The 57,671-nt window shown below is 47.1% G+C and carries 47 protein-coding genes and 2 tRNA genes (1 of these 49 running past the window's edge); 8 read left to right on the top strand and 41 right to left on the bottom strand.

What is annotated here, in order from left to right:
* Both DW947_RS15255 and DW947_RS15250 read right to left on the bottom strand, forming a co-directional pair.
* Positions 1 to 355, bottom strand: partial view of a hypothetical protein gene (locus DW947_RS15255; RefSeq protein WP_057281554.1) — the 5' portion only. It extends 2,183 nt beyond the left edge of the window; the window shows 355 of its 2,538 coding nt (coding positions 1–355); the start codon lies at positions 353 to 355; its stop codon lies beyond the left edge, outside the window.
* A gap of 254 nt (positions 356 to 609) precedes the next feature.
* On the bottom strand, positions 610 to 2,889 hold the full coding sequence (locus tag DW947_RS15250; RefSeq protein ID WP_227212805.1) for a sialidase family protein: 2,280 nt from the start codon (positions 2,887 to 2,889) through the stop codon (positions 610 to 612).
* A gap of 286 nt (positions 2,890 to 3,175) precedes the next feature.
* On the opposite strand from DW947_RS15250, the gene DW947_RS15245 reads away from it, so the two are divergent.
* Positions 3,176 to 4,231, top strand: a complete 1,056-nt coding sequence (locus tag DW947_RS15245) for a porin (RefSeq protein WP_057281552.1) — start codon at positions 3,176 to 3,178, stop codon at positions 4,229 to 4,231.
* A 67-nt stretch (positions 4,232 to 4,298) separates the two neighbouring features.
* Complete coding sequence (locus tag DW947_RS15240) at positions 4,299 to 5,159, top strand: hypothetical protein (RefSeq protein ID WP_057281551.1); 861 nt, start codon at positions 4,299 to 4,301, stop codon at positions 5,157 to 5,159.
* 11 nt (positions 5,160 to 5,170) lie between these two features.
* On the opposite strand, the gene DW947_RS15235 is transcribed toward DW947_RS15240, so the two are convergent.
* The 9 genes from DW947_RS15235 to DW947_RS15195 all read right to left on the bottom strand — a co-directional run bounded on the left by DW947_RS15235 (position 5,171) and on the right by DW947_RS15195 (position 17,305).
* Complete coding sequence (locus DW947_RS15235; RefSeq protein ID WP_057281550.1) at positions 5,171 to 6,226, bottom strand: Gfo/Idh/MocA family oxidoreductase; 1,056 nt, start codon at positions 6,224 to 6,226, stop codon at positions 5,171 to 5,173.
* Between the two features lie 23 nt (positions 6,227 to 6,249).
* Complete coding sequence (locus DW947_RS15230; protein ID WP_057281549.1) at positions 6,250 to 7,266, bottom strand: metallophosphoesterase family protein; 1,017 nt, start codon at positions 7,264 to 7,266, stop codon at positions 6,250 to 6,252.
* 38 nt (positions 7,267 to 7,304) lie between these two features.
* Positions 7,305 to 7,784: a 2-C-methyl-D-erythritol 2,4-cyclodiphosphate synthase gene (ispF, locus tag DW947_RS15225; RefSeq protein ID WP_005833434.1), complete on the bottom strand. Its 480-nt coding sequence runs from the start codon at positions 7,782 to 7,784 to the stop codon at positions 7,305 to 7,307.
* Positions 7,785 to 7,940: 156 nt separating this feature from the next.
* Complete coding sequence (locus DW947_RS15220; RefSeq protein ID WP_117963348.1) at positions 7,941 to 9,242, bottom strand: histidine-type phosphatase; 1,302 nt, start codon at positions 9,240 to 9,242, stop codon at positions 7,941 to 7,943.
* A gap of 16 nt (positions 9,243 to 9,258) precedes the next feature.
* Positions 9,259 to 10,953, bottom strand: coding sequence for a RagB/SusD family nutrient uptake outer membrane protein (locus DW947_RS15215; RefSeq protein ID WP_057281716.1), 1,695 nt, complete (start codon positions 10,951 to 10,953; stop codon positions 9,259 to 9,261).
* A 23-nt stretch (positions 10,954 to 10,976) separates the two neighbouring features.
* Positions 10,977 to 13,925, bottom strand: coding sequence for a SusC/RagA family TonB-linked outer membrane protein (locus DW947_RS15210; RefSeq protein ID WP_016274427.1), 2,949 nt, complete (start codon positions 13,923 to 13,925; stop codon positions 10,977 to 10,979).
* Between the two features lie 302 nt (positions 13,926 to 14,227).
* Complete coding sequence (locus DW947_RS15205) at positions 14,228 to 15,847, bottom strand: DUF6377 domain-containing protein (RefSeq protein WP_022401794.1); 1,620 nt, start codon at positions 15,845 to 15,847, stop codon at positions 14,228 to 14,230.
* A 184-nt stretch (positions 15,848 to 16,031) separates the two neighbouring features.
* On the bottom strand, positions 16,032 to 16,649 hold the full coding sequence (locus tag DW947_RS15200; RefSeq protein ID WP_057281548.1) for a fumarylacetoacetate hydrolase family protein: 618 nt from the start codon (positions 16,647 to 16,649) through the stop codon (positions 16,032 to 16,034).
* Positions 16,649 to 17,305 (bottom strand): redox-sensing transcriptional repressor Rex, encoded by a 657-nt coding sequence (locus DW947_RS15195; protein ID WP_005829607.1) that lies wholly within the window; start codon positions 17,303 to 17,305, stop codon positions 16,649 to 16,651. The genes DW947_RS15200 and DW947_RS15195 overlap by 1 nt, the downstream gene beginning before the upstream one ends.
* 150 nt (positions 17,306 to 17,455) lie before the next feature.
* Between DW947_RS15195 and DW947_RS15190 the strand changes: the two genes are divergently transcribed.
* Positions 17,456 to 17,803, top strand: coding sequence for a translation initiation factor (locus DW947_RS15190; RefSeq protein ID WP_005833443.1), 348 nt, complete (start codon positions 17,456 to 17,458; stop codon positions 17,801 to 17,803).
* A gap of 107 nt (positions 17,804 to 17,910) precedes the next feature.
* On the opposite strand, the gene tsf is transcribed toward DW947_RS15190, so the two are convergent.
* The 12 genes from tsf to carB form a co-directional block, all read right to left on the bottom strand.
* On the bottom strand, positions 17,911 to 18,903 hold the full coding sequence (gene tsf, locus DW947_RS15185; RefSeq protein WP_005829605.1) for a translation elongation factor Ts: 993 nt from the start codon (positions 18,901 to 18,903) through the stop codon (positions 17,911 to 17,913).
* A gap of 122 nt (positions 18,904 to 19,025) precedes the next feature.
* The gene (rpsB, locus tag DW947_RS15180) at positions 19,026 to 19,859 is read right to left on the bottom strand and encodes a 30S ribosomal protein S2 (RefSeq protein WP_117963346.1); all 834 of its coding nucleotides are present in this window, start codon (positions 19,857 to 19,859) and stop codon (positions 19,026 to 19,028) included.
* Between the two features lie 172 nt (positions 19,860 to 20,031).
* Positions 20,032 to 20,418, bottom strand: coding sequence for a 30S ribosomal protein S9 (gene rpsI, locus DW947_RS15175; protein WP_005829603.1), 387 nt, complete (start codon positions 20,416 to 20,418; stop codon positions 20,032 to 20,034).
* A 6-nt stretch (positions 20,419 to 20,424) separates the two neighbouring features.
* Complete coding sequence (gene rplM, locus DW947_RS15170) at positions 20,425 to 20,886, bottom strand: 50S ribosomal protein L13 (protein ID WP_005829602.1); 462 nt, start codon at positions 20,884 to 20,886, stop codon at positions 20,425 to 20,427.
* 338 nt (positions 20,887 to 21,224) lie between these two features.
* Positions 21,225 to 21,716, bottom strand: a complete 492-nt coding sequence (locus DW947_RS15165; RefSeq protein WP_005829599.1) for a DUF4488 domain-containing protein — start codon at positions 21,714 to 21,716, stop codon at positions 21,225 to 21,227.
* 151 nt (positions 21,717 to 21,867) lie between these two features.
* Positions 21,868 to 23,271: an asparagine--tRNA ligase gene (asnS, locus tag DW947_RS15160; RefSeq protein WP_005829597.1), complete on the bottom strand. Its 1,404-nt coding sequence runs from the start codon at positions 23,269 to 23,271 to the stop codon at positions 21,868 to 21,870.
* 27 nt (positions 23,272 to 23,298) lie between these two features.
* Positions 23,299 to 24,783: a pseudouridine synthase gene (locus tag DW947_RS15155; protein WP_005833445.1), complete on the bottom strand. Its 1,485-nt coding sequence runs from the start codon at positions 24,781 to 24,783 to the stop codon at positions 23,299 to 23,301.
* 136 nt (positions 24,784 to 24,919) lie between these two features.
* The gene (purB, locus tag DW947_RS15150; RefSeq protein WP_009037826.1) at positions 24,920 to 26,266 is read right to left on the bottom strand and encodes an adenylosuccinate lyase; all 1,347 of its coding nucleotides are present in this window, start codon (positions 26,264 to 26,266) and stop codon (positions 24,920 to 24,922) included.
* A 157-nt stretch (positions 26,267 to 26,423) separates the two neighbouring features.
* Positions 26,424 to 26,498: transfer RNA gene (locus DW947_RS15145), tRNA-Val, on the bottom strand.
* A gap of 31 nt (positions 26,499 to 26,529) precedes the next feature.
* Positions 26,530 to 26,604, bottom strand: a tRNA-Val gene (locus tag DW947_RS15140).
* A gap of 130 nt (positions 26,605 to 26,734) precedes the next feature.
* Positions 26,735 to 27,295 carry a sugar O-acetyltransferase gene (locus DW947_RS15135; protein ID WP_117963344.1) on the bottom strand — a complete coding sequence of 187 codons (561 nt, stop codon included), beginning with the start codon at positions 27,293 to 27,295 and terminating at the stop codon, positions 26,735 to 26,737.
* 128 nt (positions 27,296 to 27,423) lie between these two features.
* Positions 27,424 to 30,651, bottom strand: coding sequence for a carbamoyl-phosphate synthase (glutamine-hydrolyzing) large subunit (carB, locus tag DW947_RS15130; RefSeq protein WP_005829587.1), 3,228 nt, complete (start codon positions 30,649 to 30,651; stop codon positions 27,424 to 27,426).
* A 641-nt stretch (positions 30,652 to 31,292) separates the two neighbouring features.
* On the opposite strand from carB, the gene DW947_RS15115 reads away from it, so the two are divergent.
* Positions 31,293 to 31,937, top strand: a complete 645-nt coding sequence (locus DW947_RS15115; RefSeq protein WP_005833449.1) for an HU family DNA-binding protein — start codon at positions 31,293 to 31,295, stop codon at positions 31,935 to 31,937.
* 74 nt (positions 31,938 to 32,011) lie between these two features.
* Positions 32,012 to 33,106, top strand: a complete 1,095-nt coding sequence (gene trpS, locus DW947_RS15110) for a tryptophan--tRNA ligase (protein ID WP_005829577.1) — start codon at positions 32,012 to 32,014, stop codon at positions 33,104 to 33,106.
* A gap of 156 nt (positions 33,107 to 33,262) precedes the next feature.
* On the opposite strand, the gene DW947_RS15105 is transcribed toward trpS, so the two are convergent.
* From DW947_RS15105 to tig, 12 genes are all read right to left on the bottom strand, one after another.
* On the bottom strand, positions 33,263 to 34,456 hold the full coding sequence (locus DW947_RS15105) for an OmpA family protein (RefSeq protein ID WP_119958550.1): 1,194 nt from the start codon (positions 34,454 to 34,456) through the stop codon (positions 33,263 to 33,265).
* Between the two features lie 129 nt (positions 34,457 to 34,585).
* Complete coding sequence (mutL, locus tag DW947_RS15100) at positions 34,586 to 36,502, bottom strand: DNA mismatch repair endonuclease MutL (protein WP_005829573.1); 1,917 nt, start codon at positions 36,500 to 36,502, stop codon at positions 34,586 to 34,588.
* 39 nt (positions 36,503 to 36,541) lie between these two features.
* Positions 36,542 to 36,832: a hypothetical protein gene (locus DW947_RS15095; RefSeq protein WP_005829571.1), complete on the bottom strand. Its 291-nt coding sequence runs from the start codon at positions 36,830 to 36,832 to the stop codon at positions 36,542 to 36,544.
* 4 nt (positions 36,833 to 36,836) lie between these two features.
* Positions 36,837 to 38,558 carry an OstA-like protein gene (locus tag DW947_RS15090; RefSeq protein WP_005829570.1) on the bottom strand — a complete coding sequence of 574 codons (1,722 nt, stop codon included), beginning with the start codon at positions 38,556 to 38,558 and terminating at the stop codon, positions 36,837 to 36,839.
* Positions 38,559 to 38,583: 25 nt separating this feature from the next.
* On the bottom strand, positions 38,584 to 39,951 hold the full coding sequence (locus tag DW947_RS15085) for a peptidylprolyl isomerase (protein WP_005829568.1): 1,368 nt from the start codon (positions 39,949 to 39,951) through the stop codon (positions 38,584 to 38,586).
* A 10-nt stretch (positions 39,952 to 39,961) separates the two neighbouring features.
* Positions 39,962 to 40,810, bottom strand: a complete 849-nt coding sequence (locus tag DW947_RS15080) for a peptidylprolyl isomerase (protein WP_005829565.1) — start codon at positions 40,808 to 40,810, stop codon at positions 39,962 to 39,964.
* A 57-nt stretch (positions 40,811 to 40,867) separates the two neighbouring features.
* On the bottom strand, positions 40,868 to 42,430 hold the full coding sequence (locus DW947_RS15075) for a peptidylprolyl isomerase (RefSeq protein ID WP_005829563.1): 1,563 nt from the start codon (positions 42,428 to 42,430) through the stop codon (positions 40,868 to 40,870).
* Positions 42,431 to 42,519: 89 nt separating this feature from the next.
* The gene (gene guaB, locus DW947_RS15070) at positions 42,520 to 43,995 is read right to left on the bottom strand and encodes an IMP dehydrogenase (RefSeq protein ID WP_005829561.1); all 1,476 of its coding nucleotides are present in this window, start codon (positions 43,993 to 43,995) and stop codon (positions 42,520 to 42,522) included.
* 102 nt (positions 43,996 to 44,097) lie between these two features.
* The gene (recQ, locus tag DW947_RS15065) at positions 44,098 to 46,281 is read right to left on the bottom strand and encodes a DNA helicase RecQ (RefSeq protein ID WP_005829559.1); all 2,184 of its coding nucleotides are present in this window, start codon (positions 46,279 to 46,281) and stop codon (positions 44,098 to 44,100) included.
* A gap of 174 nt (positions 46,282 to 46,455) precedes the next feature.
* Complete coding sequence (clpX, locus tag DW947_RS15060; protein WP_005829557.1) at positions 46,456 to 47,700, bottom strand: ATP-dependent Clp protease ATP-binding subunit ClpX; 1,245 nt, start codon at positions 47,698 to 47,700, stop codon at positions 46,456 to 46,458.
* 2 nt (positions 47,701 to 47,702) lie between these two features.
* The gene (clpP, locus tag DW947_RS15055) at positions 47,703 to 48,365 is read right to left on the bottom strand and encodes an ATP-dependent Clp endopeptidase proteolytic subunit ClpP (RefSeq protein WP_005829555.1); all 663 of its coding nucleotides are present in this window, start codon (positions 48,363 to 48,365) and stop codon (positions 47,703 to 47,705) included.
* Positions 48,366 to 48,496: 131 nt separating this feature from the next.
* On the bottom strand, positions 48,497 to 49,852 hold the full coding sequence (tig, locus tag DW947_RS15050; protein WP_005829551.1) for a trigger factor: 1,356 nt from the start codon (positions 49,850 to 49,852) through the stop codon (positions 48,497 to 48,499).
* Positions 49,853 to 50,326: 474 nt separating this feature from the next.
* Here tig and DW947_RS15045 point away from each other — a divergent pair, with 474 nt between their 5' ends.
* Complete coding sequence (locus DW947_RS15045) at positions 50,327 to 50,575, top strand: RNA recognition motif domain-containing protein (protein ID WP_005829545.1); 249 nt, start codon at positions 50,327 to 50,329, stop codon at positions 50,573 to 50,575.
* Positions 50,576 to 50,657: 82 nt separating this feature from the next.
* Here the strand turns inward: DW947_RS15045 and lptB are convergent, their stop codons facing one another.
* Positions 50,658 to 51,398 carry an LPS export ABC transporter ATP-binding protein gene (lptB, locus tag DW947_RS15040; RefSeq protein WP_034523256.1) on the bottom strand — a complete coding sequence of 247 codons (741 nt, stop codon included), beginning with the start codon at positions 51,396 to 51,398 and terminating at the stop codon, positions 50,658 to 50,660.
* A 182-nt stretch (positions 51,399 to 51,580) separates the two neighbouring features.
* On the opposite strand from lptB, the gene DW947_RS15035 reads away from it, so the two are divergent.
* Positions 51,581 to 52,324 carry an MlaE family ABC transporter permease gene (locus DW947_RS15035; RefSeq protein ID WP_005829541.1) on the top strand — a complete coding sequence of 248 codons (744 nt, stop codon included), beginning with the start codon at positions 51,581 to 51,583 and terminating at the stop codon, positions 52,322 to 52,324.
* A complete protein-coding gene (locus DW947_RS15030; protein ID WP_005829539.1) occupies positions 52,321 to 53,091 on the top strand; it encodes an ABC transporter ATP-binding protein in 771 nt (256 codons plus the stop codon). Before DW947_RS15035 ends, DW947_RS15030 begins: the two co-directional genes overlap by 4 nt.
* A gap of 114 nt (positions 53,092 to 53,205) precedes the next feature.
* Here DW947_RS15030 and der read toward each other — a convergent pair whose 3' ends face one another.
* The 5 genes from der to DW947_RS15005 form a co-directional block, all read right to left on the bottom strand.
* The gene (gene der, locus DW947_RS15025) at positions 53,206 to 54,519 is read right to left on the bottom strand and encodes a ribosome biogenesis GTPase Der (RefSeq protein ID WP_005829538.1); all 1,314 of its coding nucleotides are present in this window, start codon (positions 54,517 to 54,519) and stop codon (positions 53,206 to 53,208) included.
* A gap of 49 nt (positions 54,520 to 54,568) precedes the next feature.
* Positions 54,569 to 55,450, bottom strand: coding sequence for a GTPase Era (gene era, locus DW947_RS15020; RefSeq protein ID WP_016274452.1), 882 nt, complete (start codon positions 55,448 to 55,450; stop codon positions 54,569 to 54,571).
* A gap of 85 nt (positions 55,451 to 55,535) precedes the next feature.
* Positions 55,536 to 56,540: a beta-ketoacyl-ACP synthase III gene (locus DW947_RS15015; protein WP_005829534.1), complete on the bottom strand. Its 1,005-nt coding sequence runs from the start codon at positions 56,538 to 56,540 to the stop codon at positions 55,536 to 55,538.
* A 123-nt stretch (positions 56,541 to 56,663) separates the two neighbouring features.
* A complete protein-coding gene (gene rpmF / locus DW947_RS15010; RefSeq protein WP_004288267.1) occupies positions 56,664 to 56,849 on the bottom strand; it encodes a 50S ribosomal protein L32 in 186 nt (61 codons plus the stop codon).
* Between the two features lie 12 nt (positions 56,850 to 56,861).
* A complete protein-coding gene (locus tag DW947_RS15005) occupies positions 56,862 to 57,440 on the bottom strand; it encodes a DUF177 domain-containing protein (protein WP_005829530.1) in 579 nt (192 codons plus the stop codon).
* Positions 57,441 to 57,671: the final 231 nt, after the last annotated feature.

Here is a 57,671-nt window from a genome sequence, read left to right as displayed (position 1 = left end):
ATTTCATCGCCTCCGCCTTACTGACAGGCAAGGCTATCAACACACACTTCCCCTCCTGGTTCAAACGGAACAAGATGTCATCGCCACGAAAATCAAAGAAAAGATTGAAAATCTGTCCTTCGTCAGCTCCCTTAACCCGCAATACATAGCCGACACTCTCGGTAGAATACAGAGCCATGTTGAACTCCAAGTCAAAGTAGTCTTTGAAAGAGGGACAACTGTGGGCAAACACATCATAGGATGTCCTTTCGTCGATAGGGCTGGCTGCGCCACGAAATCTCAATCCGTATGCGGAAACCATTTGGGTAGTGCAAAGACTGATTATTAAAATGATATATCTATATAAATGTACCATTAGGTTTTCATTTAAGGTTATGCAATGCCATCATAAAACATTAGCCAACATTTATTAAGAAATGATGGGAAGATTGAAATGCAAATATATAAAATATTAATGAACGAATAATATTTTGCTAAAATAAAGTAAGTTCCTATACAGCTATTATAAAAGACTAAAAGTCCGTATCATCCTCGCTCCTATAGAAGCGGAAGATGTACGGACTGGATGAGAAGTAGATACGGAGAGATTAGGAAGGCAGCATGGAAAAATTATGACGTAGGTACTCCCGTCACAATTCCCCGGCCATGTGTCCCTATATAAACCCGCCCATATTCCTGCATATCACCGCAGATATGCAATACCAGGCCATATTGATGGGCATCATCGTTGATACGTACCCAAGAGTTCGCCGCATCGTCAGAACGGAAGAAACCATATTGCCCGTTGACTACGCCTATCAGATAGATGGCAGGATAATCATTGCCTGGCTTTGCCTTGCCAAAACCAAAAGCATAGATGGTACGTACCTTATCCAAAGCACGGAAATCAAATTTTTCTGAAGCAGCAGAGCGGTACAAACCATCATAAGCTGCAATCCACAAATCTTTTTCATGACCGGGAGTAGCGTAGATACGGTCTTGCCCTCCACGCGGATCTCCTCTTCGTACGGCGGCACCGGCATTACCCCGTTGGAACCGTTTAACAGTTAAATTCAATGTGTCGGCATGAAAAGTCGCCCCACCATCCTCGCTGCTATACAATATTTCGGCCACAGCATCTACAGCATAAAAACGTTGGGGGTTCACCTTGTCTGCAATGACGCGGATATTCTTAGGCAAACCACGACAAGATTGCCAAGAAGCCCCTTTATCACGAGTCAGATAAGCCTCCGAGTGGTCGGGTGTCCAAATCCAAGAAGAGCCGTCTGCTGCCACGGCGATATGCCCATTACGAGATTTTTCAGTCGGAACAGTGGCACACATAGTCCAGTGCCTGCCTCCATCTTCTGAATATGAAATAGTCTTTGCACCCGGCTGATGGCCGAACAGTGTACCAACCCTGACTATCAAATCCTGCTTCAGCCAGGCACCCGTCACTCCATTCGTATTTCCGAAATGAGGATTGGCATGGCTGCCCAACGGGTCGGGCCGATTGAGGTCGAAATGCGTAAAGCCACCATAATCACCGATACCGGAAATCAGACGCGCCCCTTTTTCGGGAGCATAGAGTTCGAGGGGCACGGTCTCTTCGATACCGGCAGACATGATACTCCATTTCACCGGTTCCCCACATTCCACGGCAGAGAGATTAAAAGTTTCCCAACCACCGAAACCGGTGGTAAACATGGCATGTTCGGCGTCGGCAGGGTCTATCTCAATATCGAACATCCAGTGCAGAGGGGCTACTTTTGTATAGGGAGCCTTAGAATAATCATACTCATATCCCGTCTTGAAAATCGGTTTCCAGCTCTTGCCACCGTCAGTCGTACGGAACATCTCATCACTTTTATAACCGTGCTTGCCCCCCAGACTGTGTGTACTGGCAATCAGATGCTTCGGATTACGAGAATCTACAGATACGGCTGCATAGCCAAATCCTGCCTTTTCGCCACCTGGCAGTCTGACGGGAGAAATGTCTGTCCATTTGCCTTTACGGGTATCGTATTTCCATACGCCTCCATCCCCCATCTGGCTTGGACCGGGAGTATCTCCATACGTCAGAACCAATTGCCCGTCACCGGTCAAGACCATATGCGTGGGGCGATACTGCACCGGCTGTCCCCCGACCGGCTGCCAACTTTCACCATAGTCGTGGCTCACGAACAGATTTTCCCTGCCCATCAATGAAACTGCCACATAAATGTCACAGGTGCCGCGCCCATCACGAGTGCCTTGTGCATCATAGGCAACACAGACAATGCCACTGCCGCGATTCCCCCATGCGACACGGTCGGCGGGATTGAACTTCTCGGAGACATCCGGGAAAGACACCACCCGTGCCCAGCTCTGTCCTTTATCCGTACTGCGCCACAAGCCATGCAAACGGGTCCCCATATAAATGATATTCCCATTCTGCGGGTCCACCATCATCCGTTCCCCATTGCCACGCCCATTCTCGTTGCCGCCCATCGTAAAGGGCACATCGACACGAGTAAAGGTTCTGCCGCCATCATAAGAACAAAGTATGGCCCCATTGGAGCTACTGGTATACGTACCGCAGGCAATATACACGTTCTGCGGATTCTGCGGGTCGATGGCAATGCTCTCCACCCCCTGCAGATTACTTTCATCCAGACTTATCCAGTCCAGCAAAGGCGTCCATTGGTTGGAAACAGCGTCCCACCGATAGGCTCCTCCCATATCGGTGCGGCAATAACGGACACCAGGAGCTTCTGGGTGAAAAACGATACCGTCCACAAAGCCTCCTCCCACTATCGGTACGCTCTTCCATTCGTAAGAAACGGAATTCACCGGAGATATATCTTGAGCAAGCATCGGCATGCCGCCCAACATCAAACTTATTCCTGCTAAAAACAACTGTCTTTTCATAAGCATCAGGGTCCTAAAACAAACATTCTTTATATTGCTTCCAAAGATAAGAATATTTCATTGATATTTCAGGCTGAAACATTTGACACTTCGCATATACAATACTAATAAACAACATATTAACAAAAACAAGAAACTAAATCAAGCCATAAAAAGATTAAAATAGTACCCATAAGAACTCTCCTCTCCAACAGCTTTTGTAACAACAATGCAACATATATGACACAAAAACACAACACGCATGTCCGAACTTTGCCGCCGACAAATCATTCGACAACAACAAATCATGAAGAAAAGCGTATTGACAGTACTGATTGCCCTGCTGCCACTGGCCGCAATTGCCCAGCCCCCTTCCATCAACGAGGACGGGAAAAAGATGGAAAAGGAAAAGATGGAAACGAAAGACTACCTGCCGGAAGTCCACGGAACCATCCGCGCCAAATACGAATATCAGACCACTATGGGTGCAGGACGTTTCGAGGTACGCAATGCACGTATCAGCGTAACGGGCAACGTACTGCCCATTGTTGCCTACAAAGCCGAGATAGACCTCTCCGACGAAGGCCAAATCAAGATGCTGGATGCCTACGCCCGGCTTTTCCCGACAAAAGGACTGACGGTCACCGCCGGACAAATGCGTGTTCCCTTCACCATCGATGCCCACCGCTCACCGCACCAGCAATACTTCCCCAACCGGTCGTTCATCGCCAAGCAAGTGGGCAATGTACGGGATGTAGGATTCACAGTAGGATATACCCTGCCCACCGATGTACCTATCACCGTGGAAGGAGGACTTTTCAACGGTTCCGGACTGACCAACCAGAAAGAATGGCACAAGGAAGTGAACTACTCCGCCAAAGCCCAGTTCCTCTTCACCAAAGGACTGAACCTGACACTGAGCGTGCAGAGCATCCAACCGGAAGAAGTACGTATGCAATCCTACGACATCGGTGCCTACTATGAAACCGGCCGTTTCCACATCGAAGGCGAATACTTGTACAAGCAATATTCCGACAATGCCTTCAAAGATGTACATGCCGTCAACACTTTCATCAACTACGATCTGCCGTTACGGAAAGTATTCAACAAAATGTCTTTCCTGCTACGCTATGACATGATGACCGACCAGAGCGACGCCAAAACCGCCGATGAGGAAACCGGCAGATTGACGGTGACCGACTACAAACGCCAACGCCTGACAAGTGGCATCACCTTCAGCCTCAGCAAAGCATTCCGCACAGACCTCCGGTTGAATTACGAGAAATACTTCTATGCCAAAAACAGCATAGCGAAGGAGTCGGAACAAGACAAAGTAGTATTGGAATTGATGGTACGTTTCTGATATTTCTTGGCTTCCCCTTGTTTCTTTCATTCCAAAAATGTATATTTGGAATAAATTATTCCGAGCTATGGCAAATCCAATCATACCCGGTATACCGCAGACTGAACAAGACTTATTGTATAGTAAACTGAATGCATACAATCAAGGGAGAGCCTCTTATAAGGAAGTAGGCGCCTATCTTGTCGTACTGCCCCGGCCGGAACATCCCCAATATACTTTGTGGGTTTACTCTCCACTGCCCGGAAGACAGTCCATCTTCTACATTTGCGACCTTTCCACCGACATTCACGAAACGCTACGGATGGCAAGCACGCTATGCTTCTACTCGCCGCGCAGCCTGCTGCTTGTGGAGTATAATGCCAAAAGAATGCAGAGCAAAGGGGACGACATTATCTCCATAGGCAAATACCACGGCCACTTCCTGCACGAAATTCTCCGTATAGACCCTGCCTATCTCACGTGGATAGCCTTCAAATTCCAGCCTCGCATCCCCAAACAGGAACGTTTCGTACAGATTGCCAAGATTTACCATTCGGTCTACCTCGACATACAACGAAGAAAAACGTACCAAACCAACGGCGGACGTTTTCTGGGGAAGGAAGGGGAAAGAGTGGAGAACCTGACACTGACCGTACTCAGCGTACGACTGGAAGACAACCCCTACAAGACACAGCTCAAAGGAACCACTCCTTATTTCTACGTACGCCAAGTGTTGAAACTGAAAGACTCCGTCGGCAACTTCGTCAGCATCCGGATGAACGCACGCACGGCAAGCCGGAAATCATGCCAACTGCCTGCCGTGGAACATGCCTACCAAGTAGGGGAAATCATGGAAATAGCATCGGCACGCATAGCACGTACCTATATGATAGGAAGCAGCAAATATACCCGGCTGACACATGTGAAGTTACACGTCCCTACCGGGTAAAGGATTTTCTATCAGATACGAACCACACGCTGCATACGGCTGCTTTCCCAGGCTGCCTCTATCAAGCGGATGACTCCGATCACCTCGCGGGCATCGCTCTGCAAAGGTTCGCCGTGGCGGATATGCCGATAGATATTCTCGTAAAAAGCAGCATAATTACCGGGAAGGCTCGGATAGGACTCACGCACGACTTTGCCGTCCCTTTCGGTATGAAGCAGCCCCCAAGAGGACTCATCCTCCTCGCCCCAGTGCGGAGTACCGGGTAATACACCCTCGGTCAAGGCCGCTTCCTGCGGGTCGAGGCCATATTTCACGTAAGACCCTTCCCTGCCGTGAAGAACGAAACGGGGTTCGTTCTCGCACATCAGATAGCTGGATTTCAGTGTTATCTTCACTTCAGGCGCTTTTGAGGGACGCAACAAATGGATAATGAAATAATCATCCACCTTGCCGTCCTTGCGCAGCGTGGCAATATCTGCAAAAAGGGCTTCGGGCATCCCGAACAGTTGCACAGCCTGGTCTATGACGTGGGCGCCCAGGTTATAGGTCAAGCCGCCGCCATCTTGTCCGGTTTCCTTCCAAGTATTCGGCTTGATGAAATTACGATAACGGGGAAAGGTGGACTCAAACTCCACCAGATGTCCCAGCAAGCCCTTGGACAGTATTTGCTTGACTGTCAGGAAATCACAGTCCCACCGGCGGTTCTGGTAAACGCTCAAGGTCAGCCCCCGGCTTGCGGCAAGTGCCACAAGTTCCTCAGCTTCTGCTACGGTGGTGGTGAAAGGCTTCTCCACAACCACATGCTTACCTGCTTCGAGGGCGCGGCGAGCATACTCATAATGAGTGCTGTCCGGTGTGTTGATGACAACCAAATCCAACCCTTCCAGTCCGATAAGTTCCTCAAAACTCCGCACAATACAAGCGTCGGGATACTTCTCCCGGGAGAGTTCCTTACTGCGCTCCGTAACGGCAGTCAATTCAAAATGAGGGTTGGTGGAGATGAAGGGAGCATGGAAAACACGTCCCGACATTCCGTAAGCGGCTAATCCGGTTCTTATCTTGTCCATATCGTTCTTTTTTAAGTTCACCCTTATTCCGTCACCAACGGACGCTTACGCCAATCGTCTTTCACATAGCTATCCGGGTAGACTGTTTTATCAATGATTTCACCACCTTTCAGACGAATCCAGGTGGTGAAAGTACGGGCACCTTCCTTCATCACAATGACACGGGCACCGTTGGACAAATGGTTGTACTCGGTATTGCCACCGGTGAAACGGCCGTAAGCCAGCAGAATGCCTTTCCACATTACGGCATAATCGTTGTCATGGTCGTGTCCGACAAACATACCCATCACATCACCGGCCTCTTTCATGGCAGTGAACATGCCCGTATTCAGCTCCGGAGCGCAAGCCTTTTCCATGCGGGTACCTATCAGTATGGCGTTCTCATCGGAAGCGGCTTCGTTATATTCCGGCAGAGGGATGTGGAAGAATGCCAGTGCAGGCAAAGGTTGGCCACCGTTCTTTGCTTTATAAGCGGCACTCTGCCGACGGTACCAGTTCACCTGGTCGAAAGTGAGCCAGTCGTACCCCTTTACGTCGGGCAGTTTAGAGTAGGAATGGGAATCCATGCAGTAAAGCAGGGCTGCATCCTTCTTGCCGTCCGAGGATTTCAGTGTGAGGACATAGTCGGGGGATTCAACTCCGCCACGGTCGGGTTGGATATTGAAAGGCATGGAACGGATAACATCATAAAGTTCGGCACGTGTTTTTCCCTGCTCGTTGTCGTGGTTACCAAAGGTTACGACAAAAGGAATCTTACGGTCCGTAGCATAGGAAAGCACCTTGCGCATGGCTGTATCGGCAGGTGCGGCATAGACCACATCGCCGGTAAAGACTACTAAATCGGGGCGCTCAGCATCGAGCACCTCGCCAATACGCTTCAAAGCAATGTCTGAAGCCGGATTACCATACTTAAAGTGGATGTCTGTAAACTGGACGATTTTAAACTCTCCATTCTTGTTGAACTGTAAAGGCGATACTTGTGCCGGGCAGAACAAGGAGGATAAAAGTGCCAGACAAAAGGTCAAGGAGATTTTCTTCATATAAGTGGATGATTAAATTGAGTTGATATTATTTCATGTCATTCCTTCACTATCAATACAGTGGCATAGGCGGATATACCTTCCTCCCTGCCCGTAAAGCCGAGTTTCTCCGTGGTGGTGGCCTTGATGGAGATGTCATCCTCGTCTATTCCCATCACCGCGGCAAGCGTACGTTGCATTTCGGGAATATAGGACTTCAACTTAGGCCGCTCAGCGCAGATGGTAGCATCAATATTACCCACCAAATAGCCTTTAGCAGCTATCAGTTCTATTGTTTTCTTTAACAGAATCTTGCTGTCTATATTCTTGAACTCACCGGCAGTATCGGGAAAATGATAGCCGATGTCGCGCATATTCGCCGCTCCCAGCAATGCGTCACAGATAGTATGGATGAGCACGTCTGCATCCGAGTGCCCCAACAATCCCTTTTCATGTTCCAGGCGGATACCGCCCAGCCAAAGCTCGCGCCCTGCCACCAGTTGGTGGACATCAAAGCCGAAACCTACACGTATCTTCATATCGTTACTTCTTTAAGTTGATACGAAAGTACGGAAAAAATAGGAACAAGAGAAGGAACAAGACACAAATTGCACGGATTACGCCGTTTTTTGCTCCCCTTGTGGAAAGAAAATCGGAAGTAAACCGTGCAATCGGTATGGAGCATGAAGAATATGTTACGGTCTGTCGGGCAGACTGTCTACAATTCCTTTATAAAAAGCTCTCACATCTTGCCAGTGATAGAAAGGAGCCATATCCGTCTTCACCGGGATACTTACTTCATGCTCGTGCAGCAACAGTTTTACAATCACATCTTCCGGCGAGCCTTTCTTGCGGAAGAACACCAGCTGTATATTTCCTGCCATCGGCGCAACCTTGTAGTTGCACCACGCCTGATAGAACTTATCGGGGTCGGCCTCCTCGTTATAGCAGTTCTCCAACTTCATCAATCCTGCCAGGGGGATAATGTTTCCATCATGTGCAAAGTGGAAAGTAGCCGAGTTTCTACCCGAAGCAATAGCCTCGTCGGCAGCGGCAATGATGTTCTCCAGTGTCGGTTTGGCGTTTGCCACCATCAGTCCGTTGGTCATGGGCGAGGGACCGTCGCACACGTAGTTCTTGTAGTTGTGTATCTGCCAAATGTCGAATAACTCTTGCTTCTCAAAAATATCATAGAACGATACTTCCTGCTCCACGTCCTGCATGTCCGAGGCTATCGCATAAAGACCGCGCATCAGTTCCTCCGGATTCACACGTTTATGGACAAACTCTTTATCGGAGAAAAGTGAGTTCATCAGACGTTCGGGACGAACATGGCTCTTCTCGAATTTGCGGAACTCCTCGTACCAAGGGCCCTTGTGCGAAGTGAACTTCATGGCTTCCTGCGTATGAAAGTTCAAGTAAGGCATGTATTTGTTGCTGGATTCACGCTCAATCTTCAGTTGGGGATTGAATTCCTTCAGACGTTCGCAGAAGGCATCCATACTGAGTACGCAACGTATTACGAGTGTAGCACATGCCGACATCTCCGGCGCACCTTTAAAGACTTCGGGAAATGCCTGATACATACGTTCGGCAATACCGCGCTGCTGATCCACGCCCACTGGGCTCAAGTCTCCACCGCGTCCTTCGGCATCTGCCCAGACAATAGCCAACCGCTTGCGCACATCTTCGCCCAGCGGAGTAAGTTTACCTGCCTGATGTGCCTTTTCAAACACTTCCATCACACGGATATACTCCTCGTCAGAAATCAGCCAGCGCGAGCCATGACGTCCGAAGTGACTGATATAGAAAGGCTCGTAACCCTTCGGTGCCTTGGTCTGTACACCCGGTGCCGGATAGGCATAATACACTCCTCCGGTAACGGCAATGTTATCGAAGATTTCTTCGCGCGTGGCTTGTGCATACGACGATGTATGCACAGCCGATGCGGCAAAAAGAATGGTAGAAAAAACGATTCGTTTCAATCTAAAATTCATAGGATAATAAAGCTTTTCAGTTCAAGAAATCAGGATTTTGTGTCAAATTAGGATTGGTGGTAAACTCGTCCTGCGGAATGGGGAAGAGGTTGTATTTGTCGTCCACATCCTTACCTATGTAAGAACCTGCCACGCCATTGTCACTACCTTTCCAGTCCCAGTTATATCCCTTGGTGAACTTACCAAAACGAATCAGGTCTGTACGGCGAACCAACTCCATGTGCAACTCGCGGGCACGTTCATCCAAAAGGAAATCAAGATTCAACCGACTGTCGCTGATGCGTCCCGATACGCCATTACCATATTTGCCGGACATGTAAGCACGGTCTCTGATTTCATTCACATACTCCAACGCTTCGGTACGCGAACCACCTTCGGCGCCACGCAGAATAGCCTCAGCCGCCATCAAGTAGGCATCTGCCGTACGGAACATCGGATAATCGACAGAGGAGTACTTCGTGCCGCCTGGTTCCAGTTCACTGCCGTCTTTGCGCACGTTTCTCCACTTGATGCAGGCGTAGCCGTTATTGAAATCGCTCTGGAACTCCTTGCCTTCTACCCAAGTTTCTTTGGTGTGGCCAATAGAGAAGAATTGGGCACGCTTGTCTTTCTTGCCGTTCCCCCAGATGTCGTCTGCCACAAAAGTCTGGTCTTCTTCTTCGAACATATCCACCAGCTGTGTCTTTACGCGGGCATTGCCCCAGGTGCCGTTCACACCTATCCGGATATAGTTGCCCATATCTCCATTCATCAACGCCTTAATCAGGAAGTTAGTACCTGAGCTGCCTTGCGCATAGTCTGCATCCTGCACCAGCGGCCAGATGATTTCGGAACAAGTTTCATTGTCTGCCAAGAAGATGTGGCGATAATCGGAAGCCAGCGGATAATTACCTTCCGTAATTACCTTTTTGGCATATTTGTATGCGTTTGTGTATTCATTCTTTCCTACCCAAGTTTCGGCATTCAAGTAAACACGTGACAGCAAGAACCAGGCTGCTACACGGTCCACACGGGCATATTCGTTCTTTTTGGGTTCTTTCAGCAGGGTGGTCAATTCTTCCAGTTCGGACACCACAAAGTTGTAGATTTCCTCGCGAGTGGCTTGCTCGGGCATGTCACCTACTTCCATCGTTTCGTCCACGAAGGGTGTAGAACCGTAAAGGTCGCAGAGCATACTGTAACTATAAGCACGGATGAAGCGGGCTTCGGCACAATAGTATTGATACTCGTCTTTCAAGGCTTCATACACACCTCTCTCCTGCAATTTGCTCTCTGTACATTCACGTAGGAACTCGTTGCAATAGTTAATGGTCATGAAAAGACGGTAATAAGGATAACCCACAATCTCAGTAGAAGCATCCCAATTCAAGTAAAGCATGGCACGTACACCCTTGCTGCCACCGGACTGGAATACGATTTCATCCGTACAAGCTTCCTGCAAGTAGAACAAGGCACGAGTATAACCAGAATATCCTTCATCGATGCCCGACACATCGCCGTCTCCTCCGTCACCACCCTTCTGCCCTGTCTGTATCAGGGCAGCATAACACTTGGCAATCATGCCGATATAGCCCTCGGGAGTAGAGTACACCATCTCACCGGTCAGTTCGTTATCATCCAGCGGCAATGTATCCAGGTCGCCCAGGCAAGAAGCAAAAAGTGACACAGCCAGCAAACATACTGTTACTAATTTGAAATATCTAGTTTTCATAATCATGTATCTGTTTTTAGTCATTAAAAATTAAGGTTAACTCCCAGCATGAACGTACGCGGACGCTGATAGATGTTTTTATCGATTCCGTCATAAAGCTCCGGATCAAGACCGGAGTATCCGCTCAAAGTGCATACATTCTGTACGGCGAAGGAGAGACGGAGCGATGTCCCGTCGTTCCACAGTTTATTGAACGTATGACCGATGGTGATATTGTCTATACGGAAGAAGTTGCCTCTCTCCAGGAAATGGTCGGTGAACTGGCGGTCTTGCGTAAACTTGTTTTCGAGCGTAGAACGCAGGATGTTGCTGGAAACGCCGTTGCTGCCATAGAGTGCATCCAAGGAGTTGGAAGCAGCCACATAGTTATAGACATAGAAACCGAAGCTACCGTGTCCGTTGATGCCCAAATCCCAATTCTTGTAGGACAGACGGGTGGACAGACCGCAATAGTAAGGGGCCTTGGAACTCTTACCAGTGACGTACTTGTTAGAGTCTTCTTCGCTAGAAGTGATGGAGCCGTCTTTGGCAATGTATTTACCGTCCAGCGGCTGTCCGTTTTCGTCATAAGCTTGCTTCAGTAGATAGTAGGTATTCGGAGTCTCTCCTACCATGTGTACTTGCAGATAGCGGCCTGTACCTCCGGCGTTACCTGTCTTTACGTAGTTGCTCTCGTTGTCGATGGTGTTCAGCTTGGTAATCTTTGAGGCATTCCAAGTGAAGTTACCGCTGATGTTCCATTCCCAATCTTTGGTCTGGATGGGAACCAAGTTCACACCGATTTCAAGACCTTTGCTTTCCATATCACCGATGTTGGTTTCGATACGGTTGGTGAAGTTACTGCCGGCAGGTACAAAAATGTCGTTCAGCAGGTCTTTCGTGTTACGCCAGTAGTAGTCAATCGTACCCGAGATGCGGTTGTTCAAGAAACCGTAGTCGATACCGATGTTGTAAGTTTCCGTAGTCTCCCATTTAATGTTGGGATCGTAGCCGTTGGGGCGGTAGGTGGTGTACCACTTGTTACCGAACAAGTATCTGGACTCATCGTAAGATGCAGTATAGGTGGACAAATGCTGGTAGTAGGAACCGATGGACTGCTGGCCGGTCTGACCGTAGCTCAAACGGAGTTTTAGGTCGGACACTACTTTGTTGTCTGCCAAGAAAGCCTCATCGTTCACACGCCATGCAGCGGCTACGGAAGGGAAGTAGCCCCAACGGGTCTCGGGCGAGAAGCGAGAAGAAGCATCGGCACGTAACGTAGCAGTCAGCATATAACGCTGTTTCCAAGAGTAGTTCAATCGACCGTAGAAGGAGAGCAGGTAGAGTTCAGCTTCCTCGTGCTTGGGAGAGGTAAGATCCTCACCCTTGGTGTCGGTAGTGGTATCATGGTTCTTGTACCAGAAACGTTGCCAGCCGTAACCAGCCATGGCATTGAGGTTATGGTCGTTGAAGTCTTTGGCATAGTTGGCGTAGAAGTCGAGTAGTGTATTGCGTTTGTCGTTATGATATGTATAACGCTTTCCGGTACCATCCTGTTCGTTGCCGGTGTACATGGCGGGGGCCAAGTCAGGCATGTTATCGTGTTTGTCTTCCGTCAGGAAATCATACCCCATGTTCAGGTTCAGTCGAAAGTCTTCAAAACCGTGTATTTTATAATCGAGGGCAATATTACCGATGGAGCGTTTGGTCTTGTTCTGCTTGTCGGCAAGTTCCAAGTCGGAGACGGGGTTTGAGGCAGCTAGCGTGATGGGGGTATTACTTACACCCATCCACATATAGTACCCCAAACCTACATTACCGTCATAGTTCTGATATACAGGGCGTGTAGGGTCGAAACCTACGGCACTTCCGATGACACTGGTGGAAACCGGCTTTTCGTCCTCGATGCTACCCTTGATATTGATGTCAACAGAGAGATGCTTGTCGAAGAACTTGGGCGACAAACCGATACTGGCATTGAGGCGCTGGTAGTTGTTGTTTTTCAACGTACCGTTCTGGTTGGTATAGCCCACGGACACGCGGTAAGGCATATTCTTCAAAGCACCAGTCATGGAGAGGTTGTGGTCTGTACCCATTGCCACGCGGTAGATTTCATCCTGCCAGTCGGTATTGACATCACCCAGCTTGAAAGCCTCCGGAGCATTGGCATACTTGGCAAAGGCTTCGCGATATTCGGAAGCGGAAAGTACATCCAGTTTCTTATACACATTGCCCACCGTCACGTTGGCACTGTAGCTGAAAGAGGGACGTGAAACACCGTCGGTGTTTCCTTTCTTCGTAGTGATAATGATGACACCGTTGGAGGCACGCGAACCGTAGATGGCTGTTGCCGAAGCATCTTTCAATACCGTAAACGAAGCAATGTCATTCGGGTTGATAGAGCTGATGGAGGCGTTGCTGACAGGCACACCGTCGATAACTATCAGTGGGTCGTTGTCTGCTGACAAAGAAGCTCCCATACGGATACGGATGGTACCGCCGCTGCCCGGAGCACCGCTGCCCGGTACAATGTTCACACCGGCAACCTTACCCACCAGAGCGTCTTCGGCAGTCAATTGCTTTCCTTTGTTCAGCTCGTCCGGCTTCACAGTTAGCAGAGAACCAGTGACATCTCCTTTCTTCACTTGACCGTAACCGATTACAACGACTTCGTCCAGCATCTCCGTGTCTTCCTGCAAAGTGATGACGAGCGGTGTATTGCTGCCGGTAACCGTCAGTTCCTGGCCCTTAAAACCGATACATGTAATGGAGAGAATATCATTGACGGCAGCTTTCAAAGTAAAGTTACCGTCCACATCAGAGATAGTTCCCACAGAGGTACCCTTTATCAAGATGTTAGCCCCAATCAGTGGTTCACCTGTGTGGTCTTTCACATGTCCTTTCACTGCAATATCTTGTGCCGAAAGTGACAAAGACAAGAGCAATCCCAGCAACGGGAGAATACTCTTTGCGATTTTAATCATGCTTTTCATATAATACAATATATAGTTAATAAAAATAATGTTTGCCAAGAAAAGGAACCAAGCACGCCCGGTTCCATGTAATCCTTATACCCAATCTTCTTAACTAATACTTATCAAAAAACTACAGTTAACTTTAATCTTTTGTCGATGTTGCAAAGGTATATGATTAACTGTCCCGCGAAAAAGGCGAGTAGAAGCTTAAAGTAGACGCAAGCAGATTAGCTTTATCTATAAAACATTAAAAAACAGCATATTGTGAAAATCAGCAGAAAGTAAGAAAGTAGATTCACATAAAGGGCATAGGAGGAGTTTTACCCTATTTTCTGCACCATATTCAGGAAATCTTCTTTAGAAAGAAAGGATTTGCTCCGCACTTTCAAGCGGTAATTATATACGGTCTGCGAAGAGTAATGCAGGAAGGTGGCAATCTTTCCGCTATCTGAAATTCCCAACCGAATCAAGGCAAACACACGGAGTTCCGGAGTCAGCAGTTCGCCCTCTTTAGGATAGATGCGCTCGTTCTCCTGCAAAAGGTTATTAAAGTCGTTCACAAACTTAGGATAGAGTTTCAGGAAGACGCTGTCGAACGTATGGAAGAATTCTTTCAACTCGCCGGTGACAAAGGTGGTGGAGTGGATGGTTTTCACCAGGTCGTCCAGCTGCCCGGCCTTCACTTTCCTTGCCAGCATCTTGCGGAATTCTTCCTGCTTGTCTATATAGACGGAACACATGTTGAAGACGTAGCCGATGTACTCCTCCTTCACACGGTTCGACTCCTGCAACCGAGCATTCAGTTCCTGCAAGTCACCGTTGATGTGCTTCAATTCCTTGTTCATGTCATCCATGGTCTTTCTGGCAAGGGAAAGGCGCTTCATCTGATGATAAATATAGACCAAGGCCACCAGCAATACTGCCGCCAGGATGGATATCCATATAAATAAGGTGACCAGCTGTTCTTTTTCCTCATGCAACTTGGCCTCGTAGGTGGAGTTGATGACGGGCAACATCCCCGAAATCTCCATCGTACGGTAGCGAGCATTACAGAAGGTAGCATCTTGCATGGAGCATTCCATATAGGTATACGCACGTTCTATGTCGCCCTCGCCATAGAGCAGGTTGGCAAGTTTCCAAAGCGAAATGTATTCCTTTGTTCCGCTTTGCACGTCGGCTATTGCCGAGATGGTAAGATATTTCTTTTCCTGCTTGTGGTCTCCTTTGGCACCATAAACGCTTGCCAATGCAACAGAAGGAATGGCAAGGCTGAAGTCCTTCTGGCTATGGATATCATAGCAACCCTCCAAAACACCTATGGCTTCGTCATACTTACCCTCATACAGTAGTTTGTCGCCCAAAGTCAGTTGATAGCCTTGCGAATCGGGACGCTTCACACGCAGAATGGAGTCTTTGTACTGATATGCCAGCCGGGAGTATGACGCCTGCAATTCTTCTGAAAAAGCATAGGATGCCATCAGCGTGTACACTTTATGATAAAGATTATAGTAGTAGAACATATCTATCGCACCCAGTTCCTCCTGGGGAATGTCTTCCAAAATTTCCAGTCCTTCCTTATACATTCCTGTACCAATCATCACCTCTGCCACACGCATACGAGCAGAGTAGAGATGCGATGCTACGGGCATACGCTGGGCTACTTCCACGCAACGATTTGCTGCCCACAAGGCAGAGTCCATGCGGTAGGCGCTGTATTTGCCGAACAACTCCTGGTAGATTTCCAGTAATTCCGCATCGGAACGGGTAGCCTTCAGCTGGCACTGCAAGGCATTGATTTGAGACTGACGTTCCAGTGTATATCGTTCACGCCCCTGCACAGATGCATCAAGCACCCGAAGCAATGAATCCACCTCTCTATCTTGGCAGAATAAAGGCATAGTGCAAAACAAAGCGAAAAGGATGGCAAACAAACGTTTCATGCAGTACGGTTTCTCTGTCTATAGTTCAAGATTACATCACAAAAGTAAACATTTACCCGTTGATTACAAAGTTCTTTGGACAAAAGATGTTTGGACGAAATTAGTAAAGGGATACTTTAGCTTTATAAAGCAGAAGTTTAGTAAGCTAACATAGAGGTTTACGGACAAAAATCCCGAATGCTGCTCAGCGGATATTGAAGTCAAGTACTTTCTCTTCCCCAAGATAGCCCTGCAAGTGCTGTCCGATGCTGACGGGACCTACTCCCACAGGGGTACCCGTGAACAGCAAGTCACCGATTTTCAAGGTCATGAAGCGGCTGACATAAGCAATGATTTCATCTACCTGAAAAAGCATATCCGATGTATGACTGCGTTGCACCTCCTTATCATCAATCGTCAAATGGAAGTCCAAATTCTGTACATTGCCGCCCACTTGTTCCAAAGGGACAAAGGTGCCGATAGCTGCCGAATTGTCGAACCCTTTGCAAAGCTCCCACGGATTACCCGCCTCACGGAACTTACGTTGCAAGTCGCGTGCCGTGAAGTCGATGCCCACCGTCACCGCATCGTAATAGCGATGGGCAAAGCGGGGAGCAATATTCTTGCCCAAACGGCAGATGCGCACCACCACTTCCGTCTCATAATGCACTTCGTTGGAAAAGTCGGGGATAAAGAAAGGTTTGCCATCTTTCAGTATAGCCGAATCGGGTTTCAAAAAAATAACCGGTTCCTTATTCTCATGTGTATGTCCCAGCTCCTTGTTGTGCAGAGCATAGTTCATTCCTACAGCAATAATCTTCATTACTTGATCTCATTAAAGTTCAGTCTGTTAAACATCACGGCCAGATGGGCATAAAGGGAAGTGTTCTGCACGACAATGTTCTCGGGAACACGGATACGGAACGGGGTGAAGTTCCATACGGCCTTGATACCGCCCTCTACCATGGAATCCGTTATCTGCTGGGCTATTTCGATAGGTACCGTCAGCACGCCTATATTGACATCGTACTCCTGCATCTTCTGCTTGAACTCGTCCGAGTGATAGATGGGGATGCCGCTCAGTGTCGTACCCACCAGTTCGGGCTTCACATCGAAAGCAGCCACTATCTCCAAACCGAAATGGCTTAGGCCCGAGTCGCGCAGCAAGGCACCTCCCAAGCTTCCGACACCGAACAGAAAGGCTTTGTGTATATTGGTAAATCCCAGGAAGTCCTCCAGTACAGCTATCAGTGTGTCCACCTCATAGCCCACACGCGTACGCCCCGAGATATTGACATACGAAAGGTCTTTGGCAATTTGTGAAGCATCAATATTGATTTCCTTGGAAATCTGGGTGGATGATACGAATCGTTCCCCCTTTTGTTTCAGCAACTTTACATTAGAAAGGTACCACGGAAGCCGGCGCAAGGTAGGTTCCGGCACCTTCATGGTTTCTTTTTTCTGTAACGGACTGCTCATAGTTTCTTATTTAAGTTCTCAATATTGCGATTGACAAAAGTAGTGCTTTTTTTCTAATCAGTAACACGGATGCAACAAAAGCTTAACATAATTTCTAATTGCATAATTCCACATAATATCGTACTTTTGGGAAGTTTAAAAGAAAGAAGTATGAAGAATAATGATTGGAAAGAACGGTTGAATATAGTCTATTCCACCAACCCGGACTACAACTATGAGATGAATGACGATGAGGAGCAAGCTACCCTCCCCCCTGCACAACAACGCCTGCGTGTACAGCTGGACCGCAAGAACCGGGGTGGCAAAGTCGTCACTCTTGTCACCGGTTTCGTGGGCACCGACAATAATCTGAAAGAACTGGGCAAATTGCTGAAAAGTAAATGTGGAGTAGGCGGAAGTGCCAAAGATGGAGAAATCATCGTGCAAGGCGACTTCAAACAACGTGTCATCGACCTCCTGAAGGCAGAAGGATACACGCAAACCAAGCCCGTGGGATAAACGCATCATCCGTCTCACTGCAACTGTAGAGGCATAAAAAAGTGACCGTTTAGGAATTCAACTCCATATACGGCCACTTCTTTTTATAGAATCGTTTCTAAGCGGAATTATTCAGCGCGCAAAGTAAAACGTTTGAAGTCAACAACCTTCAATTCAGGATCAGCCTCTTTCAAGACTTCTCTAACTGTCTTCTTGCCGTCCATGATGTCTTCCTGGTTTAGCAAGCAAACTTCTTTCAAGAACTTGCCAAGACGGCCCTTAGCAATATTCTGAATCATTTGTTCAGGCAGATGTGCAGCTTTCTCGGCAGAAACAGTAGCAATGATTTCCTTTGCCTTTGCCACGTCTTCAGCAGTAATCCAGCCTTTGGCCATGTTGCTTTCCATGTGGTCTTCGCTGTCCACGTGAGCCGGGTTGATACCAGCCTTCTTCAAAGCAGCCTCAACAGCCTTCTGTACCTGTTCAGCTTTTGTCTTCTCGATAGCAACATCTATTTCCTTCTGCTTGATTTCTTCAGATACGCCATCTTCGTCTACTGCAATCGGGTTCATGGCAGCAATCTGCATGGCAATCTGCTTAGCCAGTCCTTCTTCAACAGCCTTGTTGAAAGCAACAATAGTGCAGAGGCCATTTCTGTTCATGTGGTTATAAACCACAGTGCTTGCACCTTCTACAGTCATGTAACCATCCAACTCCATCTTCTCGCCAGTGATACCGCTACGGTCTGTTACAGCATCCTGTACAGTACCGTTGCCCATCGGCAGAGCTTTTACTTCGTCCAGAGTCTTGCACTTGTTAGCCACGGCAAGGTCCAGAATGTCCTGAGTCAATTTCACGAAATCAGCATTCTGAGCCACGAAGTCAGTTTCGCACTTCAGAGCGATGATAACGGCAAAGTCACCCGTAGTCTTAGCCAGCACACAGCCTTCAGAAGCCTCGCGATCTGAACGCTTAGCTGCAACAGCTTGTCCCTTCTTACGGATAATTTCCATTGCCTTGTCGAAATCGCCTTCAGCTTCAGTCAAAGCATTTTTGCAATCCATCATACCAGCACCGGTCATCTTGCGGAGCTTGGTTATATCAGCCATACTTACAGCCATAATATCTTTTTATTTTAATTGTTAATAATATCCTTATAAAGTAATTGAGAGTTGAGAATAGAGAATTGAGAATTGCCGTAAAGTAACTCTCAACTTTCAATTCTCAACTCTCAACAGTATGATTAAGCCTCTTCTTCCTTCATGAAAGCAGCAGCCTTAGCGGCATTGATTGCTTCCTCGTCGGACTTGTCGAGTCTTGCTTTTGCAGCTTTCTTCTTACCTTTGTTGGCAGGAGCTTCACCGGCAGCTTCCATGTCTACCTTTTCGGCCTTACGTTCTTCCAGACCTTCCTGCATAGCAGCGCAGCAAGCATCAAGAATAACTTCTACTGACTTAGTAGCGTCATCATTTGCCGGGATTACGAAATCGATATTCGTAGGATCGGAGTTTGTATCAACGATACCGAATACGGGAATCCCCAGACGGTTAGCTTCACGAACTGCGATGTTTTCCTTCATTACGTCGATAACGAACAGAGCAGACGGCAGACGAGTCAGGTCAGCGATAGAGCCCAAAGTCTTGTCCAACTTTGCACGTTGACGTGAAATCTGAAGAATTTCTCTCTTGGAGAGGTTTGAATAGGTACCGTCGCTTGTCAACTTGTCGATGGTAGCCATCTTCTTGACAGCCTTACGGATAGTCGGGAAGTTAGTCAACATACCACCCGGCCAACGCTCGATTACATAAGGCATATTTACAGATGCAGCCTTATCGGCAACCACCTGCTTAGCTTGTTTTTTAGTAGCAACAAACAGGACTTTCTTTCCTGATTTAGCGATTTGCTTCAAAGCTTCAGCAGCTTCGTCAATTTTAGCAACCGTCTTGTTGAGGTCAATGATGTGAATACCATTGCGCTCCATGAAGATGTAAGGAGCCATTGCAGGGTTCCACTTTCTTTTCAAGTGACCGAAGTGGCAACCGGCTTCTAATAATGTATCAAAATTTGTTCTAGACATTTTCTTTTAAATTAATCGTTTACTTTCTTTTTTGTTTCTTCTAAACCAACCGCCGGGTAGTCTGAATCTGAAGAGTCCCGGTAGTTTAGATACTAAACGCTTTTTCAGTTGAGAGTTGAGAGGTGAAAGTCGAGAATTAAGCAACTTGTCCGCCCCAACCGTTCTCCAACTCTTAACGTTTACTGAACTGGAATCTACGACGTGCTTTCGGTTGTCCCGGTTTCTTACGTTCAACAGAACGAGGATCACGAGTCATGAAACCTTCAGAACGGAGAGCAGCCTTGTCCTCAGCATTGATTTTCACCAGTGCGCGGGCAATTGCCAAACGCAAAGCCTGAGACTGGCCGGTGAAACCGCCACCGCAGAGATTAACTTTGATGTCGTACTTTTCAGCAACACCCAGCTTATTCAACGGCTGTTTAACTACATACTGAAGAATGCTTGATGGAAAGTACTCTGCGAGGTCTCTCTTATTAATAGTAATCTTTCCAGTACCTTCGCTTACGAAAATACGTGCAATTGCACTTTTACGTCTGCCTAATGCATTTACTACTTCCATTATCTCTTATTTAAGTACGTTAATATCAATCATTTTCGGGTTCTGAGCATCGTGTTTGTGCTCGCTGCCGGCATATACATACATATTGCCCAGCAATTTTGCGCCCAACTTGTTCTTAGGCAACATACCCTTTACTACTTTTCTCAGTAACTTGTCATCACCGTTCGGTTTTGCCTGCAAACGGGCAGGAGTGATTTCTCTCTGGCCGCCAGGATAACCTGTATATGACAGATATACCTTGTCATTCCACTTGTTACCGGTTAATTTTACTTTGTCGGCGTTGATAATGATTACATTATCGCCACAATCTACGTGAGGGGTAAAGTTAGGTTTATACTTTCCTCTCAACAGTTTCGCAACTTTTGCGCCCAGACGACCCAATACCTGGTCTGTAGCGTCAACAATGACCCATTCTTTAGTCACTGTAGCTTTGTTTGCAGAAATGGTCTTGTAACTTAAAGTATCCACTCTTAATTGTTTTTTAAAATGTTACTACTAAAATGTTTTTCTTCACCGCAAGCCAGTCATCCCGGACAATGGAAGATTAACTCGCTATGAATTAAATGCTTATCCTTTTGAGATAATAATCGGCTTGCAAAGGTACGGTTTTTCTTAGAACTGGCAAAAGTTTTCCACTTTTTTTTAGAGAGCCACTTGGCTGATATACAACAGACAAAGTTATCCTGCGGAGAAACGAAAGAATCTCCGCTAGAACAACTCTTTATGATGCGGCCTTCATCGGCCAATGCCATCATAGAAGACCTTCAAAGCTGCATTGAGAAAGAAACGGGAAAGAGAAAGAAATATCAACGGACAAGGTCCTCGGGGAATTTCGCGGGCATGCCCACCCGCTTCCATGTTTCATGGAACCATGTATTCAGTTCATTCCCATTCAAGTCCTTAGCTATAAAATACTTCAGGTACATTACCCCGTCGTCCCCTATTTCAAACTCCAATATATTGTCTTTGTGGTCCAACATGGGCAGATGGATGTTTTTCTCAATACTTTCCTTATAGGAATTATCCGTCAGCTGCTGATAAGTCCCATACCCCGTGATGATGGCATCCTTGCCAGGAATCATTGTAAAGTTGACAATGCGGCCGTCATCACTCAGCACTTTAAAGGTATTACTCGGTTTCAATATCCCGGGAACATCCGGGATTTCGGACACATAATGACATAACTGCCAAATTCCTGCCAGTTCCGCAGGCCTAAACTCTGCGCTCTCCTGCGCATTGGCTCCCGCTACCGCAAGCAGCACCGCTGCCAGCATGGTAAAGAAATAGTTCCGTTTCATATTCGTATGATGTTGGTTAACGTTATGTCGTTCCGCTAGACACAAATATAAAGATTTATTTTGAGATTATAACATTTTTGGGTATAAAAAAACCGCACAAACAACAGAATGTTTGTGCGGATGATTTTATCCAGTTTGTATATTCCGAAACTTAGAACTCGGCGTTGCGCGGCGTACGCGGAAACGGTATGACATCACGGATATTCGTCATGCCCGTAACGAACAGCAGCAAGCGCTCAAAGCCCAAACCGAACCCGGAGTGGGGACATGTACCGAACTTACGGGTATCGAGATACCACCACATATCCTTCATCGGGATGTGAAGTTCGTCAATGCGCGTCATCAGCTTGTTGTAATCCGATTCACGTTCGGAACCGCCAATGATTTCTCCAATCTTCGGGAAGAGTACATCCATGGCACGCACGGTCTTGCCGTCTTCGTTCTGCTTCATATAGAACGCTTTGATTTCCTTCGGATAGTCAGTCAGGATAACCGGACGCTTGAAGTGGTCTTCCACCAGATAGCGCTCATGTTCGGAAGCCAAGTCAACTCCCCAGTACACCGGGAATTCAAACTTATGCCCTTTGGCAACAGCCTCTTCCAATATCTTGATACCTTCCGTATAAGGCAGGCGCACGAAGCTTTCTTTCAAGACACCTTGCAGACGTTCAATCAAGCCCTTATCAAACATGTCATTGAGGAACTTCACATCGTCGGCACAGTTGTCCAAAGCCCACTGTACACAATATTTGATGAAATCTTCCGCCAGGTCCATATTGTCCGTAATATCATTGAACGCCACTTCCGGCTCAATCATCCAGAACTCTGCCAAGTGGCGGGGAGTATTGGAATTCTCGGCACGGAACGTAGGACCGAATGTATAGATGGCTCCCAATGCAGTAGCGGCAAGTTCGCCTTCCAACTGTCCGGAAACAGTCAGGCTGGCCTGCTTTCCGAAGAAGTCATCATCGTAAATAATGGAACCGTTCTCATCTTTCTTCAAGTCGTAAAGGTTCTTCGTAGTCACCTGGAACATCTGGCCTGCGCCTTCGCAGTCGGAAGCCGTGATAATCGGAGTATGAAAATAGAAGAATCCTCTGTCATGGAAGAACTTGTGGATGGCAATCGCCATATTATGACGAATACGGAACACAGCCCCGAACGTATTGGTACGGGGACGCAGATGGGCTATCTCACGGAGGAACTCCATGGAATGACCTTTCTTCTGCAACGGATACGTGTTATCGCAAGTTCCCAGCACTTCGATTTCGCGGGCCTGCACTTCGGCCTTCTGACCGGAACCGACAGATTCCGTCAGCACACCGTTTACGCTCAAACAAGCACCGGTAGTAATCTCTTTCAGCATCTCCTCATCGAAGTTACCCAAGTCTACTACAATCTGCACATTATTTATTGTAGAACCGTCATTCAGCGCGATAAAGTTTACTTGCTTACTACCTCTGCGGGTACGAACCCAGCCCTTCACGTTGACCATAGCGCCAAAATCTTCACGCTTCAGCAGGTCAACAATCTTTGTTCTACTAATCTTTTCCATAAAACAGTTATTATACCTTATTATATATTACTCAAAAGAACCCATGCGCAGGAAGTTCACCTCTTGTTCCGTGAGGTAACGCCATTCGCCGCGGCGCAGGCCTTTCTTGGTTAAACCGGCAAAATACACACGGTCCAGTTTCATCACCTTGTATCCCAGCGATTCGAAGATACGACGCACGATACGATTCTTGCCGGAGTGGATTTCAATACCGACATCATCTTTCTTGAAGTCATCCGTATAGCTGATGGCATCTGCATGGATTTCCCCGTCATCCAGTTGAATACCGGCTGCAATCTGCTCCATATCGGCTTTTGTCAGGTTCTTGTCCAAATGCACATGATATATCTTCTTCTTCAGATACTTGGGATGCGTCAGCTTGGAAGCCAGGTCACCATCGTTTGTCAGCAGCAATACACCTGTAGTATTGCGGTCCAGACGACCTACCGGATAAATGCGTTCGTTGCAAGCGCCCTTCACCAAATCCATCACCGTGCGACGTGCTTGGGGGTCATCCGAAGTAGTCACAGTATCCTTCGGCTTGTTCAGCAGTACGTAAATCTTACGTTCTATGCTGACCGTCTGGTCGTGGAACTTCACTTCATCACCGCGCTTAATCTTGGTTCCCAATTCCGTCACCACCTCTCCGTTTACAGAAACGACTCCGGCAGTGATGAATTCATCAGCCTCGCGACGGGAGCAAACACCGGCATTGGCCAGGAATTTGTTCAAGCGGATAGGCTCGTTCGGGTCCACAAACTGCTCCTTATATTCTATCTGTTTCTTCTTGCTGTACTTAGCATTGGGGTCATAATCGGCCGAACGACGGACTGGACGGCTATAGCTGTCTCTGTTGCCGTATCCGCCAGGTCTTCCACCACCCGAATTGAAGCGTGGACGATAAGGACGGTCACCACCCTCATTATTGTAGCGAGGACGCTGCGGACGGTCGCCATCTTCGCTGTTGTAGCGCGGACGATAGGGACGGTCCGTATTATAAGAACGGTCGCTGTTGTAGGAGCGGTCGCCGTTATAAGGACGTTGCGGACGGTCACCACCCTCATTGCCATAACGCGGGCGCTGCGGACGGTCACTATTATAAGGGCGTTGCGGACGGTCGCCACCTTCGCTGTTATAGCGCGGACGGTAAGGACGGTCACCCGAATTGTTTCCATAAGGGCGTTGCGGACGGTCGCCGCCTTCGCTGTTATAGCGCGGACGATAGGGACGGTCGCCATTATCGTTATTGTAACGAGGACGCTGCGGACGGTCACCATTGTCCGCACCAGGATTAAAGCGCGGGCGATAAGGGCGGTCACTGTTATAAGGACGCTGCGGGCGGTCCCCGTTTTCACTGTTAAATCTGGGGCGATAAGGACGGTCGCCATTATCACGGTTGTAAGACGGACGGCTGTAGCCACCTTCCTTGTTAAATTGGTTACCATCGCGGCCGGCACCTGAGTTCTCCTCTGCGGAAGAAGCATCACGCCAAGTTTCGTTTTCTGTACTCATTGTTTTTTATTCGAATAAAATTAAACCTTGGCCTCACGGCCATTCATTGTCTCTATTATACCTTGAATTTTATATGTTTCTATAACAATTGCCGGAGTAAAAAGTTGAAATTCCTCCGGTACACTTCTGTGGTTGCTTAAATTCCCGTATAAGTATGGGGGGTAATCACCCGCAATTCTTTCTTTATCTCTTCACTTACATTCAGTCCCTCTATAAATTCCTTGATAGACGCTTCCGTAATGGCCTGATTGGTACGGGTCAACGCTTTCAACGCTTCATAGGGATGCGGATAGGCCTCGCGGCGCAGAATGGTCTGGATAGCCTCGGCCACCACGCTCCAGCAATTGTCCAGGTCACGGTAGATGGCCGGTTCGTTCAACAGCAACTTACGCAAACCCTTCAAAGAACTTTGTATGGCAATAATGATATGCCCGAACGGCATACCCACATTGCGGAGCACGGTAGAGTCCGTCAAGTCACGCTGCAAACGGGAAACCGGCAGTTTTACCGCCAAGTGCTCAAGAATAGCATTCGCCATGCCCAGGTTTCCTTCCGCATTTTCAAAGTCAATCGGGTTCACCTTGTGCGGCATCGCGCTGGAGCCCACCTCACCGGCTTTAATCTTCTGCTTGAAGTATTCCATAGAGATATATTGCCAGAAGTCACGGTTCATATCAATCATCACCGTATTGATGCGCTTCATGGCATCAAAGATGGCAGACAGATTATCGTAATTGGATATCTGGGTAGTATACTCCTCGCGTTCCAAGCCAAGCTTTTCGGAAACGAACTTATTGCCGAATGCCTTCCAGTCATATTCCGGATAAGCCACATGATGGGCATTGTAATTACCCGTAGCGCCACCGAACTTTGCTGTCACCGGACAAGCCTTCAGCGTTGCCAACTGGCGTTCCAGACGGTAGACAAACACCATTACCTCCTTGCCCAAACGGGTAGGCGAAGCCGGTTGTCCGTGTGTCTTGGCAAGCATGGGGATAGCGGCCCACTCTTCCGCATAAGCACGGAGCTGCGCTATCAGTTCCTCTATTTGAGGATAGTACACCTGCTCCAACGCCTCCTTTACAGACAAAGGAACAGACGTATTGTTGATATCTTGTGAAGTCAGGCCAAAATGGATGAACTCCTTATAGTCGTCCATACCACCCAACTTGTCAAACTCTTCTTTCAAGAAATACTCCACAGCCTTCACATCATGGTTCGTCACGCTCTCAATGTCCTTAATGCGTTGCGCGTCGGCTTCGGAAAAGTTACGGTAAATGTTTCTCAAGGTTTCGAAAACACCCTTATCCACCCCTTTCAGCTGCGGCAAAGGCAGCTCACACAGCGTGATAAAGTATTCTACTTCAACTTGTACACGGTATTTAATCAGTGCAAATTCTGAAAAATAGGCAGCCAAAACATCCGTTTTGCCTCTGTATCGACCGTCAATCGGAGAGATTGCGGTAAGTAAATCAAGTTTCATACGTCGTATTTATGATGATAATTATCGGACTGCAAAATTACTGCTTTTTTCTGAGTAACAAGACATAAAGGATAAAGATTTTAAGAAAAGGAAGTTAACGGATAAAAAAATGGCCTTACAATCACTTGCAAGACCACCTTCGAATGAAAATTTCCAGTGGGCGTTGACGGATTCGAACCGCCGACCCTCTGCTTGTAAGGCAGATGCTCTGAACCAGCTGAGCTAAACGCCCTTTTGATGAACGAAAGTGTTTGGATTTTGTGTGGGCGTTGACGGATTCGAACCGCCGACCCTCTGCTTGTAAGGCAGATGCTCTGAACCAGCTGAGCTAAACGCCCGTACACTTCCGTTTCAAAAGCGATGCAAAGGTACAGCTTATTTTGACATTACCAAAACTTTTGCATAATATTTTTCGATATTTTTTTAGTCATTTAGCGACACACTCTGTTTTTCAAGCATTTAGTACGTTCACTTTTTTGCCTCATTTTTCCGGATGACCTTTGCCGGATTACCAACGGCTATGCTATCGGATGGAATATCTTTCGTCACCACACTACCCGCACCGATGATACAACGGTCGCCGACGGTGATGCCCGGACACAGAATGGCACCGCCGCCAATCCAGCAATCCTCTCCTATCGTCACCGGATAGGCATATTCCTTTTCCGTACGACGCTCGATATAATCCATCGGATGATGGGGAGTGTATATCTGTACGCATGGACCGACCAACGTATGGGCACCAATCGTGATATATCCCCCGTCCAGGAAAGTGCAATTGGCATTGACAAAGACATGCTCACCCAGCCGGATCCCATCCCCGTGGTCGCAATGGAAGGGCGGGCAGATGATGGAAGTAGCGGGAATACCTGGCACCAGTTCCTCCAGCAAACTCCGGTAATCCTCATCGTAAGTACTCATCACACGCATTTTTGCCAGCAAGCGCTTGGCATGCTCGAACTTCACCTGTATCTCCGGAACGGACATATCCGCCAACTGGGAGCTACGCATTTTTTCCACTTCATTCATATTATTTCTTCTTTTGATTCATACAGAGACTCAGCCCCGAACAAAAATACGGAAATAAACGCAGTATACCAAAAGAGCGGAAAACCTTTCGGCTTTCCGCTCCTGCAATCGTTTACAGAGCAAACAATTTATTTGTACTCCTGCCAGCTCTTAATCTGGATATCTTCCAGCTTCATTTCACAGAATGCCTCGATAAAGGCACTTGCCAGGCGGGCATTGGTAATCAACGGAATGTTGTGGTCGATGGCACCGCGACGAATCTTGTAGCCATTGGTCAGCTCGCGTTTCGTATGGTTCTTCGGAATGTTGACAATCAGGTCGAAGGCATGGTCGGCAATCATCGTCATCACGTTGTTTTCCGCATCCGGGCGTTCATCCGGCCAGTAAACGGCTTCCGTCGTCACGCCATGGGCGTTGAGGAAAGCGGCTGTACCTGCCGTAGCATAAATCTTATAGCCTTTGGCAAAGAGCATGCGGCTGGCATCCAGCAAATCCACCTTGGACTTCATGGCTCCGGAGGAGAACATCACGCCCTTCTCGGGACGGGGGATTCTGAATCCGGTAGCAATCATGGCATTCAGCAATGCTTCGGAGAAGTCGTCGCCAATACAGCCTACCTCGCCCGTAGACGACATGTCCACACCCAATACCGGGTCTGCCTTGTGCAGACGGGAGAAGGAGAACTGGCTTGCCTTCACACCGATACGGTCGATGTCGAATGCCGACTTGTCCGGTTGTGTATAGGGAGCGTCCAGCATGATGCGGGTAGCAGTCTCGATGAAGTTACGCTTCAGCACCTTGGATACGAACGGGAAGCTGCGCGATGCACGGAGGTTACACTCGATAACCTTCACCTCGTTGTTGCGTGCCAGGAACTGAATATTGAAAGGACCGGAAATATTGAGTTCCTTCGCAATCTGGCGGCTGATTTTCTTGATGCGGCGTGCCGTTGCAAAGTAAATCTTCTGTGCCGGGAATACCAGCGTAGCGTCACCGGAGTGTACACCGGCAAACTCTACGTGCTCGGAGATGGCGTATTCCACCACTTCACCGTTTTGGGCAACAGCGTCGAACTCAATCTCCTTAGTGTTCTGCAAGAACTGGGATACCACCACCGGATATTCCTTAGATACTTCGGCAGCCATCTTCAAGAAGTTTTCCAGTTCTTCTTCATCGTAGCATACGTTCATCGCAGCACCGGAGAGCACGTAAGACGGACGCACCAGTACCGGATAGCCCACCTTCTCTACAAAGCCTTTCACATCTTCCAGGCTGGTGAGTTCCTGCCAAGCCGGTTGGTCGATGCCCAGCTGGTCGAGCATGGCAGAGAACTTGTTACGGTTTTCGGCACGGTCGATGGAGATGGGGGAAGTACCCAACACGGGAACTGACTGGCGGTGAAGCTTCATAGCCAGGTTGTTAGGAATCTGTCCACCCACGGACACGATGACACCGCGCGGCTGCTCCAGGTCGATAACGTCGAGCACACGTTCGAAGGAGAGCTCGTCGAAGTAGAGACGGTCGCACATGTCGTAGTCCGTAGAAACGGTTTCGGGGTTATAGTTAATCATGATGGACTTGTAGCCCAGCTTGCGGGCAGTCTGGATGGCATTCACCGAACACCAGTCGAACTCTACAGACGAACCGATGCGGTAAGCGCCCGAACCAAGCACAACCACTGATTTTTCATTCTTATAATAGTTCACATCATAACCCTGAACGGCATACGTCATGTAGAGGTAGTTCGTCAGTTCCGGATGTTCGGAAGCCACCGTATTGATGCGCTTCACGGCGGGCAGGATGCCCAGCTCCTTACGACGGGCGCGTACGGTAAGGTTTTCCTTCTCCATATTGCCTTGCGGATTCAGCACGAAGCGGGCAATCTGGAAGTCGGAGAAGCCAAGCACTTTGGCTTCGCGCAGCACGTCGGCGGGGATGTCTTCCACCTTATTATATTGGGAAAGTTTCTGCTTGTAGTCTACGATGTTCTTCAGCTTGCCCAAGAACCAGGGGTCAATCTTGGTCAGCTCAAAGATGCGGTCGATGGCATATCCCTTTTCCAGAGCCTCGGCAATGGCAAAGACGCGCAGGTCGGTGGGATGTGACAGTTCGTAATCCAAGTCATCGAACTCCACTCCCTCATTGCCCACGAATCCGTGCATTCCCTGACCAATCATACGCAAGCCCTTCTGGATAATTTCTTCAAAGGAACGTCCGATAGACATGATTTCGCCTACCGACTTCATGCTGGAGCCAATTTCGCGGCTGACACCTACGAACTTCGTCAAGTCCCAACGCGGAATCTTGCAAATCAGGTAATCAAGTTGCGGAGCAGCATATGCAGAATTGGGAGTTCCCATCTCGCCGATTTGGTCGAGCGTATAGCCCAACGCAATCTTGGCAGCCACGAATGCCAGCGGATAACCGGTAGCCTTGGAAGCCAATGCGGAAGAACGGGACAGACGGGCGTTCACCTCGATGACACGATAGTCGTTTGTCTCGGCGTTGAACGCATACTGGATGTTACATTCGCCCACGATGCCCAGGTGGCGGATACATTTGGTGGAGAGCTCCTGCAACATTTTCACCTGCTCGTCGGTCAATGAGCAAGTGGGAGCCACTACGATGGACTCACCCGTATGAATGCCCAGCGGGTCGAAGTTTTCCATGCTTGCCACCGTGAAGCAGTGGTCGTTGGCATCGCGGATTACCTCGAATTCAATTTCCTTCCAACCCTTCAGAGACTCTTCTACCAGAATCTGCTTGGAGAAAGTGAAAGAGCTTTCGGCCAATTTAATGAAGGCTTCCTCGTCCGGACAAATACCGCTTCCCAGTCCACCCAGAGCATAAGCCGAGCGCACCATCACGGGGTAGCCAATCTCGCGGGCTGCCTTCAGTGCGTCCTCCATGCTCTCCACAGCGTGGCTCTTCGGAGTCTTCATCGGAATCTCGTCCAGCTTCTTCACAAAGAGGTCACGGTCTTCGGTGTACATAATCGCCTCAACGGAAGTACCCAGCACGCGCACGCCATATTTCTGAAGAATTCCGTTCTGATAGAGTTCCGTACCGCAGTTCAGCGCCGTCTGTCCGCCGAATGCCAGCAAAATGCCGTCGGGACGTTCTTTCTTGATGATTTCTTCCACGAAATAAGGAGTTACCGGCAAGAAATAAACTTGATCGGCGATACCTTCCGATGTCTGGATAGTAGCAATGTTCGGGTTTACCAAAACAGAACCGATACCTTCTTCGCGCAACGCCTTCAGCGCCTGCGAACCGGAATAGTCAAACTCTCCGGCCTGACCAATCTTGAGCGCACCAGAACCCAAGACAAGCACTTTCTTTAAATTCTTTTCCATATTCTCTTGTTGTCTATTAAGTTACGAGTTACAAGCTACGAACTACGAGTTGTAGCTATTTCACAAAAAAAATGCGTCACCCAATAAAGGATTAACGCATTACCAAAGAACTAAAAATATCTTTCTCGAAAAAAGAGAAACTGACGGCTCCCGAATGAAATTCATTCGAACGGAGGTTATATTTGCTTCTCATTTCCTGCGATTGCATAGTCTCTTTAAAATTTGTGCAAAGTAACGACTTATTTACGAAAAGAGCAAATTGTGGCATATTTTTTTGCATAAAAGAAACGTCATCCTCCATAATAGAAGAGCGGCCGTCGCCCACAACCGAAATCTTTTTCCGAAAAATGCGATTCCATATAAAAAAGAAAGACTATATCTCAGTAAAGGCATTTGCGGATAAATATGAAGATTCTCCCCACCAAAACTTGCTTTTCTCGCCACGGAAACTTACCTTTGTGCCTATACAAAAATAGAACAAGGATTCTGTTTCTACAAACAAAGCCTTTATTCTTAAAAATAAAATTTCTATTCCTTGGAATAAAGGCTTTATTCTAAGATTTCTCCGCCACCAAAAGAACTTTGCTCCGCAGGGAAAAGGACTTTGCAACGAAGGAAAGAAAAGAAAGGAGAACGCAACAATGACCACACGCTACCAAATGAAAGAAATGCCCGACTTGCAAGGCACGGGCGAACCAATCACCTACCCCAAGATGGTGATGACCGGACAGACCGGCACGCGCGAACTGGCGGAATACATCGCCATGACCTCGGGATTCTCGAAAGGCGTAACCGAAGGAATTATCTGCGAGCTGGGCGAAGCCCTGGCCCACGAAATGGGAATGGGACGCTCGGTGAAGATAGAAGGATTGGGCGTATTCACCCCCGCACTGTCCATCTACCCCGACAAGGAACGCGAACAGCCCCAAGAAAGCACCACGAAGCGAAACGCGCGGAGCATCTACGTAAGTGGCGTGAACTTCCGCACAGACAAGGCCTTGATTAGAGAAACCAACCATTGGTGCGAACTGGAACGTGCCTCCTGGAAACCCGCACGCTCGTCGAAGAAATACACCCCCGAACAACGTCTGGCTCTGGCGCATCAGTATCTGGACAAGCATGCCTTCCTTACTGTCAGCATCTACCGGCAACTGACCGGACTCGTCCGCTCCACCGCCACCGTGGAACTGCGCAAATGGGCACATACTCCCGGCAGCGGAATCGATACAAGCGGCATCGGAAGCCATAAGGTATACGTGAAAAGGAAAGAAAGCGTCATCCCTTGAGGTTTCGATAATTATAGGTATCTTTGCCGGTCTTAATGGCTTTTATACAATGAAGAAACTAAAAAATACATAATATGGCAAAAGAAAAAATCATCCTTACGGGCGACCGCCCCACAGGACGCCTGCACATAGGACACTATGTAGGCTCATTGAGAAGAAGAGTGGAACTGCAAAACTCCGGCTTGTACGACAAGATTTTCATCTTCATCGCCGACGCACAAGCGCTGACGGACAATATGGAGAATCCGGAAAAGGTGCGCCAGAACGTCATCGAGGTGGCACTGGACTACCTGGCTTGCGGACTGGACCCGACGAAGAGTACCATCTTCATCCAATCCCAGATACCGGAACTCTGCGAACTGACCTTCTACTATATGGACCTGGTGACCGTGAGCCGCCTGCAACGCAACCCGACGGTAAAGACCGAAATCCAGATGCGTAATTTCGAGACAAGCATCCCCGTAGGTTTCTTCACCTACCCCATCAGCCAGGCAGCGGACATTACCGCCTTCCGCGCCACTACCGTGCCCGTGGGCGAAGACCAGGAGCCGATGATTGAACAAGCTCGTGAAATCGTACGCCGTTTCAACTATATATATGGTGAAACCCTCGTGGAACCGGAAATCCTGTTGCCCGACAATGCAGCCTGCCTGCGCCTGCCGGGAACGGACGGCAAAGCCAAGATGAGCAAGAGCCTCGGCAACTGTATCTATCTTTCGGACTCTGCCGACGAGGTGCAGAAGAAGGTGAAGAGCATGTATACCGACCCCGACCACCTGCGTGTGCAAGACCCCGGAAAATTGGAAGGCAACACCGTATTCACTTACCTGGATGCCTTTTGCCGTCCGGAACACTTCGGCCTTTATCTGCCCGAATATCCGAATCTGGACGAACTGAAAGCCCACTACCAACGTGGCGGTCTGGGCGACATGAAAGTGAAGAAGTTCCTCAACGAAATTATGCAGGAGACACTGGAGCCTATCCGCAACCGCCGCAAGGAGTTTGAAAAAGACATCCCCGCCATCTACGACATGCTGAAGAAAGGTTGCGAAACTGCCAGGGAAACCGCTGCCGCAACCTTGGACGATGTACGCAAGGCTATGAAGATAAACTACTTTGATGATGCGGAACTGATTGCAGAGCAAGTAAAGAAATTCGGCGGAGAATAAGGGATAGGAGATACGAGTTACAGAAGTTACGAGTTACAAGGAGCTACCTGTTACAAGTTACTGGTTACAAAAAATGAGGGGCATGCGTCATAATAACGCATGCCCCTTCTCATTTCTATAACTCGTAACTCCTTGTAGCTTGTAGCTCGTAGCTTTCTAATTGGCAGATTTCACCAATACCACACGGTTCAGAATCGGCTGTCCGAACTTATCGACACCACCACCGGCATCCACCTTCAGGCGGTCAGCAGGAATTCCGTATTGTTTTACCAATACATCGACCACGGCTTGTGCACGCTTCAAACTCAACTCTTTGTTGAATGCCGGCGTACCGGTTGCAGAGTCTGCATATCCGTTTACAGTGTAAGTGGCGTTCGGGAACTGTTTCATCTGGTCTGCCAGATAAGACAAGTTCATTGCTTCACGTGGAGAGACTTCGGCAGAACCGATATTGAAGAATACGGTACGCGGTGCTATATCCGGATCGGGAACAATCACTTCGGTTTCCGTAACTTCGGCCACCGGCTGGTTCTGTGCAGCCACCAATGCATTCTGCAGCTGCTGGTTGGCAGCTCCCATCTCTGCAAGCTGTGCCTGCATGGCAGCCAGCTCTACCTGAGAAATCAACTGAGGCATCGGGCGACGGAATCCACGGGCGGGGAAACGGTATGTCAACCCTACCGTTGCACTCAGCACGCCATCATATCCATGATCGCCGCCAACTTCGCCATCGAACTTATCTTCAACGCCCATTGCGCTCAGCTCCAGGTTAATATCTATCGCATTGGAAATACGGAAGCGATTGATGATACCCGCGTTTACAGACAGAGCTTCGCGGTGAGGCTTTGTGTAGTTGTGAGTGAAGCCAGCACCTACATAAGGAATGATTTCATACACACGGTGCTGGTTGTATCCTCCAAACAGCGCATTCAGATTGAACATCACATCTCCGTGCAGATTCATATAGTCGAAACGCTGTTTGTAGTAGCCGTCATCCATCTGAGTGCCTTTCACGTAGTCAGCACCTGCATCATACGTATATCCTCTTGCCTGAAGGCCGCTATATTGCAGACGTACTCCCAGTCCCGGGGTGAACCATTTGCCGATGGCAAAATTCAGCGTCGGACTGATACGCTTGCCAAAACTTCCTGCCTTATCATTATCTCCAAAAGTTACTTCGGCACCACCGCCTATAGAGAAAAACCAATTACTCCAGAACGGATTAGTGATTACCTGATATTTATCCTGAACCTGGATAACACCAAATTCTTCCACAACTTCAGTCTTTTGCTGCGCCATGGCAACAGAAGACACACCAGCTAAAGCCAGTAACATTAGAATCTTTTTCATATACCTTAAAATAGTTAAGTGGTTAATTAAACTCTTTATCATTCAAACTGTCTAATTAACGCCAACAGAACTAAAAGGTTCTGAATATTTGTACTTTTTTTGCCTTGATGCAAAAGAAAGTACTCTTCCTTATTTGGAGAAAAGCTTTTCTATGTCGTCTTCTTTAATGGTCGCCAGCACCGTCTTTCCGTCCGGAGTATAATTCGGGGATGGGCATGCAAACAGATTGTCCACGAGATTGGACATTTCCTCGTTGCTCAGCACTTGTCCATAGACGATGGCCGCAGCACGTGCCAAGGTCGATGCAAGAATTGTCTGCACCTCTTCCTTAACGTCATTCCCTTTTTCCATAGCAGTATGTACCATATTCCGGACCAATTCTACCGGGTTCAACCCCTCTATGCCCGAAGGTATGCCGTTGATGGCATAGCTGCCGCCACCCAGCGGGCTCAAATCGAAGCCTACTGCCGACAAATCTTCCAATATACTTTCCAGTACGGCAGCTTCCGAAGCCGGCAACTGGATAATCTCCGGAAACAATACCCCCTGGGATACGCCTTGTTTCTGTCGAATCTGGCTCATATAGCGGTCGAACAATACCCGGACATGCGCCCGGTGCTGGTCTATCAGCATCAGACCCGATTTAACGGAAGTCAGAATAAAACGCCCCTTGAACTGGAAGTGTTGCGCTCCTTTCTCTACCGTTGCCTCATTGCCATAGAAAGAGGCGCTTGCCCCGGAAGGAACCGTTTCCTGGAAATAAGGAACCCTCTCCTCCTCTCTTGGAGCCGTACCGGTAACCGTATCCTCTACAAAAGGCTCTTCCTCCATCGGCTCGTTCATCCTGCTGGCTTTTTCCAAACCGGAATAAAGCCCCTCCCACTCCACTTTGGGGCGCGAATAATTGCCACCGCCTCCATAGGAAGAAGCGGAAGACGTCTTGAAGGGATTGAAATCCGTGTTATAGTGTACCTTCGGAGGCTCTATCGGACGAGCCTGCTCGAATGCAGGAATATCCGGCATGTCCTCGGTATCAAAATCGATAGTAGGTATAGCGCTAAACTTGCCTAAGGATTCCTTGACCGCAGCCGACAGAATCTGCCAGATAGCCTGCTCATTCTCGAACTTAATCTCCGTCTTCGTCGGATGGATGTTCACATCGATATTGGCAGGGTCTACCTCGAAATAAATAAAGTAGGAGATTTGCTCACCGGCAGGAATCAGCTGCTCATAAGCGTCCATCACCGCTTTGTGGAAATAGGGGTGACGCATATAACGCCCGTTCACAAAAAAGTATTGGTGCGCTCCTTTCTTGCGCGAGGTTTCCGGCTTGGCAACAAAACCGGAAATCTTTATCATCGTCGTATTGACGTCTACGGACAGCAACTGCTGATTCAGTTTCTTTCCGAAAACTGCCATGATGCGTTGCCGCAAAGGCATTACCGGAAGATTGAACAATTCCGTATCATTACTATACAGATAGAAGGCTACCTCAGGATGCACCAGCGCTATACGCTCGAATTCCGTAAGGATATTGCTCAACTCCGTAGAGTTGGCTTTCAGGAATTTACGCCGGGCAGGAATATTGAAGAATAGGTTCTTGATGGAAAAATTGCTTCCCTTAGGGCAGGAAACGGCTTCCTGGCCCTCGACTTTAGAGCCGGCAATCAACAGTCGCGTCCCCAGTTCCTCGCTGGCTGGGCGTGTTTTCAACTCCACTTCAGCTACCGCAGCAATGGAAGCCAACGCTTCTCCACGGAAGCCCATGGTGCGTAGGGCAAACAAATCGGCAGCTTCGCGTATCTTTGAAGTTGCATGGCGTTCAAAAGAAAGACGCGCATCCGTTTCGGACATCCCCTTTCCGTCATCAATCACCTGGATGCAGGTCTTGCCCGCATCGGTAATCAGCACATGTATTTCCTCTGCTTCGGCATCAATTGCATTTTCCACCAATTCCTTCACAACAGATGCCGGACGCTGAATCACCTCTCCGGCAGCAATCTGATTGGCAACCGAATCGGGCAGCAAATGAATGATATCGCTCATGATAATGTTTAATGATTAGAGATTAATGATTAATCATTATTAAATGATTCCGTTACTGATGGCATACCACAGATAAATCAGCACAGCTATGACAACAAGGATTATGCCCAAATGCATCGGCTTACGTCCGCTCTCCTTGCGCCGCTTCAAGTGAGTTGTTCCTTCTATGAATTTGCCCCGTATATCCTCGGGCGAGAATTCCTTTTCCGGCAGCATACCCAGGTCACGCTTGGCGTTTTCTTCCATCTTCGCCAACTTCTCTTTCCGCTCATCCACATAGATATAGCTATGATTGAAGCCACGAGGCTTCCGCATTGCAAACATTCCCATGACGCTACTTATTATTTCGTTTAATATGCATATTCCTTGGCGAAGTTACAGGTTTCCGGTCACTTTTCTTCAATACTTCACCTGCTTTTTTAGCCCTCCACTCGAAGATGTCCTCCTTGTTGAGCGGACGGATGTAGTCGAACCAAACAAAAGAAGGCAGCCTGCTCTTATCTGGTGGAATCTGGTCCAAAGGATAGGCTGTACCGGTAGTCTTTCCAACAAAGACTCCGCGCTCCATTCTTCTCTCCTTCAAGTACATTTTCAAAAGTCCACCTTCCGAATAGTTCATCATAATCAGCGAACTGTCCTTCTCCTCTACCGGATAATACACCACCAATACATTGCCGTTTACCTCCACCAGACGCATGTCTCCATCTATGAAGAAAGCTTTCATCTCCTTACCGGAAACTTGGTTATAGTGAATACTGTCCTTTTTCTCTACCGTCAGGGCCTGATTGATGATATGTGCCCAGTCGATGGTACTATCGTTCATGTAAATTTTAATTTCCTCGCCCAACAACTGTTGTTCCCCGTGCCACAAGATAGGGTCGGTGTACATCGTCATGCAAGAGTCCTTGGAATTATACACCAACGAATCGCATACGGCCTGCACATCCGTGCGATAAGCACGCACCTTATGATAGGCACGCATCTCCCGGTACATGGAATCGGTATTCATATGGTAGGTAATCAGCCGCAAAGTATCACCGTGCATAAACAGACTGTCGCCCTGCGAATAGTCGATAGCTACGGCACGTTTGGTGGCAACGGCGCTTCCGGTCAGTTCGTTGTAGAAACAATAGTCGCCAGTCAACATGTTCCGGTTGACCGTATCATTCATCTGTACATTGTCAAAAGCCTCGCCGTATCCCAAGATGCGGTCGTAGAAAAGGCTGTCACCGGTCAGTTTCTTGCCTTCGTTAGTCAGTACGGAACGGTCGAGCAGTTCTGCCTGCTCAGTAGTCGTATTGTACACGCCACGTTCGGAATAAATATGATTTTGGTCACTCACAATGTCGGAGGGGCCTAAAATAGTAGCAATCTTGGTAGCTGTACTATACTTCAAGGTATCCGAAGTCAAGACAAACTTCGGATTGACCAGCTTCACGTCGTGATTGAAGACAGCCAACTTGGTGGCAGGGCTATATTCTCCCCACTCGGAAGTCAGCACATTATCCTCGTCGGTCAGCGTACCGCCTTCGAAGTAATAACCCAAATCGTACAGACGGTCATAGTTCAAACTGTCGGTTGTCAGCACCGTATTACGATTTATCATACGTACATTCTCACGCAGCATGGCCAGCTGCGACATGCCGTCATAATACAGATAGTCTCCATAGATAAACAAGGTGTCGCCCTGCTCCATACGCACATTGCCGAATGCCTCCACAGAATTTATCTTTTCGAATATCAGCGCACTATCACAGAACATGTACATACTGTCATGCTTCATCCTCACCGAACCGATGAGTACCTGCACATCAGGACGCAACTGTTTGTCCGCCTGCGCCTCATCTGCGTACAACAAATCGACGCGCGTCTTCTTCTTTTCCGACGTCTCCGTCTTTTTCTGTTCAATCGAGTCCACTTTCCTCTTCTCCGGTGCACCAGTACTCTTCTTTTTGTCCTGCGCACTCAGCAGACAGATGCCAAACAAGCATAGAATGCCTACCAGGAGGTATCTATGCTTGTTCAGGAAATGATTTTTTGTATTCTTCTTTTGCATACAAATCCATGTAAATCCTTCCGGATTATTCTTTGATCCAGCCCGGATACTTGAACGTACAGTTATTCTTCCAATTATCCTTGATACGGACATACGTGTGCTTCTGCTTCTCACGAATCCACTTGTCCAGCACTTCGTCGCGGCGTTTCTCCAACACAATCTCTTTCAAGTTCTGATAGTCATCGGCAATGGTAGCCTTGTGTCCCGTCGTACGGCTCTTCAGTTTCACAATCACACACTCTTCTTTTCCGGTCTTTTGCGGAATCATGGTGAAGGCTTCGGAGATTTCGCCCACTTTCATCTTATCCACCACCTTGGCTATTTCAGGGGGAAGTTCCTGCATCTCAAAACGGGAAGTGTTCGTATTGGGATTCGGCAACAAACCATGATTGTTACGCGTATCCTTATCCTGCGAAAGCACTGAGGCAGCCTCTTCAAAAGAGAACTTGTTATTGCGGATATCATCGGCAATAGAATCCAAACGGGCACAACCGGCAGCCAGAGCTTCTTCCGGAATATGCGGTTTCAACAGAATGTGGCGTGTTTTAATACGGTCACCGCGCTTCTCTATCAACTGAATGATATGGAAACCATATTCAGACTCTACAATCTTGGAAACCTTGCTGGGGTCTTGCAAGTTGAAAGCTACATTGGCATAAGCGGGGTCCAGCATACCGCGTCCCGAAAACTCTATTTCACCGCCACGCATGGCCGAGCCACGGTCCTCGGAGTACAGACGAGCCAACATGGAAAAGCTTTCGCCCTTATTGACACGGTCGGTATACTCACGCAGACGCCTCTTTACATCTTCTATTTCCTCCAAAGGAACCTTGGGCTGCTGAGTGATAATCTGCACCTCCACCTGGGTAGGGATATAAGGAATGCTGTCCTGCGGCAAATCCTTGAAGTAACGGCGCACCTCAGCCGGAGTTATCTTAATCTCACCCACCAGTTTCTGCTGCATCTTCTGAACTTTCAATCCTTCACGGGCATTCTCGCGCAGCGTTTCACGAATCTGGCTGGAAGTCTTATTGAAGTATTCCTCCATTTTCTCACGCGAACCGATGTTGGCGATATACATGTTCGTCATATAGTCCACACGCTGGATAACCTCACTCTCGGATACTTCGATACTGTCGAGGGCAGCCTGGTGAAGATACAGCTTCTGCACGGCTATCTCCTCCGGTATCACGCAATAAGGGTCACGGTCAAATTTGCGTCCTTCATACAATGCACTCATGCGTGCTTCTTCCACTTCGGACTTCAGTATAGCCTCGTCACCTACTACCCACACTACCTCGTCAATTACGTTGTCTTGTCCATAAACGGTAGAACCGACTAATAGCGTCAAGGCAAATAAAATTACAAACTTAAAGTTCATACACTGTTTCATTCTTGGTGTCTTATTCTAAATAATATTTAATCTTGTCTCTTTTCACCGCCCGTTGGTACAAATCATCCTTCACTTGCTTCATGAATTCCACCTGCTTCACGTTCAGCAGCATATCCTTCACTTGCCTACGGGCAAACTCATAGGGTTCCTGCTCTCCCACCGGGCGATAATCGCTCACATTCAGGAAATAATGGAAAGCCGTATCCTTCAGCTCTACATGGCGATTCTTGTCCAGATACTCGTCCACATTAGGAACCTTCAAGGGCAGCATATCCAGCACTTCCGATACCGGCACCCATTTATCATAAAAATACTCATACTTCACAGCATTCTGCAGACTGTACTTTTCCAGATGTTCCACCGCCTCACGGGTTTCCGTCTTGTACCAGCGACGAACATTGCCCAGCTGCGGGGCTGTCAAAGGAACTTTGATGAACAAGCCTTTCATCAACGGACGTTCCACCTTGAAGAGCGCCTGGTTCTTCTCGTAATACTCCGTCAAGTCTTGTTCTGAAATCTCCTCTGATAGCCGCTGATGTATTAAAGCCTGCTGATAGGTATGCATTATCAATGCTTTGCGATAATTCTCCACAAGTTTATCAATCTCACCGTTATTGGGAATATTGCTCTGCGCTTTATCGTACAGCAAAATATCTTCCACCCAATTACGGATATAATGTTCTGCAAACAACAGACTGTCGTCTTTGGACAAACCGGCAGGAAGTACCGATTGCAAATCTTCCCGGTAAAGGAAATTGCCGTCCAACTCCACTAACGGTGTCCACCCTTTATGGTCGTGCTGCTCGCTGCACGCCGCACAGAGAAGGAAAATTAAAAGCCCAAAGCAGGTTGTTCGCATCACCAACTGATATTTACTTCGTTTTGAGGTACGAAGATAGTGTTTTAATCGGTTGCATCAGTGATTATTAACGGTTTTTAAAACCTCTTGGTCAATTTCAACCTTACCGGCAGCACGCAACTTTGCCACCCAATGCGTTTCCAAATAGTTCCGATAAGCGGTTACGAGCGGCTCTCGCACCTCTTGCCAACTATCTGGTCCCTTCTGCTTACGACCTTGTACAGCAGTAAAGGGAAATGACAAAACCGGGGTTGCATTCTTCCCTTTGAACACCAATTCATCCACATATGCATTATCACCGGGAGCAAATAATCCTTGCTCTGCCCGCACCTTGGGAGTATCGCCGGCATTGAAAGTGAGACGGATGGCATCCATCCACTCCTCTTCCGGAATCTGTTTCAGAAATTTCCGTACTTGCTTCGCCACCCGCTTGGTAGTACAATGCAGCACAATACCCTTATAACGCGGTTCGTCCCAATGGAAGTCCGAACGGTGCGCCTCAAAATATGCTTTCAATCCCGCTTCATCCACCACACTCCTCTTTCCCACTTCACGGTCAGTGATTTCGGCAAGCAACATGCTGTCACGATGCCCCTGCACCAACGCACAGAATTCGGGATGCTTCAATTCCAGACGGGAGTTTTCATAGTCCAGAATCGTTTTTACTGTAAAAGCCTCCAACTGTCTGCGCGTCCCTGCCGGATAAACAGCGGCAAATCCGGCAAACTCTTTTCCACCGTATGCCTTGCCATCCAGTGTAAACAATACACGGGAAGTACTTCCTTTGGCCAGCAGTTCGTCGATACCGGCTTTATCCGGCATATAGTGATATTCTTTCTTCAGTTTATCCACAAAAGCCCGCGTTCCTTTATCCATTCCATGACGACGGGTTTGACAACGGATTATCTTGTCCTTCATCCTCTCAAAAGGAAGGATTTCCTGCTGTTCGAGTACTTTCACGATATGAATGCCTTGAGGAGTGAGGAACGGACGGGAAATCTCTCCGGCATTCAACCCGAATACAATATCCTCAAACTCCACCGGCATCTGCAGCCAACCCACCCAAAACGCTTTCTTCTCATCGGAAAATTGCTCGACGCAAGCATCGAAAGACGGCACAGCTCCCCCTTCCTTTGCAAGAGCCCTGTAGATAGAATCCATCCTGGACTCCATCTCACGCAAGGTATGACCGGAAATATTCTGGGGAAGATATTTAAAAATATGCTTCACATATACCCGGCCCGCACGCCGGCCGGATTTCATCTTGTCATAATACTGCCGTGCCTCCTGCTCTGCCGTCTCCTCATCTGTCAAGTATGATTTAATCAGACAGCGGCGATACTCATCCTGCTCCTTCTGGAAGACACGGGAAGTATCCAATCCCGCAACTTCGGCAGCCTCTATTTTCAGCCTGAAGTCTATAAACTTATTCACATATGCATCCAATGCCTTCCGGCCTGCACCGACAGAGGTACCGCCCTTATTATAGCTACGTTCGAATTCAGAACGGAGGACCTCCTTTCCATTGATACGCATCAGTACCGGATCGTCCTGGGCCGAAACAGCCAATCCGAACCCGAGGAAGAAAAACACCCAAAACAATCTAACCATAAGCACCATCCGTTCTTTTTATACGGCTGCAAATATAAACAAAATGCCCGGAAAGCGGCAATCTCTCTCCGGGCATTCACTATTATTTTGTTATTATCTTACTCTGGACGGCTATAGTTCGGTGCCTCACTGGTTATAGATACATCATGCGGATGGCTTTCGAGTACACCTGCATTAGTAATGCGGGTAAACTTGGCATCGTGCAGTTTCTCTATATTGGCTGCACCGCAATAGCCCATACCGGCACGCAGACCGCCAACCAACTGATAAATCACTTCATACAAAGTACCTTTATAAGGAACGCGGGCAGCAATGCCCTCTGGAACCAATTTCTTCACGTCACTGGTACCGCTTTGGAAGTAGCGGTCCTTGGAACCATTTTCCATAGCTTCCAGCGACCCCATACCCCGATAGGACTTGAACTTACGACCGTTGAAAATAATCGTATCGCCCGGAGACTCTTCCGTTCCGGCAACCAGCGAACCGATCATCACGCTGTAACCACCGGCAGCCAACGCCTTCACCACATCGCCCGAGTAACGCAAACCGCCATCGGCAATCAAAGGAATACCCGTGCCCTTCAGTGCCTTTGCCACATCATAAACCGCAGACAACTGAGGAACACCCACACCGGCAACTACACGGGTAGTGCAGATGGAACCCGGACCGATGCCCACCTTTACTCCATCAGCACCAGCCTCGACCAATGCCTTCGCAGCTTCACCGGTAGCAATATTACCAACAACAATATCAATATGAGGGAAGTTAGCCTTGGCTTCTTTCAATTTTTCAATAACCCCCTTGGAATGTCCGTGAGCCGTATCAATGACAATGGCATCCGCCCCTGCATCCACCAAAGCCCGCATGCGCTCCAAAGTGTCATTCGTCACTCCCACTCCGGCAGCAACGCGCAGACGACCTTTGCTATCCTTGCACGCCATAGGTTTATCCTTTGCCTTGGTAATATCCTTATAGGTAATCAGACCTACCAATTTGTTGTCTTTATCTACTACCGGCAACTTCTCGATTCTATGTTCTTGCAGAATTTGAGAAACAGCCTCCATATCCGTCGTAGGATTGGTAGTAATGATGTTCTCCTTAGTCATTACCTCATCGATACGCTTATTCATATCTTTCTCAAAACGAAGGTCACGATTGGTAACAATGCCTACCAAATATCTTTCATCATCTACCACCGGAATACCACCAATCTTGTATTCAGCCATCAAAGCCAGCGCATCAGCTACCGTAGAACCTCTCTTGATAGTCACCGGGTCATAAATCATACCGTTTTCGGCACGCTTCACAATAGCTACCTGACGTGCCTGCTCCTCAATGGACATATTCTTATGAATAACTCCGATACCACCTTCGCGGGCAATGGCAATAGCCATCTTCGCTTCGGTAACCGTATCCATGGCAGCAGTTACAAACGGGATTTTTAACTCAATGTTTCGTGAAAACTTAGTCGAGAGTTCGACTGTTTTGGGCAAGACTTCAGAATAAGCGGGGATTAACAGTACGTCGTCATAAGTTAATCCATCCATTACAATCTTATCAGCAATAAATGACATAGGGCTATGCGTTTAAAATTTATTGCGTGCAAATATACGGTTTTTATTCCATTCCGTATACTTGCACGCAACATTTTTTTCTTTTTTATCAACTAAAACCAATCAGTTTGCCATCTCTGAAATAAACTTGATGCGTACCAAACGTACCTCTTCTTCCGTAAAGTCATCACCCAACTCATCCAGAGCATCGTCAATCTTATCAGTGGTAGATTCCTTGAAATAATCATAGATATCCAGCAAGTGGTCTTCATCCATAATATCCTCCAAGAAATAGTCGATATTCAATTTCGTTCCGGAGTAGACGATAGCTTCTATCTCATCCAGCAGCTCTTCAAACTCAATGCCCTTTGACATGGCAATGTCATCCAATGCCACCTTACGGTCAATGGCCTGAATGATGGCCACCTTCATTTTTGACTTATTGGCCACAGTACGCACACGCAAGTCCTCGGGACGTTCAATCTCATTCTCCTCACAGTGCCGCTTAATGAGTTTACAGAATTCCTCGCCGTAGCGTTTTGCCTTTCCGGCTCCTACACCCGGTATGTTCTGCAACTCGTCCAAAGTCACCGGATATATGGTCGCCATCGCTTCCAAAGACGGGTCTTGGAAAATGACATAAGGAGGCACTTCCAACTTCTTGGACAACTTCTTTCGTAAGTCCTTCAACATGGAGTACAATGCCGGGTCTACCGCACACGCACCGCCTCCACGTGCAGGTGCTTCCTCTTCCACATCCTCAAAGTCATTGTCTTCCACTATTTTGAATGATTTGGGATGTTTAAGGAACTTCTTACCGTCATCTGTCACTTTCAGCAAGCCATAGTTTTCGACATCCTTACTCAGGTAACCGGCAATAAGTGCCTGACGGATCACAGCATTCCACGTTTTGTCTTCTTCGCCCATACCAGAGCCGAACACTTCGAGATCTTCATGCAGATGCGCCTGCACTTCTGAAGTTTCCTTACCTTGTATTATGTCTATAATATAGTCCGCTTTAAAATTTTCTTTCACCGCGAGAATAGCTTCAATCACGGTACACAATAATTCTTGAGCTTCCACTTGTTTTTTCGGATTTAAACAATTGTCACAATTACCACAATTTTCTTCTATATATTCTTCGCCGAAGTAATGAAGCAATGCTTTTCGGCGGCATACGGAAGATTCGGCATACGCAGCAGTCTCCAGCAGAAGCTGCTTGCCAATTTCCTGCTCTGCTACAGGTTTGCCTTGCATAAACTTCTCGAGCTTCTGCAAGTCTTTATTGGTATAGAAAGTAATACACTGCCCTTCTCCTCCATCTCTTCCGGCACGTCCGGTCTCCTGGTAATATCCTTCCAGACTTTTGGGTATATCGTAATGGATGACATAGCGCACATCCGGTTTGTCAATCCCCATACCAAAAGCAATGGTAGCTACAATCACATCAATTTTTTCCATCAGGAAATCATCCTGGTTCTGTGTTCGTGTAGCCGAATCCATTCCGGCATGATAGGCACGGGCATTGATTCCGTTTGCCTGCAGGATTTCAGCAAGTTCCTCCACTTTCTTCCGGCTCAGGCAATAGATAATGCCTGACTTTTCGGGATTGTTCTTAATGAACTTGATGATGTCCCGGTCTACATTTGCAGTCTTGGGGCGTACCTCATAATAGAGATTCGGGCGGTTGAACGATGACTTGAACACCTGCGCATCCACCATACCCAGATTCTTCTGGATGTCATGCTGCACTTTCGGTGTAGCCGTCGCAGTCAACGCTATCAGAGGGGCTTTTCCTATTTCATTGATAATGGGACGGATGCGGCGATACTCAGGACGGAAGTCATGACCCCATTCAGAAATACAATGGGCTTCGTCCACGGCATAGAACGAAATCTTCACCGTTTTCAGAAACTCCACATTCTCTTCCTTCGTCAGTGATTCCGGAGCTACATACAACAGCTTTGTCTTACCACTGAGTATGTCGGACCGGACCTGGTCTATCGCGCTCTTGTTTAGGGAAGAATTGATGAAGTGGGCTATCCCATCCTCTTCGCTGAAGTTACGCATCGCATCGACCTGATTCTTCATCAAGGCAATCAGAGGAGAAATCACGATACCCGTGCCCTCCATCAACAAGGACGGCAGTTGGTAGCACAAAGATTTTCCACCACCGGTAGGCATCAACACGAATGTATCATTACCCGCCAACAGATTCTCTATGATTGCTTCCTGATTTCCTTTAAATGTATCGAACCCGAAGTATTTCTTCAGCTGGTCTATCAAATTAATCTTCTTCCCTGCCATGATTCATTAGGTTGTTGTTTATTGAGTTAACTTTTAATAGTGGTACTCCGCCTTGTTTTCACAAAGAACCCTAACAAAGTTATAAACAACTTCTTAAATTTCAAGCATAATCCATCGAATATTTTTCAATAAAAAGTAAAATAGTCGGTTTTACCCCGTATTACCATCTGATTCTTAAGCACTTTGCAGTCGTGCTATATTTGCCTTTTCAAGCTGGCGCTTGGCGTAGTCCAACGTCACAACAAAATTGTCCTTCTGTTCTGACGGAATTTCGAACATGGCATCCATCATAATTGTCTCCACAATGGAACGCAAGCCGCGGGCTCCCAACTTATATTCTACCGCTTTATCCACGATATATTCAAATACAGCATCTTCAAACGTCAGCTTCACATTGTCCATCTCAAACAGTTTGATGTATTGCTTGATGATGGAATTCTTCGGTTCCGTAAGAATGGAGCGCAATGCCGCACGGTCCAACGGATTCAGATAAGTCAGCACCGGAAGGCGGCCGATAATCTCGGGAATCAGTCCGAACGACTTCAAATCCTGCGGAGCAATGTACTGCATCATGTTGCTCTTATCAATGGTTGCCGTATTGCGTACAGCGCTATACCCGACAACGTGCGTATTCAGCCGCTGGGCAATTTTCTTTTCAATGCCATCGAAAGCCCCACCGCAAATGAACAGAATATTCTTGGTATTGACCGGAATCATTTTCTGGTCGGGATGCTTGCGCCCACCCTGGGGAGGCACATTCACCACAGAACCTTCCAGCAGTTTCAGCAATCCCTGCTGCACGCCTTCACCACTCACATCACGGGTTATGGAAGGATTATCACCCTTGCGCGCTATTTTGTCTATCTCATCAATAAACACGATACCTTGCTCTGCCTCGGGCACGTTATAATCCGCCACCTGGAGCAGACGTGTCAAAATGCTTTCAATGTCCTCACCCACATAACCTGCCTCTGTCAGAACTGTTGCATCTACAATAGTAAAAGGAACATGCAGCAACTTTGCGATAGTACGCGCCAATAACGTCTTTCCCGTACCGGTACTGCCTACCATGATGATGTTCGATTTTTCAATCTCCACATCATCACCGCCGTCCTTCTGGAGCAGACGTTTGTAATGGTTGTACACCGACACAGACAAGAAACGCTTGGCATCGTCCTGACCAATGACATATTGATCGAGGAACTTCTTTATTTCTACGGGTTTAGGAAGTTCTTTCAGATTCAGCTTCGTGGCACTTGCCTTCTTGCCAGCCCCCAAAGCCTCCTGAGTAATCTCATAAGCCTGGGTGGCGCAACTGTCGCAGATATAGCCATTCATCCCCGTTATGAGAAATCCGACTTCATCTTCGGTGCGACCGCAAAAACTGCATCTATTTTTATTCTTTCTTGAATCTGCCATATTTATTTTTTAATCAAAACCTCATCTACCATACCATATTCTTTGGCTTCCTGGGCTGTCATCCAGTAGTCACGGTCAGAATCTGCCCATACCTTGTCAAAGGGAGTGTGGGAGTGGTCGGCGATAATGGTATAAAGTTCTTTCTTCAACTTCTGGATTTCACGTGCCGTGATTTCAATATCTGAGGCCTGCCCCTGGGCACCTCCCATCGGCTGGTGTATCATCACGCGGGAGTGGGTCAATGCGGAGCGTTTGCCTTCGGCACCGGCAACCAGCAATACGGCTGCCATGCTTGCCGCCATTCCAGTACAGATGGTAGCCACATCACTACTGATGAACTGCATGGTATCATAAATACCCAGACCGGCATATACCGAACCGCCCGGCGAATTGATATAGATGGAAATATCCTTGCCCGGATCCACCGAATCCAGATAAAGCAACTGAGCCTGCAAAGTATTGGCTGTATAGTCATCAACCTGCGTACCGAGGAAAATGATGCGGTCCATCATCAGACGGGAAAACACGTCCAACTGCGTTACATTGAGCTGGCGTTCCTCGAGGATATAGGGATTCAAATAGCCGGCTTGTGATTTAATCACATCGTCCAGCACCAAACTGTTCATACCAAGATGCTTGGTAGCGTATTTTCTAAAATCATCCATTTCTTTCTATTTTTTAATTTATAAGGATACAAAGAAACAAAAAAGAACACAGAGACACAAAAAAACACAGAGTTATAGTTTGTCAAACTCTGTGTTTCTTTATAAATTTTAGCCGTAGGCTCACATTACTCTTATGCAAACATCTTATTGAACTCTTCAGCAGAAACGTTCTTATGCTCCAGTTCCACCTGAGACTTCAATGCTGTAGCCAATTTAGATTCAACCACACGATTAACCAAGCCTTCTATGCTCTCTTTCTTCTTAAGCATTTCCTTTGAGTAGTTTTCCAGGATTTCTTCAGGCACACTCATCATACCATATTGTGCAAACTGTGCGCGGGTAGCTTCCTTAGCCATGTTTGTGATGTCTTCCTGCTCAACCTTGATATCATTGGCTTTCACCAGCTGTTCTTTAATCAGGTGCCAAGTCAGCTCTTCGATGCTCTTGTCATAGTTGTCCTCTACAAAGCTTTCTTCCTTGTCAGGATTGTTCAGACGCATAATGCGCTTCAGTAATGCATCCGGGAATTCCAGCTTGCCTACTTTCTCTGTCAGCATCTTACGTGCGTCAATCAAGAACTTATAGTCACTGTCTGCCACGAACTGGTTGGCAATAACTTCCTTCACTTTGGCACGGAATTCCTCTTCCGTTTTCACATTACCTTCGCCAAATACCTGGTCGAAAATTTCCTGAGTCAAGTCACCCGGAACGAAACGTGTGATTTCTTCTACCTGGAAGCTGAAATTGGATTTTACTTCGGGAGCAGCTTCCTTGTCAATCTTCAATAAAGAAGACAATTCGGCAGCATTTCCGTCCCAAGCAGTATTCGGATTGAATACAAGCACATCGTTCACTTTTGCACCGGCAAAGATAGCTTTCTGTTCATCATTTTTCATGTACGAAGGCATCATTACAGCACCTTCCACCTGAATACCACCCTCTTTGGTATTACCTTCTTCATCCAGTTCAGCAAGCAAACCTTTCAGCATGTCATTGTCCTCGTAAACGTCTACCTTGTCATACTTGCCGTTACGTTGAGTGTAAGCCTTGACCTGGTTATCCACCATTTCGTCTGTAACTTCAATAGTATAGTAATCTACCTTATCTTTTGCACTGACTTCAGCTTTAAATTCCGGAGCCAAAGCAATATCAAACAAGAATTCGAACTCTTCCATAGTATCGAAATCAATTTCCTGCTGCTTGTCTTCGTTGGGCAAAGGCTCGCCCAATATATTTACCTTATTGTCCTGGATATACTTATATACTGTTTCTGAAAGCAGCTTGTTCACCTCTTCAGCCAATGCAGACTTACCATACATTTTCTTAACTAAGCTCATAGGAACCATTCCCTTACGGAAACCGGGAATCTGTGCCTTCTGACGGAAGCTCTTCAATGATTTGTCTACTTTTTCCTGATAATCTGCTTTCTCAAGCTTTACAGTAAGCAGTGCGCTTACTTTGTCAATGTTTTGTAATGAAACGTTCATTCTGACAATTATTTATTTGATTTATACTTTGTTCCATATCTCAAATGGGCGTGCAAAATTAGCGTTATTCTTTCAATTATCAAAAGAACATTGCCGATTTATTTCAGTTTAATTCTTGGATAGAGCGGTAGAAGAGCCCAACCATCGGACTGACAACGGAGGACGTTTATGGGAAAGATACTCAGGGAAAAGACGATGATAAACCGAACCGTCCAGTTTCTATGAAGAGAAATGGGAGTTGCCCGAAGGCACGACAATCTACAAAAATAATTAAGGAAAAACATTGTTTATCCGAATTTTATGCGTTTCTTTGTCGCGGAATGATGGCGCATTAGTTTTTCGATTTCCATTACATGGTTTTTACTTCCGTTTTCAAGAACGCTTTTGTAAACTCTCTGTCGTTGTAATCCATTTATTATTCAGCCTTCCTTCCAAGAGAGTTTTATTCATTATATTTATTTTATCAATTTCATTATGAACATTTATGTTGGAAACCTTAACTACCGCGTTAAGGAGAGTGACCTGCAGAAGGCAATGGAAGATTACGGCACAGTATCTTCTGTAAAATTTATCAATGACCGCACCACCGGACGTTTCAGAGGCATCGCTTTTGTAGAAATGGAAGATGACGCTGCTGCAGCTAAAGCTATTGCCGAACTAGACGGTGCTGAATTCTTCGGCCGCCAAATGGTAGTGAAAGAAGCAAGACCTCCAAAATATTAATCATAGAGATTTAAGGAGAAATAAAAAAAGGCCACTGAATGAGTGGTCTTTTTTTATTTCTATCAATCGACAGTATCCGGGATTACTTCATAAAATCCTTGCGACGAAGTACGAAGCTATTACTCAGATACTTTTCACGTACAATCTTATTCTCGGCCAACTCTTCCGGCGTACCCTGGAACAAAATTTTTCCTTCAAATAGCAGATAAGCACGATCGGTAATGCTCAGCGTCTCCTGCACATTGTGGTCAGTAATCAAAATGCCGATATTCCTATCTTTCAACTTCCACACAATCTGCTGAATATCCTCCACTGCAATCGGGTCTACACCGGCAAAAGGCTCGTCCAACATAATAAATTTGGGGTCAATGGCCAGACAACGGGCAATTTCTGTACGGCGCCGCTCGCCACCTGACAACTGGTTACCCTTGTTCTTCCTTACCTTCTGCAAGCGGAACTCTGCAATCAGGCTCTCCAGCTTGTCTTTCTGATACTCCAAAGGCTTGTCGGTCATTTCCAGTACAGATGCAATATTGTCCTCCACACTCATTTGACGGAACACAGAAGCCTCCTGAGCCAGATAACCGATACCCGTCTGCGCACGCTTGTATACCGGATATTTCGTTATATCCAAATCATTCAAGAAGATACGTCCCTCATTGGGAGTAATCAGCCCTACGGTCATATAAAACGAAGTTGTCTTACCGGCGCCATTCGGCCCCAGCAAACCGACAATCTCCCCTTGCTTCACATCAATGGACACATGGCTCACTACCGTACGCTTTCCGTACTTTTTCACCAAATCCTCCGTACGCAGCACCATGCTACCTTCCTCCCGTGGCTCTGCCCCGGCAGTCAAGCTTGGTCCGGCCTGCAGATTTTCCTTAACTTCCTCTACATTGTCCTTTATGCCTTTTTCTTCTTCCATACTCTAAAGGTTTTCGCCGCAAATGTAGCAAAAATAAGCCGAAATAGTGTACATTTGCATTCAAATACTTATATGTCATGTTTAAAGCACTTAAGACAGTGGGACGATATATCATACTGATGGGACGCGTATTTGCCCGTCCCGAACGTATGCGTATGTTTTTCCGCCAATATGTCAACGAGTTGGAACAGCTCGGCGTGAACTCTATCGGCATCGTATTGCTGATATCGTTCTTCATCGGAGCTGTAATCACCATACAGATAAAGTTGAACATCGAGAGTCCTTTCATGCCTCGATGGACAGTGGGATATGTAACCCGAGAAATCATGCTGCTGGAATTCTCCTCCTCCATCATGTGTCTGATTCTGGCAGGAAAGGTCGGGTCAAACATCGCCTCGGAGCTGGGCACCATGCGAGTCACCCAGCAGATAGACGCCCTTGAAATTATGGGTGTCAATTCTGCCAACTATCTCATCCTACCGAAAATTGCCGCTATGGTGACAACCATTCCACTGATGGTGACGTTCAGTATATTCGCCGGTATCATAGGTGCCTTCTGTACTTGCTGGTTCGGCGGCATCATGTCGGCAGTAGATTTGGAATACGGCTTGCAGTACATGTTTGTCGAATGGTTTATTTGGTGCGGCATCATCAAGTCGCTGTTCTTTGCCTTTATCATTGCCAGCGTATCGGCATTCTTCGGTTACACCGTCGAAGGCGGTTCCATCGAAGTGGGCAAGGCGTCCACCGACTCCGTAGTATGCAGCAGCGTACTTATCTTATTCGCCGACCTAATATTAACTCAACTTTTAATGGGATGATTGAACTGAAAGGACTTTGCAAATCATTTGAAGAAAAAGAGGTACTGAAAGATATCAATGCCACTTTCGAGAATGGAAAGACCAACCTAATCATAGGGCAGAGCGGTTCGGGAAAAACCGTACTCATGAAATGTATCGTGGGTCTGCTGACACCGGACAAAGGAGAATTGTTGTATGACCACCGCAACTTCCTCGCCATGGGAAAGAAGGAAAAGAAAGCGCTCCGCCGGGAAATGGGAATGATTTTCCAAAGTGCCGCGCTGTTCGATTCCATGACGGTACTGGACAATGTGATGTTTCCACTGAACATGTTCAGCAACGATACCCTGCGCGATCGGACTCGTCGTGCCATGTTCTGCTTGGAGCGTGTAAACCTGATTGAAGCCAAAGACAAATTTCCCGGAGAAATCAGCGGCGGTATGCAGAAACGCGTAGCCATTGCCCGTGCCATTGCCCTAAACCCGCAATACTTGTTCTGTGACGAGCCGAATTCAGGACTTGACCCCAAGACCTCGCTTGTCATCGACGAACTGATACAAGATATAACCCGAGAATACAATATGACTACTCTCATCAACACTCATGACATGAACTCTGTAATGGGTATCGGAGAAAAAATCATCTATATTTACGAAGGACACAAAGAATGGGAAGGCAATAAAGACGATATCTTCACTTCCACCAACGAGCGGTTGAACAGTTTCATATTTGCATCTGACCTATTCCGGAAAGTCAAAGAAGTGGAGATACAGAACCTTGAAGGATAAAACCACACCTCATTTTCTAACCTATTACATAAGAAAGCGTCCGGAAGCTATGTTCCGGACGCTTTCTCTTCATAAAACCAGTTAATAGAATCGACTATATCATCACGATATATTTTACTTCTGCCGGATATAGATATTTATCGGAGTTCCGGTCAACTTCCATTTCTCACGCATCTTATTTTCCAGGAATCGTCTGTAAGGCTCTTTCACATATTGTGGAAGATTTGCAAAATAAACAAATGACGGCACCTGGGTATTGGGCAACTGCGTAATATACTTTATCTTGATATACTTACCCTTAATTGAAGGGGGTGGATACGCCTCGATAAGCGGCAGCATTTCCTCGTTCAAACGAGCTGTCGGAATACGCGTCATACGATTTTCGTACACATCACGCGCCTCTTCCAATACCTTCAGAATACGCTGTTTGGTCAGTGCCGAAGCAAAGATGATAGGAAAATCCACAAACGGAGCGAAACGGTTGCGGATAGCATCTTCGAAAGTCTTCATCACCTTCACAGTCTTGTCCTTCACCAAGTCCCACTTGTTCACCACAACCACCAGCCCCTTGGCATTCTTCTGTATCAAGGAGAAGATATTCAAATCCTGGCTTTCGATGCCACGCGTAGCGTCTACCATCAAAATACATACATCTGCATTCTCAATGGAACGAATGGAACGGATTACGGAGTAGTACTCCAAATCCTCATTCACCTTGTTCTTCTTACGGATACCCGCCGTATCTACCAGGTAGAAATCAAAACCGAATTTATTGTAGCGGGTATAGATAGAATCGCGCGTGGTACCGGCAATCTCCGTCACGATGTTGCGGTCTTCTCCAATAAAGGCATTGACTATGGAAGACTTTCCGGCATTAGGGCGTCCCACTACTGCAAAGCGGGGAATATCCTCGTCCAGAATTTCATCAGATTCCTTCTTGAACTTGCTGACGATAAGGTCCATCATATCGCCCGTACCGCTACCCGTTACAGCAGAAATACAATAAGGGTCACCCAAACCCAAGCTATAGAACTCAGGAGCATTGTATTGCAGTTCATGATTATCAGTCTTATTGGCAACCAGCAACACAGGCTTCTTGGCACGACGCAAGATGGCAGCTACCTGCTCGTCGAGGTCCGTAACCCCGTTCATCACATCCACCACAAACAGTATCACGTCGGCTTCGTCCACCGCCATCAATACCTGCTTACGAATCTCTTCTTCGAAAATATCATCAGAGTTCACTACCCAACCGCCGGTATCTACCACGGAGAACTCACGTCCCAACCATTCGGTCTTTCCATATTGGCGGTCACGGGTGGTTCCCGCTTCCTCATTCACAATTGCCTGACGTGTCTTGGTCAGACGGTTAAATAATGTAGACTTTCCCACATTGGGACGTCCTACGATTGCAACTAAATTTCCCATAGTTCACACTCTTTGTTTTTTGCGACTGTCACAGTCGTATGAATAACTCTTAATCCAGCTGATAACCAAAATTACGCAGTTCCTTGTCCGAACTCCGCCAATCCTTATCAACTTTCACAAACGTCTCCAGGAATATCGTTTTCCCGAAAAACCTCTCCAAATCACGGCGCGCTTCAGTAGCCACTTTCTTCAAAGCCTTCCCCTGCTTGCCTATGATAATACCTTTTTGCGAATCACGCTCCACATAGATTACGGCACTGATATGAATCTTCTTTGCCTCCTCCTTAAACTGTTCTACCATCACCTCCACCGAATAAGGGATTTCCTTATCGTAGTACAACAGAATTTTCTCACGGATTATTTCGGTCACGAAGAAACGCGCCGGCTTGTCCGTCCACTGGTCCTTGTCGAAATAAGGAGGTGAGTCGGGCAACAGCTCCTTCACCCGCTTCATGACATAATCCACATTAAATTTCGAAGTAGCAGAGATAGGAATAATTTCCGCCTTCGGCAGCAATTCCTTCCATGCTTCCACCAGTTCCACCAGCTTTTCCTGGTTGCTTAAATCAATCTTATTGATAAGCAGCAATACCGGAACGTCCAAGTGTCCTACTTTCTCCACAAAATCATTATGCTTGTCGGGAGTCTCAACCACATCTGTCACATACAGCAACACATCTGCATCCGCCAATGCCGAAGTGGAGAAATTAAGCATGGACTCCTGTAACTTATAGTTTGGCTTCAATACACCCGGAGTGTCCGAAAACACAATTTGCATGTCATCCGTATTATAGATGCCCATAATCCGATGACGGGTGGTCTGCGCCTTGAAAGTGGCGATAGAAATGCGCTCACCTACCAAAACGTTCATCAATGTGGATTTGCCCACATTCGGATTTCCCACGATATTTACAAAACCTGCTTTGTGCATGACTTCAGTATTTGAATTGAGACAAAAAAACGCATCGAATCGAAATAGGATGCGTTTTTATCATATTATATTTAGCAATAGTATGTTACTGCTTCTTTCCGTCGTATCCCCACTTCACATACACGGCTCCCCAGGTAAATCCTGCGCCGAATGCAGTGAAAATAAGGTTGTCGCCTTTCTTCAGCTTATCTTCAAAGTCCCAGATGCAAAGAGGCAACGTAGCAGCACTGGTATTGCCGTAACGTTCGATATTAATCAGTACTTTCTCACGAGGAACTTCCAGACGATGTGCCACAGCATCAATGATACGAAGATTGGCCTGGTGCGGAATCACCCAGTCAATGCTATCCTTTGTCAGACCGTTTTTCTCGGCAATGGCCGCGCTAACATCCGACATATTGGATACGGCATACTTAAACACAGTACGTCCTTCCTGATAAATGTAATGCATGTGGTTGTCTACAGTAAAATAAGAGGGAGGACAAACCGACCCACCCGCTTTCATATGCAGGAAAGGCAAACCTTTGCCGTCGGTTCTCAGAATAGCATCCATAATACCTACATCTTCTGTTGTCGGCTCGAGCATGAAAGCTGCAGCGCCGTCTCCAAAGATAGGACAAGTAGCACGGTCTGTATAATCAACCATTGACGACATCTTGTCGGCTCCCACAATGATAACCTTCTTATATCTTCCAGAACGGATGAAATTGGCCGCCGTCTCCATCAGATAGAGAAATCCGCTGCAGGCTGCCTGCAAGTCAAAAGCATATGCATTTTTCAGCCTTAGCTTATCACATAAAATAGAAGCTGTAGAAGGGAAATGATAATCCGGAGTGGAAGTAGCTACAATCACCAGATCTATATCATCCGGATCCGCGCCAGTACGTTGCATCAGCTGTTTGGCAGCTTTACGCGCCATATAGGAACTACCTAACCCTTCTTCATTCAGGATACGTCTTTCCTTTACTCCGATACGAGTCATAATCCATTCGTCATTGGTATCCACCATTCTTGAGATTTCGTCGTTTGTCAAGACGTAATCAGGTACATAACCGCCGACTCCTGTAATTACTGCATTTATTTTTTCCATTAAAATCTTGTTTACTTATAGAACTACTGAAACAACGGTAGTCTAAAAAGGTTTGCTTATTAAATTACAAATCTTTTTAGACGCCCGATATTCAAGTATAAGTTTTAGTCAAACTGACCGTAATTATACGGCAGCTTCCTTTTCAACTGCAAGCTTACCTCTATAGTAACCACATGCACCACATACAGTGTGATATACATGCCACTCACCACAATTCGGGCAAATAGCCAGTGTAGGAGCTACTGCTTTATCATGAGTTCTTCTCTTCGCAGTTCTTGTTTTTGACTGTCTTCTCTTAGGATGTGCCATTTTCTTTAATCTTTAATTGTTATCTAATATTTTCTTTAATTCGTCCCAACGCGGGTCTACCTGCGTTTCTTCTTCATTCATCAGCTCCACCTCTTCTTCCGGAGCAAATGTGTCCTCAGCCATATCATCATCCGGAGTAGTGCGCATATGCTTACTCAATTTGCTGGTCATTGCCTTGTTACACTTACCCGGAGCATGCACATGCTTCATGGGGATGGCCAAAGCTACAAACTCGTACATAAACCATGCTACATTAATCTCACCTTCCTCTTCGGGAATTACAATGAGATTGTCACCTTCTTCGGCATATTCATGACCGAACTTAACCAGCAGCTTATCTGTCGAGCTGACAAGCTGTTCCATATCGTCCAAACAACGGTCACATGGCACCCACACCATTCCGTCTGTCTGGAAGTTCAATTCGAAAGCACGAGATGTTTTCTTTACAACTAACACCACATTGACTTTACCCTTCTGCACTTCCGGTCCATCAATATTGGCAAAGAAAAGGTTGTCTAGCACAAACTCATATTTGCATGAATCTGCTTGCATACCTTTCAGGTCTATTTTGTATTTATCAAACTTTCCCAAAGCTTCTTTTGTTTATTCGGGCGACAAAGATACGAATAATTATCCTCATTATGTAGTATTTAGAGTAAAATATTCATTTTTTTATGTTCATTTCACCCTGATATCACTACAAATCAGCAGAAAACTCATGGCCTAAAACACAAGAACAATCCATGCCGGCATCCAAGTATATGTAAAGATATAAAACGAACAAAGCCTCCGTATCCTTATCAGACACGGAGGCTTCTTCTG

Source organism: Bacteroides sp. AM44-19 (assembly GCF_003603395.1).
GTDB classification, from domain to species: Bacteria; Bacteroidota; Bacteroidia; order Bacteroidales; family Bacteroidaceae; genus Bacteroides; species Bacteroides uniformis.
Note: the sequence above shows the minus strand (reverse complement) of the source record. Positions and strands in the feature narration are given on the sequence as shown.

Excerpts from the sequence above, each read along its gene's own strand:
- DW947_RS15250 (WP_227212805.1), bottom strand. The coding sequence starts at position 2,889 with ATGAAAAGACAGTTGTTTTTAGCAGGAATAAGTTTGATGTTGGGCGGC.
- DW947_RS15245 (WP_057281552.1), top strand. The coding sequence starts at position 3,176 with ATGAAGAAAAGCGTATTGACAGTACTGATTGCCCTGCTGCCACTGGCC.
- DW947_RS15240 (WP_057281551.1), top strand. The coding sequence starts at position 4,299 with ATGGCAAATCCAATCATACCCGGTATACCGCAGACTGAACAAGACTTA.
- DW947_RS15235 (WP_057281550.1), bottom strand. The coding sequence starts at position 6,226 with ATGGACAAGATAAGAACCGGATTAGCCGCTTACGGAATGTCGGGACGT.
- DW947_RS15230 (WP_057281549.1), bottom strand. The coding sequence starts at position 7,266 with ATGAAGAAAATCTCCTTGACCTTTTGTCTGGCACTTTTATCCTCCTTG.
- ispF (WP_005833434.1), bottom strand. The coding sequence starts at position 7,784 with ATGAAGATACGTGTAGGTTTCGGCTTTGATGTCCACCAACTGGTGGCA.
- DW947_RS15220 (WP_117963348.1), bottom strand. The coding sequence starts at position 9,242 with ATGAATTTTAGATTGAAACGAATCGTTTTTTCTACCATTCTTTTTGCC.
- DW947_RS15215 (WP_057281716.1), bottom strand. The coding sequence starts at position 10,953 with ATGAAAACTAGATATTTCAAATTAGTAACAGTATGTTTGCTGGCTGTG.
- DW947_RS15210 (WP_016274427.1), bottom strand. The coding sequence starts at position 13,925 with ATGAAAAGCATGATTAAAATCGCAAAGAGTATTCTCCCGTTGCTGGGA.
- DW947_RS15205 (WP_022401794.1), bottom strand. The coding sequence starts at position 15,847 with ATGAAACGTTTGTTTGCCATCCTTTTCGCTTTGTTTTGCACTATGCCT.
- DW947_RS15200 (WP_057281548.1), bottom strand. The coding sequence starts at position 16,649 with ATGAAGATTATTGCTGTAGGAATGAACTATGCTCTGCACAACAAGGAG.
- DW947_RS15195 (WP_005829607.1), bottom strand. The coding sequence starts at position 17,305 with ATGAGCAGTCCGTTACAGAAAAAAGAAACCATGAAGGTGCCGGAACCT.
- DW947_RS15190 (WP_005833443.1), top strand. The coding sequence starts at position 17,456 with ATGAAGAATAATGATTGGAAAGAACGGTTGAATATAGTCTATTCCACC.
- tsf (WP_005829605.1), bottom strand. The coding sequence starts at position 18,903 with ATGGCTGTAAGTATGGCTGATATAACCAAGCTCCGCAAGATGACCGGT.
- rpsB (WP_117963346.1), bottom strand. The coding sequence starts at position 19,859 with ATGTCTAGAACAAATTTTGATACATTATTAGAAGCCGGTTGCCACTTC.
- rpsI (WP_005829603.1), bottom strand. The coding sequence starts at position 20,418 with ATGGAAGTAGTAAATGCATTAGGCAGACGTAAAAGTGCAATTGCACGT.
- DW947_RS15165 (WP_005829599.1), bottom strand. The coding sequence starts at position 21,716 with ATGAAACGGAACTATTTCTTTACCATGCTGGCAGCGGTGCTGCTTGCG.
- asnS (WP_005829597.1), bottom strand. The coding sequence starts at position 23,271 with ATGGAAAAGATTAGTAGAACAAAGATTGTTGACCTGCTGAAGCGTGAA.
- DW947_RS15155 (WP_005833445.1), bottom strand. The coding sequence starts at position 24,783 with ATGAGTACAGAAAACGAAACTTGGCGTGATGCTTCTTCCGCAGAGGAG.
- purB (WP_009037826.1), bottom strand. The coding sequence starts at position 26,266 with ATGAAACTTGATTTACTTACCGCAATCTCTCCGATTGACGGTCGATAC.
- DW947_RS15135 (WP_117963344.1), bottom strand. The coding sequence starts at position 27,295 with ATGAATGAAGTGGAAAAAATGCGTAGCTCCCAGTTGGCGGATATGTCC.
- carB (WP_005829587.1), bottom strand. The coding sequence starts at position 30,651 with ATGGAAAAGAATTTAAAGAAAGTGCTTGTCTTGGGTTCTGGTGCGCTC.
- DW947_RS15115 (WP_005833449.1), top strand. The coding sequence starts at position 31,293 with ATGACCACACGCTACCAAATGAAAGAAATGCCCGACTTGCAAGGCACG.
- trpS (WP_005829577.1), top strand. The coding sequence starts at position 32,012 with ATGGCAAAAGAAAAAATCATCCTTACGGGCGACCGCCCCACAGGACGC.
- DW947_RS15105 (WP_119958550.1), bottom strand. The coding sequence starts at position 34,456 with ATGAAAAAGATTCTAATGTTACTGGCTTTAGCTGGTGTGTCTTCTGTT.
- mutL (WP_005829573.1), bottom strand. The coding sequence starts at position 36,502 with ATGAGCGATATCATTCATTTGCTGCCCGATTCGGTTGCCAATCAGATT.
- DW947_RS15095 (WP_005829571.1), bottom strand. The coding sequence starts at position 36,832 with ATGGGAATGTTTGCAATGCGGAAGCCTCGTGGCTTCAATCATAGCTAT.
- DW947_RS15090 (WP_005829570.1), bottom strand. The coding sequence starts at position 38,558 with ATGCAAAAGAAGAATACAAAAAATCATTTCCTGAACAAGCATAGATAC.
- DW947_RS15085 (WP_005829568.1), bottom strand. The coding sequence starts at position 39,951 with ATGAAACAGTGTATGAACTTTAAGTTTGTAATTTTATTTGCCTTGACG.
- DW947_RS15080 (WP_005829565.1), bottom strand. The coding sequence starts at position 40,810 with ATGCGAACAACCTGCTTTGGGCTTTTAATTTTCCTTCTCTGTGCGGCG.
- DW947_RS15075 (WP_005829563.1), bottom strand. The coding sequence starts at position 42,430 with ATGGTGCTTATGGTTAGATTGTTTTGGGTGTTTTTCTTCCTCGGGTTC.
- guaB (WP_005829561.1), bottom strand. The coding sequence starts at position 43,995 with ATGTCATTTATTGCTGATAAGATTGTAATGGATGGATTAACTTATGAC.
- recQ (WP_005829559.1), bottom strand. The coding sequence starts at position 46,281 with ATGGCAGGGAAGAAGATTAATTTGATAGACCAGCTGAAGAAATACTTC.
- clpX (WP_005829557.1), bottom strand. The coding sequence starts at position 47,700 with ATGGCAGATTCAAGAAAGAATAAAAATAGATGCAGTTTTTGCGGTCGC.
- clpP (WP_005829555.1), bottom strand. The coding sequence starts at position 48,365 with ATGGATGATTTTAGAAAATACGCTACCAAGCATCTTGGTATGAACAGT.
- tig (WP_005829551.1), bottom strand. The coding sequence starts at position 49,852 with ATGAACGTTTCATTACAAAACATTGACAAAGTAAGCGCACTGCTTACT.
- DW947_RS15045 (WP_005829545.1), top strand. The coding sequence starts at position 50,327 with ATGAACATTTATGTTGGAAACCTTAACTACCGCGTTAAGGAGAGTGAC.
- lptB (WP_034523256.1), bottom strand. The coding sequence starts at position 51,398 with ATGGTGCTGCGTACGGAGGATTTGGTGAAAAAGTACGGAAAGCGTACG.
- DW947_RS15035 (WP_005829541.1), top strand. The coding sequence starts at position 51,581 with ATGTTTAAAGCACTTAAGACAGTGGGACGATATATCATACTGATGGGA.
- DW947_RS15030 (WP_005829539.1), top strand. The coding sequence starts at position 52,321 with ATGATTGAACTGAAAGGACTTTGCAAATCATTTGAAGAAAAAGAGGTA.
- der (WP_005829538.1), bottom strand. The coding sequence starts at position 54,519 with ATGGGAAATTTAGTTGCAATCGTAGGACGTCCCAATGTGGGAAAGTCT.
- era (WP_016274452.1), bottom strand. The coding sequence starts at position 55,450 with ATGCACAAAGCAGGTTTTGTAAATATCGTGGGAAATCCGAATGTGGGC.
- DW947_RS15015 (WP_005829534.1), bottom strand. The coding sequence starts at position 56,540 with ATGGAAAAAATAAATGCAGTAATTACAGGAGTCGGCGGTTATGTACCT.
- rpmF (WP_004288267.1), bottom strand. The coding sequence starts at position 56,849 with ATGGCACATCCTAAGAGAAGACAGTCAAAAACAAGAACTGCGAAGAGA.